Origin of the sequence: Xanthocytophaga agilis (assembly GCF_030068605.1) — a bacterium.
GTDB lineage: Bacteria > Bacteroidota > Bacteroidia > Cytophagales > 172606-1 > Xanthocytophaga > Xanthocytophaga agilis.
In genome coordinates, this window is the sequence record NZ_JASJOU010000019.1 from 1 (window position 1) to 57,671 (window position 57,671).

The 57,671-nt window shown below is 40.1% G+C and carries 46 protein-coding genes (1 of these 46 running past the window's edge); 27 read left to right on the forward strand and 19 right to left on the reverse strand.

Annotated elements, in window-relative coordinates:
- A partial coding sequence (locus QNI22_RS34710) for a PAS domain-containing sensor histidine kinase (RefSeq protein ID WP_314518449.1) occupies positions 1–2,734 on the reverse strand: 2,734 nt, incomplete at its 3' end.
- Between the two features lie 538 nt (positions 2,735–3,272).
- On the opposite strand from QNI22_RS34710, the gene QNI22_RS34715 reads away from it, so the two are divergent.
- The 3 genes from QNI22_RS34715 to QNI22_RS34725 all read left to right on the forward strand — a co-directional run bounded on the left by QNI22_RS34715 (position 3,273) and on the right by QNI22_RS34725 (position 5,846).
- The gene (locus QNI22_RS34715; RefSeq protein WP_314518451.1) at positions 3,273–3,680 is read left to right on the forward strand and encodes a hypothetical protein; all 408 of its coding nucleotides are present in this window, start codon (positions 3,273–3,275) and stop codon (positions 3,678–3,680) included.
- A 421-nt stretch (positions 3,681–4,101) separates the two neighbouring features.
- On the forward strand, positions 4,102–4,998 hold the full coding sequence (locus tag QNI22_RS34720) for a cyanophycinase (protein WP_314518453.1): 897 nt from the start codon (positions 4,102–4,104) through the stop codon (positions 4,996–4,998).
- A 443-nt stretch (positions 4,999–5,441) separates the two neighbouring features.
- Positions 5,442–5,846 (forward strand): hypothetical protein, encoded by a 405-nt coding sequence (locus QNI22_RS34725; RefSeq protein ID WP_314518455.1) that lies wholly within the window; start codon positions 5,442–5,444, stop codon positions 5,844–5,846.
- Between the two features lie 161 nt (positions 5,847–6,007).
- On the opposite strand, the gene QNI22_RS34730 is transcribed toward QNI22_RS34725, so the two are convergent.
- From QNI22_RS34730 to QNI22_RS34770, 10 genes are all read right to left on the reverse strand, one after another.
- Entirely contained in the window at positions 6,008–6,691 is a 684-nt protein-coding gene (locus tag QNI22_RS34730) for a porin family protein (protein ID WP_314035720.1), read from the reverse strand.
- Positions 6,692–8,034: 1,343 nt separating this feature from the next.
- The gene (locus tag QNI22_RS34735; RefSeq protein ID WP_314518457.1) at positions 8,035–8,844 is read right to left on the reverse strand and encodes a polysaccharide deacetylase family protein; all 810 of its coding nucleotides are present in this window, start codon (positions 8,842–8,844) and stop codon (positions 8,035–8,037) included.
- Positions 8,845–8,956: 112 nt separating this feature from the next.
- Positions 8,957–9,499, reverse strand: coding sequence for a cupin domain-containing protein (locus QNI22_RS34740; protein ID WP_314518459.1), 543 nt, complete (start codon positions 9,497–9,499; stop codon positions 8,957–8,959).
- Positions 9,500–9,662: 163 nt separating this feature from the next.
- On the reverse strand, positions 9,663–10,031 hold the full coding sequence (locus tag QNI22_RS40435) for a YbaN family protein (RefSeq protein WP_419836264.1): 369 nt from the start codon (positions 10,029–10,031) through the stop codon (positions 9,663–9,665).
- Positions 10,024–12,351 carry a phosphotransferase gene (locus tag QNI22_RS34745; protein WP_314518461.1) on the reverse strand — a complete coding sequence of 776 codons (2,328 nt, stop codon included), beginning with the start codon at positions 12,349–12,351 and terminating at the stop codon, positions 10,024–10,026. The genes QNI22_RS40435 and QNI22_RS34745 overlap by 8 nt, the downstream gene beginning before the upstream one ends.
- 3 nt (positions 12,352–12,354) lie before the next feature.
- Positions 12,355–13,152 (reverse strand): DEAD/DEAH box helicase family protein, encoded by a 798-nt coding sequence (locus tag QNI22_RS34750; protein ID WP_314518463.1) that lies wholly within the window; start codon positions 13,150–13,152, stop codon positions 12,355–12,357.
- The gene (locus QNI22_RS34755; RefSeq protein ID WP_314518465.1) at positions 13,149–13,751 is read right to left on the reverse strand and encodes an AAA family ATPase; all 603 of its coding nucleotides are present in this window, start codon (positions 13,749–13,751) and stop codon (positions 13,149–13,151) included. Before QNI22_RS34755 ends, QNI22_RS34750 begins: the two co-directional genes overlap by 4 nt.
- Positions 13,741–15,114, reverse strand: a complete 1,374-nt coding sequence (locus QNI22_RS34760; RefSeq protein ID WP_314518467.1) for a nucleotidyltransferase family protein — start codon at positions 15,112–15,114, stop codon at positions 13,741–13,743. The genes QNI22_RS34755 and QNI22_RS34760 overlap by 11 nt, the downstream gene beginning before the upstream one ends.
- On the reverse strand, positions 15,107–17,572 hold the full coding sequence (locus QNI22_RS34765; RefSeq protein WP_314518470.1) for a PEP/pyruvate-binding domain-containing protein: 2,466 nt from the start codon (positions 17,570–17,572) through the stop codon (positions 15,107–15,109). Before QNI22_RS34765 ends, QNI22_RS34760 begins: the two co-directional genes overlap by 8 nt.
- Before the next feature lie 619 nt (positions 17,573–18,191).
- A complete protein-coding gene (locus QNI22_RS34770) occupies positions 18,192–18,761 on the reverse strand; it encodes a chemotaxis protein CheB (RefSeq protein ID WP_314518472.1) in 570 nt (189 codons plus the stop codon).
- 341 nt (positions 18,762–19,102) lie between these two features.
- Here QNI22_RS34770 and QNI22_RS34775 point away from each other — a divergent pair, with 341 nt between their 5' ends.
- The 6 genes from QNI22_RS34775 (at position 19,103) to QNI22_RS34800 (ending at position 25,445) form a co-directional block, all read left to right on the forward strand.
- Complete coding sequence (locus QNI22_RS34775) at positions 19,103–19,897, forward strand: SDR family NAD(P)-dependent oxidoreductase (RefSeq protein WP_314518474.1); 795 nt, start codon at positions 19,103–19,105, stop codon at positions 19,895–19,897.
- 278 nt (positions 19,898–20,175) lie between these two features.
- The gene (locus tag QNI22_RS34780; protein WP_314518475.1) at positions 20,176–21,066 is read left to right on the forward strand and encodes an NmrA family NAD(P)-binding protein; all 891 of its coding nucleotides are present in this window, start codon (positions 20,176–20,178) and stop codon (positions 21,064–21,066) included.
- A gap of 12 nt (positions 21,067–21,078) precedes the next feature.
- A complete protein-coding gene (locus QNI22_RS34785) occupies positions 21,079–21,996 on the forward strand; it encodes a helix-turn-helix domain-containing protein (RefSeq protein WP_314518476.1) in 918 nt (305 codons plus the stop codon).
- A gap of 450 nt (positions 21,997–22,446) precedes the next feature.
- Entirely contained in the window at positions 22,447–23,664 is a 1,218-nt protein-coding gene (locus QNI22_RS34790) for a hypothetical protein (protein ID WP_314518477.1), read from the forward strand.
- A gap of 286 nt (positions 23,665–23,950) precedes the next feature.
- Positions 23,951–24,994, forward strand: coding sequence for a proline iminopeptidase-family hydrolase (locus tag QNI22_RS34795; protein WP_314518478.1), 1,044 nt, complete (start codon positions 23,951–23,953; stop codon positions 24,992–24,994).
- 100 nt (positions 24,995–25,094) lie between these two features.
- Positions 25,095–25,445 carry a glycosyl-4,4'-diaponeurosporenoate acyltransferase CrtO family protein gene (locus QNI22_RS34800; protein WP_314518480.1) on the forward strand — a complete coding sequence of 117 codons (351 nt, stop codon included), beginning with the start codon at positions 25,095–25,097 and terminating at the stop codon, positions 25,443–25,445.
- A 415-nt stretch (positions 25,446–25,860) separates the two neighbouring features.
- On the opposite strand, the gene QNI22_RS34805 is transcribed toward QNI22_RS34800, so the two are convergent.
- Together QNI22_RS34805 and QNI22_RS34810 are read right to left on the reverse strand one after the other, a co-directional pair.
- A complete protein-coding gene (locus QNI22_RS34805; protein WP_314518482.1) occupies positions 25,861–27,810 on the reverse strand; it encodes a sigma 54-interacting transcriptional regulator in 1,950 nt (649 codons plus the stop codon).
- The gene (locus QNI22_RS34810) at positions 27,807–30,140 is read right to left on the reverse strand and encodes a tetratricopeptide repeat-containing sensor histidine kinase (protein WP_314518485.1); all 2,334 of its coding nucleotides are present in this window, start codon (positions 30,138–30,140) and stop codon (positions 27,807–27,809) included. The genes QNI22_RS34805 and QNI22_RS34810 overlap by 4 nt, the downstream gene beginning before the upstream one ends.
- Before the next feature lie 499 nt (positions 30,141–30,639).
- Here QNI22_RS34810 and QNI22_RS34815 point away from each other — a divergent pair, with 499 nt between their 5' ends.
- From QNI22_RS34815 to QNI22_RS34845, 7 genes are all read left to right on the forward strand, one after another.
- The gene (locus QNI22_RS34815; protein WP_314518487.1) at positions 30,640–31,413 is read left to right on the forward strand and encodes an alpha/beta fold hydrolase; all 774 of its coding nucleotides are present in this window, start codon (positions 30,640–30,642) and stop codon (positions 31,411–31,413) included.
- Between the two features lie 92 nt (positions 31,414–31,505).
- Positions 31,506–32,525 (forward strand): alpha/beta fold hydrolase, encoded by a 1,020-nt coding sequence (locus QNI22_RS34820; protein WP_314518490.1) that lies wholly within the window; start codon positions 31,506–31,508, stop codon positions 32,523–32,525.
- Between the two features lie 24 nt (positions 32,526–32,549).
- Positions 32,550–34,313: an amidohydrolase gene (locus QNI22_RS34825; RefSeq protein ID WP_314518493.1), complete on the forward strand. Its 1,764-nt coding sequence runs from the start codon at positions 32,550–32,552 to the stop codon at positions 34,311–34,313.
- 106 nt (positions 34,314–34,419) lie between these two features.
- Positions 34,420–35,430 (forward strand): MBL fold metallo-hydrolase, encoded by a 1,011-nt coding sequence (locus QNI22_RS34830; protein WP_314518494.1) that lies wholly within the window; start codon positions 34,420–34,422, stop codon positions 35,428–35,430.
- Between the two features lie 74 nt (positions 35,431–35,504).
- Entirely contained in the window at positions 35,505–36,905 is a 1,401-nt protein-coding gene (locus tag QNI22_RS34835; protein WP_314518496.1) for an alginate export family protein, read from the forward strand.
- 68 nt (positions 36,906–36,973) lie between these two features.
- On the forward strand, positions 36,974–37,525 hold the full coding sequence (locus tag QNI22_RS34840) for a cupin domain-containing protein (protein WP_314518500.1): 552 nt from the start codon (positions 36,974–36,976) through the stop codon (positions 37,523–37,525).
- Between the two features lie 147 nt (positions 37,526–37,672).
- On the forward strand, positions 37,673–38,467 hold the full coding sequence (locus QNI22_RS34845) for an SDR family NAD(P)-dependent oxidoreductase (RefSeq protein WP_314518504.1): 795 nt from the start codon (positions 37,673–37,675) through the stop codon (positions 38,465–38,467).
- 115 nt (positions 38,468–38,582) lie between these two features.
- Here QNI22_RS34845 and QNI22_RS34850 read toward each other — a convergent pair whose 3' ends face one another.
- Positions 38,583–39,164, reverse strand: coding sequence for a redoxin domain-containing protein (locus QNI22_RS34850; RefSeq protein ID WP_314518506.1), 582 nt, complete (start codon positions 39,162–39,164; stop codon positions 38,583–38,585).
- A 472-nt stretch (positions 39,165–39,636) separates the two neighbouring features.
- On the opposite strand from QNI22_RS34850, the gene QNI22_RS34855 reads away from it, so the two are divergent.
- From QNI22_RS34855 to QNI22_RS34870, 4 genes are read left to right on the forward strand one after another with little or no spacing between them, the layout of a single operon-like run.
- Positions 39,637–40,209: a hypothetical protein gene (locus QNI22_RS34855; protein ID WP_314518507.1), complete on the forward strand. Its 573-nt coding sequence runs from the start codon at positions 39,637–39,639 to the stop codon at positions 40,207–40,209.
- Positions 40,210–40,261: 52 nt separating this feature from the next.
- Entirely contained in the window at positions 40,262–40,714 is a 453-nt protein-coding gene (locus tag QNI22_RS34860) for a chromate resistance protein ChrB domain-containing protein (protein ID WP_314518509.1), read from the forward strand.
- A complete protein-coding gene (locus tag QNI22_RS34865) occupies positions 40,696–41,892 on the forward strand; it encodes a chromate transporter (protein ID WP_314518514.1) in 1,197 nt (398 codons plus the stop codon). Before QNI22_RS34860 ends, QNI22_RS34865 begins: the two co-directional genes overlap by 19 nt.
- 60 nt (positions 41,893–41,952) lie before the next feature.
- Positions 41,953–42,924, forward strand: coding sequence for a DUF1259 domain-containing protein (locus QNI22_RS34870; protein ID WP_314518517.1), 972 nt, complete (start codon positions 41,953–41,955; stop codon positions 42,922–42,924).
- A 378-nt stretch (positions 42,925–43,302) separates the two neighbouring features.
- Here the strand turns inward: QNI22_RS34870 and QNI22_RS34875 are convergent, their stop codons facing one another.
- Both QNI22_RS34875 and QNI22_RS34880 read right to left on the reverse strand, forming a co-directional pair.
- On the reverse strand, positions 43,303–44,016 hold the full coding sequence (locus QNI22_RS34875; RefSeq protein WP_314518523.1) for a response regulator transcription factor: 714 nt from the start codon (positions 44,014–44,016) through the stop codon (positions 43,303–43,305).
- Positions 44,009–45,280: a sensor histidine kinase gene (locus QNI22_RS34880; protein ID WP_314518526.1), complete on the reverse strand. Its 1,272-nt coding sequence runs from the start codon at positions 45,278–45,280 to the stop codon at positions 44,009–44,011. Before QNI22_RS34880 ends, QNI22_RS34875 begins: the two co-directional genes overlap by 8 nt.
- Before the next feature lie 232 nt (positions 45,281–45,512).
- On the opposite strand from QNI22_RS34880, the gene QNI22_RS34885 reads away from it, so the two are divergent.
- From QNI22_RS34885 to purB, 7 genes are all read left to right on the forward strand, one after another.
- A complete protein-coding gene (locus QNI22_RS34885) occupies positions 45,513–46,205 on the forward strand; it encodes an energy transducer TonB family protein (protein ID WP_314518529.1) in 693 nt (230 codons plus the stop codon).
- 679 nt (positions 46,206–46,884) lie between these two features.
- Positions 46,885–49,032 carry an alpha-amylase family protein gene (locus tag QNI22_RS34890; RefSeq protein ID WP_314518532.1) on the forward strand — a complete coding sequence of 716 codons (2,148 nt, stop codon included), beginning with the start codon at positions 46,885–46,887 and terminating at the stop codon, positions 49,030–49,032.
- Positions 49,033–49,162: 130 nt separating this feature from the next.
- Positions 49,163–49,534 (forward strand): hypothetical protein, encoded by a 372-nt coding sequence (locus tag QNI22_RS34895; protein WP_314518534.1) that lies wholly within the window; start codon positions 49,163–49,165, stop codon positions 49,532–49,534.
- Positions 49,535–49,767: 233 nt separating this feature from the next.
- Complete coding sequence (locus QNI22_RS34900; protein WP_314518536.1) at positions 49,768–50,436, forward strand: MbnP family protein; 669 nt, start codon at positions 49,768–49,770, stop codon at positions 50,434–50,436.
- 5 nt (positions 50,437–50,441) lie between these two features.
- Positions 50,442–51,521, forward strand: coding sequence for a cytochrome-c peroxidase (locus QNI22_RS34905; protein WP_314518538.1), 1,080 nt, complete (start codon positions 50,442–50,444; stop codon positions 51,519–51,521).
- 298 nt (positions 51,522–51,819) lie between these two features.
- Positions 51,820–52,791, forward strand: a complete 972-nt coding sequence (locus QNI22_RS34910) for a polyprenyl synthetase family protein (RefSeq protein WP_314518540.1) — start codon at positions 51,820–51,822, stop codon at positions 52,789–52,791.
- A 180-nt stretch (positions 52,792–52,971) separates the two neighbouring features.
- A complete protein-coding gene (gene purB / locus QNI22_RS34915; protein WP_314518543.1) occupies positions 52,972–54,315 on the forward strand; it encodes an adenylosuccinate lyase in 1,344 nt (447 codons plus the stop codon).
- Positions 54,316–54,371: 56 nt separating this feature from the next.
- Here purB and QNI22_RS34920 read toward each other — a convergent pair whose 3' ends face one another.
- From QNI22_RS34920 to QNI22_RS34930, 3 genes are all read right to left on the reverse strand, one after another.
- Entirely contained in the window at positions 54,372–55,775 is a 1,404-nt protein-coding gene (locus QNI22_RS34920; RefSeq protein WP_314518544.1) for a sensor histidine kinase, read from the reverse strand.
- Positions 55,776–55,904: 129 nt separating this feature from the next.
- Complete coding sequence (locus QNI22_RS34925) at positions 55,905–56,582, reverse strand: response regulator (protein ID WP_314518546.1); 678 nt, start codon at positions 56,580–56,582, stop codon at positions 55,905–55,907.
- Positions 56,583–56,703: 121 nt separating this feature from the next.
- Positions 56,704–57,671 carry the 3' portion of a SulP family inorganic anion transporter gene (locus QNI22_RS34930; RefSeq protein ID WP_314518548.1) on the reverse strand. It continues 649 nt past the right edge of the window, so 968 of the gene's 1,617 nt are visible here — the last part of the coding sequence; its start codon lies beyond the right edge, outside the window; the stop codon is at positions 56,704–56,706.

Below are 57,671 nucleotides of genomic sequence, written 5' to 3' on the forward strand. Positions count from 1 at the left end.
CTGTATCTAGCACCTGATTCAAGGATACAGATTCGGTACGATCTTTCTGGTTTGATATTTTGGAAAATGACAACAGATCTTGGATTAAAACCGACATCCGCTTGGATGCTGACTGCATGCGTTCAAGAATAGGTATTCCATTCCCAAGTGAAGTTGCATATTCCTTCTTTAACAAATCTCCGAAAGCTTGAATCTTGCGAAGAGGTTCCTGCAAATCATGTGAGGCAATATAGGCAAACTTTTCAAGATTATCATTGGAGCGAGCCAGCAGTTGATTGGCTTCAAACAATTCATCATTGGTAGTAGCCAGTTCTTCATTGGTAGCGGCTAATTCTTCATTGGTTGTTGCCAGTTCTTCCGTACGCTTCTGAACCTGTTGCTCCAATACCAGTTGTGCAGAACGCCGCTCAGTTACATCCTGAGCCGTTCCAAACATTTTTACAGGTTTTCCCTGCTCATCAAAAAAGGTGCGGGCTTGTGCATGAATAATATATTTCTGGCCAGTGGTTCGGTTGGTTATTGCATATTCTTCATTGTAAATACCCCCCGATTCGGGATTGAGAGCCCAGGACATAGCCGTACGGATACGCTCCTGATCTGCGTTGGATAATACTGGATACACATCGTCTAGATCCTCTTCTTCAGGCAAGATACCAAACCATTCTCTGAGCCGATCTGAATAGGTGGTGCGGTTGGTAGCAGGGTCATAGGTCCAGGTTCCCAGTTGTGCCAGTTCAATGGCTCCCCGCATCATGGCTTCTGCTTCTTCTACTTTTTTGCGGGCAAGTACTAGATTGGTTACCTCAATGGCCGCTATGATCACTCCATAAATCTGGCCATTTGTGTTGGTAAGCGCCTTATACGTGTAATTGTAATAGCCTGTATAAGGGATTCCAAACCGTAGCAGGTCAAACCGTTCTTCCGGCTCATGAAACGTTTGTCCTGTGGTATATACATGCTGGAACCGGTCAGGTAAAGAGGTAGATCTCAGTTCGGGGATAGCTTCCAGAAGGGGTTTGCCTATAATGGATTCATCCCGTCCTATCATCTGAAGCATGTTCTCATTGATGGTATGGATCAACATCTGCTCAGTGGTCAAAACCATTTTGGCAACAGGTGAATTGTAGAAAATGGTTCTGGCGAACAATTCACTTTCTTCCAGTTTCTGGCGGTATATTACTTCATCTGTTACCTCAACTGCCATATTCAATATGGCATAAACCTGCCCCTTTTCATCTCTCAGTGGCTTATAGATAAAATTGAAGTAGAAACTGTCCAATTTGCCTCTTACTACAAGATCTGCTCGCATCTCCCGGGCATGATACACCTGACCTGTCTTATAAATCTGAGCCAATATATCCAGAAAGGGTTGTGACTCCAGTTCGGGCAAGGCATCGGCAAGTCGCATTCCTCGTACACTTTCATCTTTCCCCCATAGTTCAATCATCGTCTGGTTAGCTGTATCTATAATCAACTCTTCTCCACGATAGAGAGCTGTAGCAAAAGGAGCCTCTTCTATAAGAGAACGAAACTTGGCCTCACTGGAAGCCAGAGACTTCTGTGATAAAGTCTGAGTGGTCACTTCGTTGGCTAGTACCATTATCCCAGATACTTTGCCAGTAGCATTGCGTAAAGGGGTGTAGGCAAAATCAAAATAGGCATCTTCTAGTTTTCCATTGCGTTGCAGTTTAGCCAAGGTACCCACTCCCACAAAAGGTTCTGCGGTATGATAGACATGTTGTAACAATTCCCAGAATCCCTGTCCTTCCAGCTCAGGCAATGCTTCCATTAATTTCATGCCTATGATAGAACTATCTTTGCCCCACAAGTCAAACATTCGCTGATTACCTACCTCGATAATCATATCGGTTCCTTTCAGCAACCCCAATCCCATAGGGGCTTGCTCTACAATATTGCGGAATCGCTCTTCACTCACTTGCAGTTCCAGGCGAGCCTGCACCTCCAGAGTGATGTCCTGAGCGATGCCGGCAAAGAAATAGGGAGTATGGTGCTCATCATACTGGTAGGTTCCCAGGACTCTGACCCAGTGTATAGATCCATCGTCCCAGATAAAACGAACTTCGTATCGAAGTTTTCCTGATTGAGCAGCTTCCTGGTAAGCTTTGTCGCGAAGGGGAATATCATCCGGATGCAAGTGCTTTATCAGAAAATCCCGGTTTACCAGTTTTTCGGTTCCAGTCATAATCCTGGTCAGTGTCAGTGAATGTTCCATGTAATTATCTGCCATTCGAATGGTAAACCATCCTGCAGAAGCCCCTTCGAGGGCTAACTCTGACAAGTGCTCAAAAGCAGCCGCCTGTTTTTGTGACTCAATCAGTTCTGTTACATCCTGTGCAGTCCCTATAAACCGATAAGGATTACCTTCCGCAGTAAAACTGGTTTTGCCTTTACAGTGTATCCAGCGAACTTTTTTATCCTCAGCACTAATAGTACGAAAGCGAATATTATAAGGAACGTACTCAGCAAGTGTAAGACTCTGGCTGACTGCCAGTTTTACTTTTGCATGATCTTCCGGATAAATATAGTTAAACAGGTCATTATAAGAAGGAGCTTCTTCAGAGGGAAAGCCATATAGTTCTGTGCACCGATCATCCAAATAGACTTTATAATCAACCAGATCTAACTCCCATCTTCCTATCTCAGCTAATTGCAATGCCAATTCAGACCAATTTTCCTGTTCAGAGAGCCTTTGCTCAAAAAGATTTTTACTCATAGGTAGTAGTGATGTAACAAAGGTCAGCCAATTATGTCTTCGTGCAGGTAAGACATTGTGCAGGCCAAATATAAATATTTCCAGATAAATCACTCAAGATAAAATATACTCATGCACTAACATTTTCATATATTTTTTTCTACAATTTCCCCTGCTAAGGCTAACTGGAAATATGGTCAGAATAACCAGAATGGACTTGGTACAAACACTCGTTTTGAAAATCAGGTACTAGCCGCAGCAATTGTAACTGTGAAACAAGTTTACATGGGTGCTTATTTTTCAGCTGGCTTCTGATTTGGGTTTCACTCATCGTAAAAAAGTGCTTTTACTATTAACAACCATATAGGTAAAACTTTTTTACCCAGTGCTATGCTAACACATATACGTTCTACTGAAATGAGTATTTATATCATACTTCTGCTAGGTGCTTGGAAGTCTTACCAGGTATATTTCTATTTTGTGCCTGAAATGTCTAAAAACGGGCATGTTTTTTACCGCTATTATGCCAGACGTAAAGGTTTAGCATAGGAGTTATACAATGAAAATATTTGAAGCAAAAGTAATGAGGAGACCTTATTACTGGTCTACCTGCCGCCACAAATTTACTATCAGCAAGTTGCATTTGCAGAAACTGAAATATTATCCAACTCATCCTATTGATAGGTTTTCCCAAAGGCCACAAGCACAAATCCCTACTTTGATAAACTATCGTTTCATAGAAGATGAGTCTGGAATCTTTTCTAAACATGCCTGGCAGAAGAACAATGCAGTCCCAATAGGAGAATCCCTGGCCCGTGAGATAGAAAAGCTGGCAAAAAGCCGTAGTGGTTTTGTCAGTACCTGCTCAGAAGAAAAGGTAAGTATCTTTTTTGCCTCTAAAACAGACTTATTTATAGTAACTGCCACTTTGCACATAAAAAAGTATTGGTTAAAAACGCCAGTCTAAAATGTAAGAGGAATAAGACTTTAGGCTCCGATACATTGTTATATACAGTCATCTCCACTGGCAGGATTCCTATAATATAAGCCGAAAGCTTTTTGCAGAAATAGTCTTCCTGTAGTCCGCATCTCACATAGGTATTCCTACCTCTGGCAATAAACATGGCTGGATATTCATCCTTCCAGTTAGAGGATAAGTGATTGTGTAAACACCGAAAATGCATGGCGGAACAAGCTCGCTTCTGACTGAAATTGACATGCCATATCAGAAAGGTGCAGATGAGGGCTTTCAAAAAGTAACAACTTACAAATAAGGGTACACAAAAAATTCTCTGGCGATAGGGATCTGTTTGGTTACAGAGAAAACACTCCATAAGTGATCATTGAAAAACTATTATCCATTTGTTTTATCTAAAATAACCTACTATATGCAAGAAGTTCCTAAAGGAAAATTATTGATTATAGGAGGAGCCGAAGATATCGGAGATCCTCAAAAGTTGTCATGTGCTCAGGAAGAAAGTCGAAACTTTCAAAGCTTTGAAGTATTACAAGAACTACTTCCTGATAATTCCAAAGCCGATTATCGGATCGAAGTAATTACCACAGCTTCGGAAGAGCCAAACGAAATGGGCAAAAAGTACCAGAAGGCTTTTGAACGAGCCAACATTTCCAATGTAGGTATTATCCATATTAGCAACCGCGAGGAAGCCAATGCACCTGCTACAATCAAACGTATCGAGAAGGCCAGTGCCGTGTTTTTCAGTGGTGGAGATCAGTTTCGTCTTTCTACTATACTGGGTTCCTCTCAACTAATGGAGGTTATCACCCGAAAGTATATCCGGGAACCTGGCTTTATTGTAGGAGGTACTAGTGCCGGAGCTATGGCGATCTCGTCAGTGATGATCTATGAAGGGGATAGCCACAAGGCACTACTGAAGGGAACTGTAAAGATTAGTTCTGGCCTTGGGTTGATAGATCATTGCATCATAGATACACATTTTATTAACCGTGGACGGTTTGGACGGCTGGCAGAATCCATTATCACGAACCCTGCCTGTATAGGGCTGGGCCTTGGTGAAGATACAGCATTGGTTATTTATGATGGCAATAAAGCCGAGTGTTGTGGTTCGGGAATGGTCGTAGTAATCGATAGCAAAGAACTGGGACATACCAACATTGCGTATGTAGAGAAAGGAACTCCTTTATCTGCTGAAAATCTGACGGTGCATTTGTTGACGAAAGGAAACGGATTTTCGCTTAAAGAACGGAAATTTATTCCGGCAAAAAAGGATATGGAACTGGAGGAAAGCATCCGATCTCATTAGATTATCACCTTATATCAGATCGCATCTCATTCGATGACGGGTATTTTTTCAGTTTGACAGGTACTGCTCCATATATACATGAGCAGTACCTGAAAAAAGAATTTCGGGATCACTAGAAAAAAGCGCCCAATGTACAGGTGTGTTCTCAATGCGGAAGTCCACAACCAGCAGGTCAACAAACTTGCCCGGTTTGTAATCACAATACATAGAAGAGGCCATCATTTCTTAAGTGATAGGCAGGTAATGGAATACCTGACTGCATCCAATCTAAAAACAAATCCTCTGTATCAGTAACCGGATAGGAAGTTATCTACCATAAATAGATCCTTATCAATACGTATTTATACGTTCATTAATGCGTATTTATACGTATTGATGGGATTTATTTTTACTTCGTTATTGGCGGACAGTATTTTATAGACATACTCCTCTTTATTTAACAAATGGACGACGCCATTACGAAACCGCAAACAGGTGATATTGTTGAAGGTATCTTGTCTAATACTCGTATGACTATTATTCACATCACTTCCGACAATATATTTTCGCAAGAGATTCTTCATTGTGCCTATTTTGACAAAAAGCATTATATGAAAATAGAACTCTATCAGCCAAATGAAGTCAGATTCCTGTTACATCCAAACGATGGGAGGCAATCTCAACGTGAAATAAACATACACGATAGAGTGCTCCTCAACCACCAGAACTGTTCAGAACGTCCAGTTATGAAAATTACAAACTTTACAGAAAGTGAGAATATCTCACATGCTATCTGCGAGTGGCTAACGTTGGAGGGAGATATAGACCTTGAAATTCTCCCTCTGACAGCTTTAAAGAAAACAATGTAAGAAACACTTTCTGAGTGTAATTCACATACTACATTCAAAGAAACTATATAGTAAGAGCCTCATGTAGAATACGACAGAAAGAGGTCCTTAAAATGCGGATGCAGCTTTTTTGTAAAGTGAGTATAAATAAATGCGTTGAAACCTGGCTGATATGTTGTGTGTTAAAAACCGAATCCTACATAAATCTGGAAGACGCTGTTTTTAGAGTCTCTTAGCAACCGACTGGCATTGGTAGAACCATTCAGGCTGATCCCTCCATCTTTTCCTACCTCACGCAAACCATAGTTATAACGGAATCCCAGTGTAGCTCCCTTCAGATCAAAACCGAGACCACCAGCCAGACCATAATCAATGCTGTTGAATTTGTCTTTATTTAATTCGGTTACTCCATCTATCGATCCATCATCGTCTACATCTTTTATATTCACATTCGTCAGAAAGGCCGCATACGGACCGGCGTGAATGTTGAGAGGGCCCAGATTTACCATCAACAGAATAGGTACCTGAATATATCCCAGGTTGAAGCGGTATTTACCACTGCCCTGTAAAAAATTGCTATACTCGGTTTCAGAGCCTACCAGTGTATATAAAACCTCAGGCTGTATGGATAAAACTTCTCCTGCAATGGGTGCCTTTAGAAATACGCCTGCATTGAATCCAGGTTTAATCTTTTCGTCTCCGACTTCTGTTTTATAAAAGTTGGAAAGGTTAAGTCCCCCCTTGATCCCAAATTTTACTCCATCTGCCTCTTGTGCATAGGAATAGGTACTCACACTTAACAAGGCGAGCAAACTGAAAGTTAGATGCTTAAACGCCTGTTGTTTGATTGCAAAAAGATTTTTCATGCTGGTTGTGATTAGTTAGTATAAGTAAACTTAGTTGTTGTAGCGATTGATTGTATATCAGTCAGATCCTACAGCATATAGGTATATTTCGTTTTGCATACCCAGGCAATCTGTTTTCAATACCACTCTATACCAGTACCTGATACAATGAATCATTCTGATACAGTTTAGGTCCGTATCTATACTGTATCGCGCCTGTTCAAACACATCTGCAAAAAGCAGAAACTTTAATCTCATACCCAGATCCCTAAAAGCCTATTGGATGAGTCAATGAGTATAAAATCTGTGAATTGTTATATACGAAAGAAAGTATAGTGTTGGAAATGAACTAATAGGTATGCCTTTCTGTGAAAGAAAGGGTAGTAGAAAAGAAAGTAGAAAAAGTTACCAGCATAGCAATAACTCTTTCTTTCAATTTTCTATAGACATCACTTTATATTTTATCTCAATATTCTATCTCAATTTAAGGAGTACAGTCAGTGAATCTCTGTTAGTGGAAGCATTGGTAAGACACAATACCCAACAAAGAGGATCAATTACAGTCTGTCAGTTAGATTCCTGAAAGACAATACACCATACTTCTGCTAATAATATGATAAAACAATGCCACTAGACCAGTAAATAATTTAGATCAACCGTTTATGTGGCAAATACTTAAAATGCAAAACAGGTATTTTGTGCAGATAAAATCTTCCTTATAGGCTTATTCTGAACGTTCACACATTGCATTTCATACACAGATTACTGCAATCAACAGAAACGTATACTGATGCAGGATGTGGTAAATACTTATCACAAGCTTCTTTGTGATGAATACTTGTTGTTTATACCTGTTGAGGTATAGATTTTATGAAGAACAGGCAAAAGAAGTGTTGATTTTTAGTACGGAATTAATTTCTCATCAGAGACTTTATGCTACAGGTTTTTTGATTGAGAAAATTTTTGGAGTTATACTATAGCCTTGTCTGCTTACTGTCTAACTGCAACAGCCAGACATTCACATTGAGTGGACTGATCCGTTTGGGTATGAGAAGTAGTTGAAACAAACCTGGAAAAGGTAATAAAAAAAGAGTCAACCCTTCTACAGTCGGGTTGCGTATTTTGAGTGAGTACCCAATTCAGATCCACTCTGTTTCATTTTTGTGATTAAAGTAATGGTAACAGACATTCTTAGTAAAGATAAGATGGTATACCATTAGAGCAATTCATCTACACAGGAAATAACAGATATAACTGATCTGGTATATGTAAGCCTGTAATTACTCATGGTGAGATGTATTGTTGAATAGATATATCTGATAAAGATCAGACCCATATCTACAAAAAGAAAGATAAAAAGGAGATCAACGAGTAGTTATACTATTCATAGCTTCAGAAAAGGTAATTACCCGGTAATGTTCTTTATTCGCATTCAGATATTGTAGAAAACGCTTGTGTGTCTCTTTGCTTACCTGAAAAAACTCTCCGCCAATGCCATGAAACTGATAAATACCCATTCCGCCTGCTTGTTTTACCTTTTCGGCAAAGGCAATTAGTTCGTTCAGTGTGGTTCCGTCTTCCACCAGCCAGCTCGGTACCTGCATTGGATTAAGGGTTTTGTAATCAGTAACTATATTGGTACGGTCACCGCCACCTCTGGCATAACTGATCAGACCTGTCTTTTGTAGTTCGGTAGAGTAGTCTTTTCCTTGCACTATCACATTATTGCAGGGATAGGCAAATGTTCGTTTGGCTTTCTTCTGATCCAGTAGTGTGAGTAATGCATTGGAGAGAGTCACTTCTTCCAAAATGCGTGTAAGGGTATATTGCTCAATAGCCACCTGCTTTTCCCAACCTAGTTTTTCAGGGCAAGGATGAAACAGTGTATGATTACCCAACTCATGTCCTTTCTGTGCAGCCTGTTGCCAGCCTACTACTGCTGGAGAAGCTTTTCCAAGAACATCCGATGAGCCCGCAATGGAATTCAGAAAAAATGTAGCTTTCAAGCCAGCCGAGTCCAGTTGTGGTACAGCTACCGACAAGTGAGAGGCCAGGCCGTCATCATAGGTAAGACAGATGATTGCTTTTGCAGCAGGCTTTTTGCCAGAGCTATTCGTCTGTGAAAAAGCACTCACAGAAAGTACCACACAATAAAGAAAGATAACCTGTTTCATTTGGACGCTGCCTGGTGATGCTGTATGGTGAGGATTACTTTTGTTGATTTAGCCTGTATTGTTTACCACTCTCTGAGAGGAGCTTATTGTAATTTCACTATCTGGTAATCACTTAATCCGGAGACAAAGCCGGGCCTACAGCTTCCATGTGATGTTTTATCAGCAACGCTTTCTTTTGCTCCGGTGTTGGGCTTTTCAGCTGGATAATCTGTTCAAAATATTCTTCCATAGTTCCGGCTGGCTGATGAATCAGAAGCAAGCGACCAACAGTATCGCTGGTTTTGACAAAGGTGTGGGCCACTCCACGAGGACCAAACACACTATCGCCAGCTTTGAGCCGAAAGATGTCCTGTCCGATCTGTACTTTAAACTCTCCTTCCATGACAAAAAACCATTCGTCCAGGTTGGTATGTTTGTGTAAAGGTGGTCCTATCTTCTCGAACCGGGTAGTATCATAGATACTCATTGCCCCGTCGGTATCCTTTCCGGAAACTTTCAAATCAAAGCGGGCTCCCAGATACATAAAACTCTTGTTAAACCGGTCCTTTCCGGCATCTACCCGGATGCCTTTGTCAGGACGGTCGTTGGCAAACGAAAGGGGAATAAACGAAAACGGTGCCAGTGCAGGCAGTGAAAGAAAAGATCGGCGGTGCATAGACGGTGCAGGCTAAGGAAAAGAAATACATGTTAAGGAATAGATAAAGCCCAGGAAAGATAAATAATCAGAAAAGGATTGTCTATAACCCTTTTTACAACTAGATACCAAATCTTTCCTGTTTGCTTGTTTCTATTCGGTGATCTCAGGGACAGTAATACATCTATTTCTTATAGAAATTCCAAATGATGACACTACTTATAATGCCTCCTACATTTATAAGAATTATGATACTAAAATGAGGTTTTATAATGACCTGAGCAACAATTAGTGATATCCACAACTGCGAAATCACAAACCATATAGCGCCTTTTGACGCATTACCACTACTATACTTTTTCAATATGGCGCCAATATATTTCCGGTCTGAAAGCCATTGGTAAAGTTTAGGCGATCCTTGGAGGAAACAATATCCTGCTAAAAGTATAAACGGAATTGCTGGTACGCCTGGTAATAAAACACCTATGTAAGCCAACACAAGGGAAACAATCCCCAAAAAAAGGAACAAGCATTTATACAAACGGCTATTCATACCTCTTGTTAGCCTCTATCATTGCTTCTATATGCGAGAGCATGGCAAAGCAGTTATCCATTACCCTATCAGGAAACTTAAGTTTCATTAAAATCTCAGACACCTTATAAAAAGACATTCGACATATCATAAACTCTTTCAGGCCATACACATATCCTTGCAGCCATTCGTTATCCTCAAGGTTCTTTCCCCAAATATCAGCATGTAAACCAAGATTTTCTTTCAGTACACTTATATCATTACGATCAACCAGGACAAAAGCCAGGAACTCTACGATATCACGATGAGGTATGTTCTTTACTGCTAGTTCCCAATCATAAATACACACCTCTGCATTGCTCCGGATACCGACATTTCTAGGATTAAAATCATTGTGGATCACACAAACAGGCCATGAATTTTCTATACTTTGTGTGATATCCTTCAAAAAACCAGGGAGTTTTTTAAACTGACCGCTACGTTCAGAAGACGCTTCCTCTTTTAGAATGATAGCAATCAGTTTTTCATAAAGGGGGACCAATTGTGAAGGATCAAAGCGACGAATAAGATGATCAGGGACCTGATTTTCTCCAGAATAGTAATGTTGGTGTATCTTTGTAATAGCTTCAATTACCTTCTTCACATCTTCAAGTCTCCACATTTCTGGCTTGTTTTCGGTATTAAACAGGTGCATAGCATCAGACTGAAGGTATTCCATAGCCAACAGGTATATTTCACGCTGCACATTTTCTTTTTTTCCAAAATATTTTGGTGTTATGCAAAAGCCGCTGTTGTGCAGGTCCTCATAAATAAAAAGTTCTTTCAGATGGCAGTTATAATACTCGGTATGATTGCGGTAGGCATAGATAAGGTCAGATAGTGCCGGTTCTATAGCAGCAGCCAAACTATGCAGCCCCTTTATTATATCCTGGTCGGATGCTTTTGATTTGATAAGCAGCGAAAGATTGTGCTGGGGGCCTGTAGCTGTAAAAGGGAAAAAGCCAATAAGCTTATTACTGGTCTTGCTGGTAAGGTTTGTAATGATGCCATTTTCCATTTCTTTCTCCACAAAAGAAACATTCAGACTAGCATATTCTGCGTGCACACTGCCCATTATGCCCCTGACCAGGCTTTGATTAAGTTCGGTCCGGGTAAGCCAATTTACCGGTTTATTGCGTCCAAGTTTTTCGTGGGCTTTGGCAAATGCCCCACTTACAATGGCGGCGTAGGTAGAAATTTCGAGCGACAGAGCAAATGCGGCTATCAGTTGGGCAAAGCGTTGCAACTTGCCTTGTCCATAGCACTTCATTAATTCCAGCATTTCTTTTTGTTTGGGGACTGATGTGCCCCCTCCTACCGTACCTACAACCAGCGTAGGGAGCACAAGAGATATATAGAGTCCGTCATCGGTTTTTTCCAGGTGCAGCATACCCACAGACGACTCATGAACACAGCCCAGGTCCTGCCCTGTAGCGGCAAATATGGCCGCTATTGTGTTAGCCACATTGATATTGTAACTAAACATATTATCATTGTTTGCAAGTGCTACAGATGGTGTAAAACAGTTTACAATGTCCTGCGACGTAGTGCGCAGGACATTTTCTATAACGGCCTCTTTCAGGTAGCATTCTGCCATTACCCGCACACCCCGGCCATTTTCAACCGAATAGGATGAGACTTTTTTATCGGACGAGCCATTGCCTTCAATAACATAGTTTTTAATGGCTATACCTGTTTCTGTGGTAAAATGGCTAACAATAAACAGCAATGCATGCCAGGTACAAGTGGTGGTCATGTTTTGGCCGGAAGCATCGCCAGTACGGTAAAAAAAACGGGCATGCACTACAGTATCAGCCAGTACAGGTTCTATAGATAAAAGCCGCGCATGGTTAGAATGCTTTTGGGCTTCTTTTTTAATGTATTCAAACTTATCCGGCAGCCAGTTGTAAAACGTTCCTGCATCGGCAGTACTATTAAAAATAAACATGGGGCAACGGCTCATTTTCTGGTGCACAAAGGTGGTAGCAATACCACCGCTCATGCTGGCTGCTTTTGCTCCCCGGTTCATACTTGCCACAAGGGCACCTTCTAAGGTTGCTGCCCCGGCATATACCCATTCTTTGCCGTCTTCTTCTATATGCAAAAGCGGCCCTACTAGCCCTATGGGTATTTCAACAGAGCCTATATAGGATTCTATTTTATTCTGTATATCAGAATGCAATAGCCCAGAAGCTGCGATATGTGTTGTAGAATAACCCTGTTCATCCAAATAATCCTGACGCAGCTTGGTAGAGTAAGGCGTTACCAGGCCCCTGCCGGGAACTATGGGATAGTTTTCCATAACTTATTGGTTAAGTATTTCATTAACAAGCCTTCCATAAAATCGGTCAAGGCTTTCGAACTGTGAAGCATGAATGTATTCAACAACTGTTTTATGGCGTATGGCAACAGCGTCAAACAGACTATCGTAAATTTTATCAAACAGTGCCAGAATCTGAAGCTGTTCATGGGGTTCAGACACTTTTCTTGAGGCAATACGGTTTAAAAGTACACCAGGTTCAGCCTTTAAAAAGTAAATCTCATCAGGCAAACTGGTTTTAAATAATGCTCTGAGTTTCTCATCTGGCACAGTAGCATCTTTAAAACAATCATGTATAAAAGTAAATAGTGTACCTGCAGGGTCAGCAAGCCCTTTTACAGGAAGTAACGACAGTATAAAGCCCAATAGCTGACCATAGGCCTCATTGTAATAATCCAGACGTTCCCTTTTCAGACTACCCGGACTTATACGACCTGTATAAAATCTTGCATAAACAAGCGGGTCTACTAAAGGATGTCGCTCACATACCAGCACACGAGTAAGAGGGGTTACCATTTCATCTGCCAGCTTTTGGTAAAGCATCATGGCACCAAAGAGTGACAGGGCTTTCAGGTCGCTCCGGTTGTTCTTATCAGCATCTGCACCCATCTCATTTAAGAGTTTTGTGTGCTTTTTAAGTGCTGAGTCCTCTGGTAATACATCTTCGTCTATATGCGGCAGGGTCAACAACGTTACATGCTCAAGCTTTTGTGATTTTAATTTTGAGAATATCACGCTTTTGCCGCTTCCGTCTAAACCTGTTATAAGTATGGTTTTTATCATTCGGAGATATATTTAACAGCTAGCGCACACAGCTCCTCCGGTAGGAATGACGAATCAAGTATACACCAGTCTGATTTAGTATACGTTTCGAACTCAGCAATCAATCGGGTTTGAAACCCGATAAAATTTTCAGGGGTTGCGTCACGGCAGCCACACTCATATCGGGAGAATCGTTTTTTACGCACAGCGCTCAGTTCAGGCCTGTATGAAAGTAAAATGGTCTTATCGGGCACCGGCATGCGCGAAGCAAGGTACTGCACTAGTTCCCTGTCTGCACCCATTACTGTTTCGGAAGCAAAATATTTATAATAGTAAGCGTTTATAATGATTATCCTGGTGTCGGACTGCAACGCCTTATCTATTGCAGCCTGCATGGCATGCGCTAAAAACAACAGCCGTGCATTGGTGTCAAGCAGGCATAAATAGTCATCTACTGCCTTTTTACCGCTGAAGATCTGTCCGGCGGAGTTTTCCAGCATATCCCAAATGCTTACCTCCCAGGCATATGACCATTCTTTTTTAAGGCCGTTTATGAGTGTGGATTTCCCAGAGCCGTCGGCACCTGTTATGCAGATAAGGGTTCTTTTTTTATTGTACATTGCTTACAACTTTCTTTATTTCGGCGGGGTCAATGTTCTTTTTACGCAGGTAATCAAAGTATGAATCCTTAGCCAAGACATAGTTTACAGGAGACAGCATTACGTCAAAAAACAGCTTTACAAACAACAGACTGGTAACTTTCCACCCTACCTCTTCTGCAATTATGGCAAAGGAAAACCATGGCCCCTGTATCCTGCCTTTAATTTTGTTAGCAATAGTAGGGCTGTGAAACTTGTCTATAAACTTGAGACTGTGCCCGATGTCGGGAAAATACAACATCCTGAGTATTTTGCCATACAATGGCAGACGATGATGGAACTTAGGGAAAAGATTTATATAAATAACATTCTTTTCAATATCCTGAAAATAATCATTGTAGGAATTATGAATGTCTCCTGTTTCGGCAAACATCTCTTTTCTTTTCTTTAGCCTGGTGCTTATGAACGAAGAATCCTTTACTGGCATCCTTTCCAGCCAGGCCTTTGGTATGGTGTTGGTACACAAATTGCACATTTCGAGTGTAAAGCGAGCTTTTTCTGTCGCACCTGTTTTCTCTATCAAATCAAACAAGGCTTGTGTGTCAGCCACATTCCATGATGTGGCAGCAAGAAGGTTGTATACATCCATGCAATCACGTATACCGCATTTATATATTCCCATGTGCAGTATAAGGTGTAGCAGGTTATAAGCTGGCGATAGCTGCTTGCATAGTACAGTCTCAAAAGAAAAAGGCAATGCCGTGTCCCACGCATCCTGCATGTTTATAGTAAAGCTTGTTGTAGGTGATTTTAAACCCCATTGTGTGCCAATGATGCATGTAAAATCAGGACTGATAAACGGTATTGCGGTGTGACTGAATTTTGTTTCCTTTTCTTTTTCACCACTCCAGCCAAACCCCAATGGAATGAACCCAAGATCCAGGTAAATCTTATGTACCTTAGACCAGTCTTCTCTTTTTATAAGGATATCAAAATCATTCATTTTTTTGTATCCTGTATTACCATAAATGGTATTGGCAAATAAATTACCCTTCAGGATAATAAAATCGATACCGTTATCATTAAATGCTTTAAGGAATTGCAGTGCCTTAGCATTCCGTTTTTCATTCTCCAACTTAACCTTCTGATATACTGCCTCAAATTTGCCTTGCACATCTTCAGTAAATAATGTAGAAAGACTATATTTTTTAAGCTGAATATTCATCCACGGAGCCATCTTCCATTTAAGGCAATACTCAAAAAAAACATCCTGCTGTCTGGCGTCACCACACAAACAGGTTAATTGTTCCCTACAGAAATCAAGCTCAGCAGGCTTTATATCTACCTGGCTTACTAATGCTATAATTTTAAATGTACTATTCATGAGTAATAACTTTTTCAATAGAACCTGTGGCCCCATTTATTTTAATTTTTTCTCCGTGAATAATGGCTGTCGTTGCTTTTTTAACGCCCACGATAAGCGGTATTCCCATTTCCCTACACAAAATAGCCGTATGAGAAAGCAAACTGCCCCGTTCGGCAACAAGACCGCGGGCCCTGGCAAATACACCTATCCAGCCGGGCTCAAAAAAAGGTGCTACGAGTATTTTATCATTTACATCAAGGTCCTGAATATTCTGCACAGTTACCTGAACGGCCTCCCCTATAACAATCCCACTACTACATCCTGTACCTGATAGCTCGCCTTTTGGTAATGATTCTCGTTTTTCTATTGGATACAGAACACCTTCTATTTCATGGTAACGCACATAGCGATATTCATTCTGATAAAGCTCGTATTCCTCTTTCCGCTTACTGATAGTTTCTTTATAGCTTGTAATACCGGGATCTGTTAGTTCTTCAAAAGTGAGATAAAGCGAATCACCTGCCGAATGTATAAGCCCCTGATTGAGTAAGCACTTATCCATTTTCCTGAAAATCTGCCTTGCCATAGCAAATGACTTTGTTCGTATAAATCGGAAGTTTTCGCGGTCGCGCACCCGATTTATAGTAAACTTCAACCCCCAACTTAACAGCAAGTGCTTTAAAGGGTTATACCTGTATTGTTCTTTTAGAACCTTTTTATAATCAAACGGCTCTTTCTGCTCCCTTTTATGATAGGGAAGAGACAGATTTGCTTTTAGCAAGGCAATAAATTTTGATGGGCCTTCACGATAATTTACAGTTTCCATCTTCATTTCACCTTCATCACAACGTTCTCCATATTTTTTAAGGTAATTGGTAATCAACGCATACGATTCCGAATGGTGTACCTCTATGGCCTGCAAGGCCTTGGAACTATCTTCTTCGAGTAGTATCTTTTTCACCATTTCGTTATGGTGCAGCCTGTAAATAAGGTCTTGTAATGCCTTTACAATGTCAACCGATACCACATCGCCAATGCCTGCAATAGTATCATTAAGAAAGTTAGGGAACGTATCATTTAGGCGTGAACGTGACAATACTTTTTTAAACCCGTTATAGGATAGCATGGCAAAAAAGCCGTTTATCATAGGCGGATACCAGTAACGACCCAGGTTATACTCCATTTCTTTGTAAATAGCAATAAGCCCCTGATGGGTTTCGGCATCGAGGTTTCTTTCTTCAAACTGCCGACGTGTGGCCTCATATTGGGCCAGGTACTTCGCTTTATACTTGCCGAAGAATAAAATACTCTTTAGTAAATTTAAAAATAAGCGAGCATATACGATTGGTGAAGCCTTGGTAATAGGCTTACTAAATTTAGCCGGGTCAGCACCCAACATTTTTGTTATCATCTGGCTTGTATTACTGCCAAATGGCAACTGGTACAAAAGCTGCTGCCAAGCTGTAATATTATAATACATCCCCCCTTTTATACTGCCCACCATGCTATTAAATAAGCTTTTATTGCGCTCTATAAACACATTGCCAGACCCTAAAAACCTGCACATTTGCTTATAAGCCATACTGTATGAATGCAGCATGTAAGAACTTGTAAGTGGCAATGTTATACCTGGATAGTTTATGGACAGGTTCGAATTATCCCAAACAGTATAAGCACCTTTGGGCACTAATGACGTTATAGGGCGTACCTGCAACCAGTATATCCGACCATTATATAGGGTAAACTCTGTATCTACCGGAAAGCCTTTTAATTCTTCAAGTTTTTTTAGCTGTTGCCCAATTTCTTGCAGGTAGGGTGTTATACCCAAAAAAAGGGCATCGCCGGTAAGGGTTATGGGCTTATAACCACCATTAAAGACTTCCCCTTTATATGTTTCTTCTTTCGAAATTGCTTTTGGTCCAGTAGAAGACAATGTTATTTCCATGCCGTTTTCTTCACCCGAAACCAGTTTAAACCCCAAACCAGGTAGTATGTTTATCAAAGGGTGATCACCATCATGATCAAGCGGGTCAGTAGAAAAACCTACTCCTGAAATTTCTCCCTGAACCATCTTTTGCAATACAACATGAAAGCTAAAGCCATCACCCATATGATAGCCGGAAGTATTCACCTGTTTAAAACCTTCAATTACGTTTACCAAAGCAGCAGGCAGGCTTTTAGTGCTACAATTAAGCACAGTGGTAAATATACCTGCATAAGATTGGTGAGTTCCATCTTCTACTCCGGCACTGGATCGCAGCGCCCAAAGCGAGTTTTCATCGGGGTTGGTATTTTTTTTCCATGCCTCAAAAAAGGATTCTGCTGACAAACTACCTGCAAGGATATTCCGCACTGTATCATCAGGTATGATATAATACTGGGGAACAGTAAATCTGTTCCTTAGCAAGAAAGTAAGTCCGTCTGCCTTTCCTCCAAAAAACCGGTCTGGAATATTTTTGTATGAATAATAGTTCATTAACTGCGGGAACCAAACCTGGCCTTGTTAACTAAGATTATATATACTTGTTTTTGTAAACCCTACTTGCTAAAGATAAAGAAAACAAATCTTACAGAACAGCATACACAGTAAATTTTTCTGTATATTTTTTTCGGATTCTTCTCTCAGGTAACCAAAACAAGAATTATAAATAAAAAATGTTCCATTTAAGAGTGTTTTCCGGAAAAGAAATAGTATAAACCAGTGAGTAAACTTGTGGTGGCCATCATAAGTTTAGATACAGAAAATTCTGCGATCTCAGCAATTGACTATCTTCGCCCCAATAATGGAAAATTTTTACACAGCGGTATATACAGTATCAATCTGTATTAACTGCCCCATTTGTGAAGAGGAATACAAATATTATCTCTTTACTTCATTCAAACCAACTGGAAACAGGATTTAACTATTTGTATTGAGATAGATATAAGTGAATATTCAACTAGCGGTTATTATCTCCAATTAGGATACTCTATTATAGACATGCATCTGGATGATGAAAGAGCAATCTATCTACACATGTACTAATAGATATAACCAGTCCAGTATATGTAATCCTGGAATAATTTATGATGAGGGTTATTATTGAATAAATAGACTACAACATACGGGTCAATATCTCTGCCAGCTCTTCGGGAGTAGCTACCATATCCGGATGATTCTCCGCAATTATTGATGCGGGCATACTCTGAAACAGGGCTGTTTCGGGATGTTGTACGAATACAATGCCTCCTTGCTTCTCGATGGCTTTGACACCTGAAAGCCCATCCTTACCTGTACCTGATAACACAATGCCAATCACACGTCGCTGAAAAGCATAGGCAAGAGCTGTAAACCCTCTGTCGATCATCTGGTTGGTTTTATGTTGGGACAGGTAGGGTCTAAGTAAAAAAGCCTGGTTCTTAAAATCAAGCTGATGCCCTGGAGGTAACAGATAGGCACGCTCAGGCTTAGGAATAACCCCATTGTTTATCCAGCTAATGTGTAAATGTGTGCAACGTTTCAGCATCTTATCCAGCAGGCTCTCGTCATCAATAGACAATTGTGGAATAATCACAAACGATGCCCCTGCAGGCTTGGGTAAATGTGTCAAAAATGTTAGTAGTGCCTCAATCCCTCCTGCCGAAAAACCAATTCCAACAATTGGGTAGAATGTACTTTTATCCATGTGTTGTGCTCAGATTTTATGGTATACATACTATCCGTATAAATCCCAATAAAATTGTGCCTGTAAAATTATAAAGAAGAGGTTAACCATCTGGCTATAAGATTGTCAAGCATAATCACCTGAACACTAGGTGAGCTATATCACAAGTTATCTGTGAGGTACCTCACAGATAACTTGTGAGCTACTTCCTATGCCATGTTGGGTGAGTGAGTGAACTTTGCGGCATAAATCTGAAATACTCGAAGGCAGACGGAGTGAAATCCACCAACTGCCTAAGGGTGAGCCAGACAAGGGTAGTGTGGCTTACCCCAACTAAACGTAAAACAATTAATTAAAAAGAAATGGACTTACAACTGACAAACAAAACCGCATTTATCAGTGGTTCAACCGCAGGCATCGGCTATGCGATTGCAAAAAGACTGGCAACCGAAGGGGCAACAGTACTTATTAACGGTAGAACCCAGATTGCCATCGACAAAGCAGTAAACGAACTAAAAACAACAACTGGAAACCCGAATATATCTGGCATCATGGCAGATTTCCTGGATGTTGATCAAATAAATCAACTACTCAATCAGCTACCTCCTATCGATATTCTGATCAATAATGCAGGAATATTTGAACCTAAATCGTTTGTCGATATCACTGATCAGGAATGGTTACGTTTTTTTGACATGAATGTAATGAGTGGCATCCGGTTATCACGGCATTTATTCCCCAAGATGTTAGAAAAAAACTGGGGACGAATTATTTTTATTTCAAGCGAAACGGCTGTGTCCACAGCAAGTGAAATGGTACATTACAGCATGACCAAAACAGCTCAGATCGCTATCGGTCGGGGGATGGCCGAACTTACAAAAGGAACCGGTGTCACAGTTAACTCCATCCTGCCAGGCCCAACCAAATCCAGGGGGATCTCTGGGTTTATTTCCGATATGGCAGCGGTAAATACGATTACTGTACAGGAGGCTGAACAAAATTTCTTTAAAGATATTCGTCCTACTTCTTTACTCCAACGTTTCGCGTCTGTAGAGGAAATAGCAGATACTGTAGCCTATTATGCGAGTCCGTTAGCGTCTGCCACCAATGGCGCTGCTATTCGTGTGGAAGGTGGAACAATAAACACCATTATCTGATTATTTACCCCACTTTGACTTTTGTTTTTAACTTCTCTGTTTTCCTGAAAGAAACACCATCCTTCTTGCCCTTTCAGGAGGACAGAGAGGAAGTGGTGTCCTTTCCTTCTGGAAGAATATATTCCGGTTATCTTCTATTTACTCACATACCTCTTCTTTTATAAAAGGGAATACAGAATTCAAGAAACGGCTACAATAACGAGAGATTTGGCTACGTACTTTTCTTAGTCTCAGGCCAACTTTGCAGTATCATTTACTCATAAACCAACTAGGACAAAATGAATGTGATACTGACAGGCTCATTAGGGCATATTGGAAAACCACTTACAGAAGAACTGGTCCGAAAGGGCTATACTGTTACTGTTATAAGTAGTAAACCTGAAAAGCAAAAAGACATTGAGGCTCTGGGTGCTACTGCTGCCATTGGTTCGATAGAGGATGTTCCGTTTCTCACTACTACCTTTACGGGTGCAGATGTTGTATACTGCATGATCCCTCCTAACTATTTTCACGAAGCAGACCAGACCACCTATTTTAGCAGAATCGGAACTAAGTATGCGAAAGCCATCCAGCAGGCAGGCGTAAAGCGTCTGATTCACCTGAGTAGTTTTGGGGCTCATCTGGACAAAGGTACCGGAATGATTCTGGGAGCCTACCAGGTAGAGACCATTCTGAATACCCTCTCAGATGTAGCCATCACCCATATGCGGCCTACCTACTTTTATTACAATTTATATGGATTTCTGGATAGGATCAAAACAACCGGTATGATAGCAGCAAATTATGGCGGAGACGATACCATTGTATTGGTTTCACCAACAGATATCGCTATGGCAATTTCGGAAGAGATCCAGACACAAGCCACCCACCGAAAGATTCGTTATGTTGCCAGCGACCACTGTACAGGAAATGAAATTGCTTCCGTCCTTGGCAGTGCAATTGGAAAACCTGACTTACAATGGCACATTATTACAGATCAGCAAATGCAAGAGGGATTGGAAACGGCTGGTATTCCTAAAGAAACCGCAGCTACATTAGTTGAAATGTATGCCTGCCTTCGTAGCGGAGCTCTGGCTGAGGATTACTATCTGAAACAACCTGCCACATTGGGAAAAGTGAAGCTGACTGACTTTGCCAAAGAATTTGCAGCTGTCTTTAACCAGAAATAGCTATATTGAATTATGACTGACGGACATTTTCATCAAATCAGGACTACCAGTGACTATCATACGTTTCGGCAACTTGCCAAGCCACAACATCCCCTTATCAGTGTGATTAATGTGGAGGATATTCGCAATTTGCCTGTTGGAGAGGCTGCTACGCTGGTTATGGACTTATATTGCATTGCCCTGAAACGCAACTTTAAAGGCAAGATAAAATATGGCCAGCAGAAGTATGATTTTGATGAGGGAGTTCTGTTTTTTATGAGTCCTGGTCAGGTATTATCTATCGAAGCCACCGAAGAAGTATTCCATTCAGGGTGGATGTTACTTGTCCATCCTGACTTTTTGTGGAACACACCTCTAGCCAATACCATTAGACAATATGAGTACTTTTCCTATTTAGTACATGAAGCCTTATTTCTTTCTGAAAAAGAAGAGACAGTCATCACAGAGATTATCCAGCAGATTGAACAGGTATACCAGGCTCCAATAGATAAATTCAGCCAACCGATTATGATAGCTCACCTGGAAGTGTTGCTTTCGTATGCGGATCGGTTTTATCATCGTCAGTTTATTACCCGTAAAATCACTAATCACCAGATTCTGAACCGCCTGGATACACTTTTGACGAATTACTTCAATAGTGATGATTTGATTATCAAAGGATTACCAACTGTTCAGTTTGTTGCCGAATCGTTGAATGTATCACCTAACTACCTAAGCGTGTTGCTAAATTTATTGACAGGGCAAAGTACCCAACACCACATTCATGATAAATTAATCGAAAAGGCGAAAGAGAAACTATCCACTACGGATCTTTCTGTCAGCGAAATTGCCTATGCCTTAGGCTTTGAACACCCCCAATCGTTTAGTAAGTTGTTTAAGAATAAAACCAACTGTTCTCCTCTCGAATTCAGGCATTCCTTTCCCAACTAAATTTTCTTATAGTATCTCTTTCGATCTGGGTTAGAAGTCTTATTCGATCACGACGACTTCCTCTATGCCTTATTTCTTTCCTGATCCAATCATAAAATGGTATCAAACACTCTATTGATGATATAGCTATCATTGCCATGATACCATGCTTGTTCCAAAGCTTTTAATGGAATCCAACCTCACGGGCCTGAGCCATAAGTAAACTATATCATACCTTATTTCTATCCAGTTACTACACATTCCTACATAACGAGAAATCTGTTATGACACTGTACCTTTCATCATTTGTTATATTTTATGACCAAATAGTTATATACTTAAGAGTCCGTAATGAAGAGCTTTGTCGTAAATGGTGGCACTTTTCCATTGGGTCTCTCTATCCCAATGGCCACCATACAGTCAACTTTTATTTATTTTTTATTCACTTAGTTAAACCTTCCCTTACTACGTATGAAAAAAAAGCTATTGAGCGCATGGGTGCTCGTTCTTTTGCTCTCCGGTTGTGCAAAAGAAAAAGATGGTGCAGTTCAACCTATGGAAAAGGTTACTGCACAGGCTACAGCTACTATTGATGCAGCAACACCACAACAAACCATTAGAGGATTTGGGGGTGCCAGTATTCGTGGCTGGATTGCGGATCTGACAACGGATCAGCGAACAAAAGCTTTTTCACCAACCAATGGAATCGGAATGAGTATTCTTCGGGTCCGGATACCGCATAACAGTGCTGATTTTGCCGCCGAAAAACCAACTATTGATGCAGCCAAATCATTTGGAGCCACGGTAATCGCATCGGCCTGGACTGCTCCCGCGTCCATGAAAGACAATAATAATTTGGTGGGAGGTAAACTCAAAACAGATTCCTATGCATCGTATGCATCACATTTGCGGGCATTTAATACAGCTGTTGGTGGAGTGTATGCCATTAGCCCTATTAATGAACCCAATATTACCGTTAGCTATGAATCAATGAAAATGACTGCAACGGAGGTTGCCAGCTTCGTGGCTGCCCAGGGGGAGAATTGTGGGGCACCGATTATGGCACCAGAACCTTTCAATATGGACCAGACGTATATCAATACCTATTTGAGCAATGCGACAGCAAAAGCCAAAACAGCTTTTGTGTGTGGACATATTTACGGCCGCACACCGTATAACTTAGGTAACATCGGCAAGTCGGTTTGGATGACTGAACATTACACTAATTCATCCATCAGTGGAAATGACTGGAATAACGCCATGAATGCGGCCAAAGAAATCCACGATTGTATGAATGCCGGCTGGGCAGCCTATGTATGGTGGTATATTCGCAGATCATACGGACCCATCGATGAGAATAGCAATGTTACTAAACTAGGCTATATAATGGCACACTGGGCCAAATGGGTGCGGCCTGGATTCAGTAAAATTTCGTGTACGTCCAATCCTACTTCCGGAATCTTTGTAACTGCCTATAAGAGCGGTTCACGGATTGTCATTGTGGCTATTAATCAGAATTCATCTGCTACCAATCAGGCATTCAGTCTCAGTGGGGCAACAGTAAGCAGTTTCAGCCGTTACCAAACAACAAGTTCTGCCAATCTGGTTTCCAGCAGCCTTTCTGTTTCAGGCAACAGTTTCAATCTTACTCTGCCAGCCTCCAGTATTACTACCCTGATAGCCAATTAAAAGCTTCTGATTGGGTTGAAGACTCTAACCAGTTAGGTTGAGAATAGTAGCTTGAGAGTAGGAATGACCAGAACATTGAGTAGTATCTTCTTTGCCACCTATTTTCAAACTACTATTCTTATATGATTTTGTTGAGTAATACCAGAAAGTGTAGTGAATAGGAAGTATAACGATAGAAGAATTTATAAAAAACCTTTGTGTTTTCTCAAATAAGTACGATAAATTAAGGTTTTTCACAAGCTCTCACTTCGTAAAGCGGTAAACTTATACACCTACTTTCAAGATAATGAAATCTTTCTGTTTGATTTTGACTTTACAGATTTTCTGTCTGTTCGTAAAAGCTCAGCCACCTAAAGACAGTACTTACTATGCCAAAATTTCCTCACCAGATGTTAACATGATTTCTGTGTACAAAGGGAAATACAAAGTATTTACCCAGAAAGTCGGAACAGGAAGTATCAAACTGCTTTTACTACATGGCGGTCCGGGACAATCTCATGAGTACTTTGAGAACTTTCCTGAAAACCTGAAAAATCAGAACGTTACGATCTATTATTATGACCAGTTAGGATCGTATTATTCAGACAATCCAGATGATTCGACAGTATGGAATGTGAACCGGTTTGTGGAGGAAATAGAAGAAGTACGAAAAGGATTGAAACTGGATAAGTTTTACTTGCTGGGCCATTCCTGGGGAGGAATGCTTGCAGAATTGTATGCTGCAAAATATGGACAACATTTAAAAGGAGTTATTTTATCTAATGTACCAGGATTTTTTTCAAAAGATCTCTCTACATTAAACTCGATAATCGACAGTGTTGACCAGACTGTTCGATACCGAACTACATTACTACCCAAATTTTCTGCAAACAAACCTCAGATAGACTCCATCAGTAAAGGACTTGCACTGTCTGACCAAACAATGTCTCTCAAACTCACTGAGCAATTCAACAAAGCCAATGATAGTATTTTTGGAAGAACAATGTATTACCATAAAGCAGGCAAAATGCCAGAGCCTTTGCGAAGAAGTATGAGACATGCTGAAAATAAGGGTATGGACACCTATCATTTTAATCCCTTTGGTGCAAATTATAAGCAAGCCCTTGAAAAAAATAAAGTACCAACTTTTCTTCTGGGAGGCCAAAATGACTTTTTACATCCTGAATATTATGATAGCCTGAAAAAGGTAATGAAAAATACGAAGGTAAAAGTATATATATGTCCAAATGGAGCACACTTTCCGATGTGGGATGATACAGACAACTATTTCAGGGAGTTAAACCATTTCCTGAAGGATGTAGAGACAGGTTCGTTTATTCCAAAGAGTTGATTTTTTTTAACAGTTTTTTCCTATCCAATAACAAAACCACTATAAAACTTCCCTGTAGTTACGCGTTGTGGTATATAGTACAACCCCAATAAATTTATCAATGCAAAGAGTGTTAATTTTAACTTTATATAAGTCTTTTGGGGTAAATTTTTTCAGAAAATTATTGCGTTGGGTTGGCTGGGAAAAACTAAATAAAAAATCTAATCCAATAGAAAAAAATACTAAAACTTTGATGCAACTGCATTACCGAACCAAACAATCTGAATTAGGACATAGCATTATTTTTGGTATAGTTCTGGGGTTCACTATTTTCGTAGCAGTCAAATTTGGAGTTTTCAAACCTGTATGGTTGTTCATACTCAATATCTTACTAAATCTATATCCTATTTTGCTCCAACGATACAATCGACCACGAATAGAAAGAGCTATCGTTTTAAGTAAACGTAATTAAAGATGCTTACTCTACATCTGTCTGACAGTATGACTTCAGTTTTAAAGTTCACTTCTCCAGGTAAAATTTAATATATCCAACTAAATCAGAGGGACTTGTTTAGGTATGAATGCTAGTTCAAATAAGCATGGAAACGATGGAAAAAGAGCCAATGTCAGACACACCATCCTTATACCGTCAATGGGTGTGCTTTGCCTCAGGATTTATCTGGGCACTCACTGTGCAGGAGGATTTTATATATTAGATAGCATTAGAACTTTGGAAAAATAGAATTAGATATTGATCATATGAAAGCTATATTGAAGAAGCCAAATACCACTAATCCTTCTATAATAGGAGGACTAACAGAAAAGGAATCCGAAGGATTCAATGTGGAATTTAGTCACTTCGCGAGCTACAAGCATGCAAGATGAATCTATTTATAATCAACGTATTCTTTTTTAATACTCAGTTTTTTCATTTTGGACTGCAGCGTGGTAGGTGGAATATTCAGCAATTCCGCAGCACCACCAGATCCCCATATACGGCCATTGCATTTTTTTAACACTGTTATAATATGATCTCTTTCATTTTCATCGATAGTCTTTATACGAAGTTCTTCATTGGGTAAAGCCTTTTCTGTTTGTTGGGGTGAATGAAATTCTACTTCCTCAATCAGGGGGCCTTTTGTTAGAAGCACACTTCGTTCGATCAGGTGCTCCAACTCCCGCACATTACCTGGCCAATGGTAAGTCATCAGAGTAGCCAAAACTTTATCGGTTACGCCACTAATCTTTCTTCCCGTTTTTCGGTTATAGTGTTTGATAAAATACGTAGTAAGTACTGGAATGTCTTCTTTACGCTCCCGTAAAGGCGGAAGGATAATCGGAAAGACATGAAGGCGATAATACAAATCCAATCGGAAACGACCCTGTGCGACTTCCTTTTCCAGATTGCGGTTAGTTGCTGCAATAATGCGGACATTGATTTTTATGGGTGAACGGCCTCCAATGCGTTCTATTTCTTTTTCCTGTAATACCCGCAATAGTTTCACCTGTAGTTCTAATGGCATCTCACCGATTTCATCCAAAAAGATAGTTCCTCCAGATGCTTGCTCAAATTTGCCAATTCGTTTTTCAATAGCTCCTGTAAAAGCTCCTTTTTCATGACCAAACAATTCGGATTCAATCAGGGTAGCAGGTAAGGCCGCACAATTTACCTTAACAAGCGGCTTGTCCTTTCTGGGAGAAAGTGTATGGATACAATCGGCAATTCTCTCTTTGCCAGTACCACTCTCTCCCAATATCAGGACTGATGTATCTGCAGGGGCGACAAGTGTAATATGATCAAATACTTTTAACAACAGATGACTCCTGCCTGCAATTCCTTCAAATATATCTGTATCAGTCTGTGTTTCCCCAGGTAATGGAGTGTGTACGGATTCTGGTAATACCTTTATTTCAGTTTTTAGTCTGCTTTCGATTACAGAAGAAAGTAGTGGTTGCAAACAGTTAAAAAGTACGATATGTTCAGCCTTATATGCATCCGGACGTCGGCTATAAAAGAAGAAGTAAAATTGATCTCCATTGGATAAAGACACCGGAAGCACACAATGAGAACGCATCTGGAATGTATCCATAATAAGTGTTCGGATTGAAGGCACTTCGCATAGGTTTGTAAATTGTTCTTCTGTATAGCAGTGTGCGACTGGTTCCAGATGGGTTTTAGCCTGCAATGCATCCAGTTCATGCTTTTTCAGATTGGTTATAATCATTAGTTCCCTGACTCCCACAATCTGGTATTCATCAAATCCAATTCGCAGAAATCCAGTATCCTGATAAGAAAGGGAGTTGTGAGCCAGAGGTATGCTTTGTGTTGCCATGTATTCAAAAGGAATAAAGGGTTGCAACACCTGACCTGCTTTCATTAAGGCTTCCTCCCAGCTATTTTTTTCATCAAATAATGGAATAAGCTGTTTCTGTAACTGAATTTCCCGACGCAGGCTAGCTTCATGGCTGAATTGATGACGGTAAAGGGCGATCTCCAATGTAATCAATACATCTTTTTCCCGAAAGGGTTTAACTAAAAAGCCATCAGGCTGAGTGGTTTTTGCTTCAGAGAGTATATTCTGATTAAAGTTAGCAGACAGGTAAACAAACGCAATATTTAGTTCTCTTAATTGTTTTGCCAAGTCAATTCCTGTCAGAGTACCTTTCAGAAAAATATCCAGCAGCACTACATCTGGTTTTTCTTCTGCAATGAGTTCAAGTGCTCTGGCTACCGAACGGGCTATACCTGTAACCCGATAATTCGCTTTTTCGAGCATTAAACGGATGTCATTGGCTTCAACAAACTGATCTTCAACTATAAGTATGGTTTCGTTCATATAATGGTTTCTGAAGGAAGGTCTGTGTTAATAAGAATATCACTGGCAAGGATAGGATTGAGTCTATTGATCTTTTGGTAGACAAAGTCAACGAGAACAGTGGTACCATGATTACTTTCTATACAAACTTTGCCATCTATATCTTCACTTAGTCCACGGATCAGGCTTACTCCAAGAGAATCTGTTGTATTGCTGTCAAAGTTGGCAGGTAATCCAACGCCATTATCCATCACAGCCAAAATATACTGATTGCCATGGGTTTGTTTGAATGAAATGGTAATCAATCCTTCTCTAGTTCCAGGAAATGCATACTTAATCGAATTGGTAATAACCTCGTTTAAAATTAATCCCAGTGGTACAGCATAGGAAACATCCAGTCTAATGGGGTCAATCTGTATGTCAAACCGGATTCGTTGCCCTGTAGAGAAGATGTCTCGTAAATATTCAACCAGTTCCTGAATGTAAACGGGCATATCAATTGCCGCCACACTTTCAGACTGATAGAGTTTTTGATGGATCAGAGAGATTGCCTGTACCCGATGCTGGCTACTGCGGATAGCCAGCATCGCGGCCTCATTGTTAATATAGGCAGACTGAGAATTTAACAGGCTCATCACAATCTGAAGGTTATTTTTTACCCGGTGATGAATCTCTTTCAGCAGCCATTCTTTTTCTGTGACCAGACGCTGAAGTGACAGATTTTTGTCATTAATCTCTTTCTGCTGGGCTTCCAGCTTTTTACTATTTCGCTGTTTGGTCAGATAACGATTATACAACAAACCGATAATAATGAGCAGCAGAATCACTCCTCCCAAAGTGATATTTCGTAATAGTTTAGCTTGTTTTAGCTGGTTTTCCTTCAGAAGGCTTTGTTTGGTCAATAATAGAATGTTTTGTTGTTGCAATTTAATATTCTGATCTTTTTTTTCAGTTTCATACTGAATTTGCAACTGAGCAATCTGTTTGGTCTTTGCTTCAGTTAAAAGAGAATCCGTAAATGCTTTGTATTGCTGATAGTCTAAAATCGCAGCTGCATAGTTTCCCTGTGCGGAGTCAATCTTAAAGTGTAATAAATAGTTTTTGGATAAAGCAGGGAGTGATGCAAGCCTTTTAGCCAATGCTTTATGTGCCAGCCGGTATTTTTCAGCTAGCTGATACTGCTGGGTAGCTAAATAAAAAATAGTCAGCATGTGATACGCATACTGTTCTGTTTCGACACTTATCTGATTGAATTTACCAGATAGGCTATGTAACTCATGGCAATAATAGCGCGCTTGCTTATAGTGTTTTAACCGTAGGTAAATATCTATAAAATTACCAAGGGCAATGATTCGTCTGGTAATATCGTCAATAGGATATTTTTTGATAATGTCCTGTTGGTAAGCAAGGGCTTCTTCAAGCCTATTAAGGTATATCAGTGTGCGAACAATGTTGGCCGCTAGCATGTGAATTGTAACAAAATCATGGTATTGCCGGGCAATCGCAATTGATTTTTTATAGTATTGGTTGGCCTGTTCAAATTCTCTTAGTTCATAGTAAGTTAATCCGAGTCGGTTATAAATAGTGGCCAGTTGCATAGAGGAACCATCCAGTCGTTCCGATGTTTCAACAGCAAGCAAGCCATACCGGATGGCTTCCTTGTAATCTCCCAGTGAAGCACAAACATTTCCTAACAGGTCATAAATACCCTGGAGTACCGGATAGCCAATAGATTGATAAAGTTTCAGTGATTGTCTGAGGGTAAGCAATGCTTTTGAATTCTCTCCTTTAATCTGGTATAAGTCCCCAAGCTCTTTTAGTCCATTGGCTTGTTTAAGTTTATTGCCTGCCTGAGTAAAAGCCTCTAGCCCTAGTTGGCTCAATCGTATTCTTTCTGCTATATCTATTTCTGAAACTGTGTAATAGCCACCTAGTTCAAAGTAGGCCTCACCCAGATCTGCCAGGTTATTATTATCCTTCAGAATTTGAATGGCTTTGTAGACTAGTGGTTTTCCCTTTTCAGGTTTTCCCTGTTTGCAATAGATCATCGCCAACATCCGATACGTATTTCCCTGTCCTTTGGGATATTTCAGTGCAATACTCAGCGCCTCTGCCTGTTGAAGCATTGAGATCACACTATCCAGTCGGGATGAGGCGACATTCGGATTGAAGAAATAGTAGGCGCCTATATCGTATAGCAGCTGGACACGATTGGTATCTGCTTTACTTTTTTTGAAGGCAGATACTAGTTCTGGGTACGATCTGCTGTGTTCTATCTGAGCATCAGTAGGTAAGACCACGCAAAGCAAAAGGCCACATAACAAAAGGCCAATTCTAATCAGCAGTTTCATGGGTTTTCATTTTTTATTTTTAGTTCATAAAACAGGCCATTTCATTGCAGGAGGTCCCCTGAAAACACAATTATGCTAGCTGAACAGATATAAGTTCCTGTATATGAGAACTTATATAGTTTGAATTGGGCCTTAAAAGTTTACATACACCCACAATCCATCAGTTCTCCCATCGAATATACAACTTATCCACCACTATATTTCGTTGTGCGGCTCGTTGTACAACGAAATATAGTGGTAGTAACAATCTACAATCACTTACAAATATCTGATATACAGATATTTACCTACATGGCATCCTTTTTGGCATCTGCAGCCTACAAAGTAACTAACATAATCTGATAGGATCCCTTGTTTTTCTAGCCGGTTATTGCCAGGAGAGACAAAAGACTATTTCTGACTGCACGGCTGAAAACTGTATTGCGTGTAGCAGACCTATCCGGTTAGATTTTTTTGAGCCTACTAGTACACAAAACCCACAATCCTAAACAGTAACAATATGAAAACTATCGTCTTTATCACAGGTGCATTTGTCAGTAATAGTAGTTGGGATACGTGGAAGAAATATTTTGAAAGCAATGGATTTGCCACTATGGCCCCTGCCTGGCCTCATAAAGATGCTCCGGCAGAAGTGCTGCGAAACCGGCATCCGGATGCAGAAATAGCTTCTAACCGCCTGGCAGAGCTGACCAATTATTATGCTGACCTGGTCAGTCAATTGCCAGAAAAACCTATCCTGATTGGCCACTCTATCGGAGGTCTGTTGGTTCAACTCCTGCTGCAACGTGGCTTGGGATCTATGGGCATTGCCATTCATTCGGTTCCTCCTCAGGGCGTATTTACCTTTAAGTTTTCCTTTTTAAAGGCAGGTTGGGGAGCACTGGGTTTCTTTACACCAACGAAGGAAACGTATATGATGTCATTCAGTGAATGGCAGTATGGGTTTACCAATGGCATGTCAATAGAAGAACAAAAAGAATCCTATTATGCATTTGCCATTCCTGAGTCAAAACTAATTGTACGCGATACCATTACAGCAGCAGCTAAAGTAGATTTCGATCGACCCCACGCACCTCTGCTGCTCATTTCTGGCAGTACAGACCATACCATTCCGGCATCTCTCAACTATTCAAATTATCGGAAATACAAAAACAGTCCATCTATCACCGATTACAAAGAATTTGAAGGACGTAACCATTTTGTATTAGGCCAGCCTACCTGGCAGGAAAATGCCAACTATATACTGAACTGGATCAACAAGATCAGTCAATAAGCAGGTCTTGCACATAGACAAGGTCGATTCCATGATTCTGCTCTTAAAACCATACCTATTACCCATTTATTAACTTCCTAACCAACGTAACAATGAATACTATTCACCCCCTTTATGCCTTTACCAGAACAACTAGACTGGTTATACGCACTATGTTTGTTTTACTAATAGCTGCTATGACTTCCTGTACGAGTCCACAGGAAAAGAAAGAAACAGATTCAGATACAACTTCAGTTATAGTTCAGACTACTGAAGCTATTGAGCCTGCGTCTCCTCCGGCTAATTTTAAACACCAGACAGCTCATGTAAACGGAGTAAATATTCACTATGTAATCGGAGGTCAGGGCGAACCTCTAGTATTAGTACATGGATTTGGGCAAAACTGGTATATGTGGAACCGTCTATTGCCAGAGCTTTCCAAGCATTTTACCGTGATTGTTCCTGACCTGAGAGGAGTTGGAGAATCTGATAAGCCGGCTGAAGGATACGATAAAAAGACTATGGCAACAGATATTCATGAGTTAGTAAAAACGCTGGGTTACAAAAGCATAAACCTTGCCGGTCATGATATTGGGTTGATGGTAGCCTATGCGTATGCCGTACAGTATGGCCCGGAAGTGAAAAAAGTAGCTTTAATGGATGCCTTGCTTCCTGGTATTGAACCTGTATGGAAGCAGATTTCTACAACGGTATGGCACTTCGGCTTTTTTGCAAGACCTATTGCCGGTGATCTGGTTGCCGGACACGAAAGAGAATTCCTGGTCGATTTCTGGCCTCAGGTTGGATATGTAAAGAATCCATTCACCAAGGAAGAAGTCGATGAGTTTGTCCGGGCTTATGCCACAAAGGGATCTACTACAGGAAGTTTTCACTGGTTTGGGTCTTTCCCACAGGATGTAGAGGATAACCATGCATTTATGAAGAAGAAACTGCAAATGCCTTTACTTGCTATGGGTGGTGAACATTTTAGTGCGCCCTTCCTTGCAGATCATTCCCGACTAGTAGCCACAAACGTAACAGAAACAAAGATCATGGGTGCAGGGCACTGGCTTGTACAAGAACAAACTGAACAGGTACAAAAAGGATTACTGGATTTTTTCCTGAATAAATAAACGGGTCTTAAACAGAATCTGATTATGTATCGATTATTCCTTTTACCGTTTCTGTTTGCTACGCTCTTAGGTGTTGCTCAGAACAAGGCAGATCTGATTATCTACAATGGCAAAATAGCGACAATGGTCAAGCCTGATGAATTCCATCAGGCAGTTGCCATCAAAGATGGTATTATCCAGGATGTAGGTAGCTCTCAGAAAATGCTTTCCCTTTATAAAAGTGCTAAGACCGTTTTGATTGATGCCAAAGGCAAAACAGTAGTTCCGGGCTTAAATGATAGCCATATCCATATTATTCGGGAAGGATTGCACTTTAACAGTGAGCTCCGGTGGGATGGTGTAAAAACATTAAAGAGAGCCATGGAAATGCTGAAAGAACAGGCCGCCCGAACTCCTCCGGGTGTATGGATCAAAGTGATTGGTGGCTGGAATGAATTTCAGTTTGCAGAGAAGCGTCAGCCTACTATTGAGGAAATTAATGAAGCCGTTCCTGACAAACCCGTTTTTATTACCTATTTATATGGCAAAGCGTTTCTAAACAAAAAAGGCATCCAGGCATTGGGTTACACCAAAGATACCCATTATGAGGGTAGTCTCATCGAACTGGATAGTCATGGAGAGCCAACCGGCATCATGTATGCCAAAGAGACTCCTAAAGCTATTTATACTACACTGGCCTTGACAACCCGGCTTTCGGAAGATGAACGCCTAAACAGCACACTACAGTTTTATCGGGAATTGAATCGTTTTGGGTTAACCAGCGCCGTTGATGCCGCAGGAGGAGGACAAAACTTTCCGGATGACTATGGGGTAGCACTCACACTAGCCAGACAGGGAAAACTTACCTTACGAACATCGTACTACTTATTTGCTCAGCAAAAAGGCAAAGAGTTACAAGACTATGAAAAATGGGTAGTATCTACTCATCCCCGAAAAAATGACCATATGCTTCTTGCTCATGGATTTTCTCCTGAAGGAGCAGGAGAAAATATGGTAGCTACAGCAGCCGATTTTGAAAATTTCCTTGAGCCCCGAATTGTACTGTCTGATGAGATGGAAGGCGATTTAGAGCCTATAATCCGGTTGCTTGTAAAAAATCGCTGGCCGTTTCGCCTGCATGCTACCTATGCCGAATCCATTGAACGAATGCTGGCTGTATTTGAAAAGGTCGATAGGGAAATTCCTTTTAATGGATTACGCTGGTGTTTTGATCATGCCGAAACCATTACAGAACCACAGCTGGCACGCGTAAAAAAGCTGGGAGGAGGTGTTGCTGTTCAGTTCCGCATGTATTTTCAGGGAGAACTCTATGAAAAGATGTATGGAAAGCCAGCAACTCAGATTCCCCCAATTAAGAAGATGCTTGCTATGGGAATTCCTGTAGGAATGGGCACAGACGCCCCAAGAATCTCTACCTATAATCCATGGATGGCCTTGCACTGGCTCATTAGTGGCAAAACAATTGGGGATATGCAGTTCTGGCCTAAAGAACAGGTGCTGGATCGTTTCACAGCCTTATCACTCTATACATCAGGTAGTGCATGGTTTTCTGGAGAGGAAAAGGATAAAGGAAAAATTGTCAAAGGTATGTATGGAGATGTTGCCATTTTATCTGATGACTATTTCTCTATTAGTGTAGAAACCGTCAGGCAAATCGAATCGATACTAACCATCGTCAATGGCAATATTGTGTATGCATCAGGTGAATACAAACAATATTGCCCTGTATTACCTGCAGTAATCCCGGAATGGTCTCCTGTCAGGCACTTTGGAGGCTACCAGAAGTAGCCTTGAGGCTACTTCTTTTTCAGTACATGTTGCAATACGATAGAAATCTGATTAGGTCAGGCTGCATCTGCAATTCATAAAACAACTACCTCTACCCCTTTATGCCATGAAACAGTTATATCATTTTTTTATAATAATAGCCTTTCTCCTATTCTTTCTGTCTGATCTGGCAGTGGCTCAGTTTCCCTTACCCCCTCAGGTTCCCATCTGGGATGCGAATACAGTAGAATTAACGCTCCACAAAATTACAATCGATGTATATGCTATTCTACCCAAAACAGCAGAAGCCGAAACCACCAAAGGTATCCCCCAAGCCACAACAGGCGGATTTGTGATTGGTGAAAAAGGTGTTTTACTGATTGAAACCATGCTTACCAAACGCTTATTTGATCAGCAGATGAAACTTGTGCGATCTGTAACAAATAAGCCTATTCTATATGCAGTAAACACGAGTGATCATGGAGATCATTGTTTTACCAATTACTTATTGCCTGCTTCAGCTACAATTATCCAGAATGAGTTTGCAAAAGAAAACCTGGCCAAAAACTATGAGAATATAAAACAGTTTATGGTCAGGTTATTTGGCAAAAATCGAGGTATCGAAGAATCTGTATACAGGCCTGCTGACCTTACCATTGCTAAAAACACTACACTTACTCTGGATCTGGGTGGTGGAAAAATAGTGAAATTTATCAATGGTGGTACCGCGCAATCTCCGGCGGATCTATTTGTCTGGATGCCATCGTCTAAGGTTTTTTGGGCAGGTAACCCTTTTATTGGAGAAAGTCCAACTATTCCGTGGTTGTTTGACGGATACTTTCTTGAACCCGCTGATAATCTAAAAAAGATCTATGACTTTCTACCGGAAGACGCTATTGTAGTACCCGGACATGGACGAATTACCAATAAGACTGGAATAAAATATACCCTGGACTATGTCACATCGCTAAAAACTACTATTGAGGATGCCGTTAGTAAAGGATTGACACTGGAACAGACCGGGCAGTCGGTAAAGATGAGTGAATACAATAAAGGATATGTCCTTTTTGACTGGCTGCATTTCAATTTTAACCTTCCGAATGCTTACAAAGATATTCAAAGGGTTAAAAGTAAATAGACCTTCTTTTAAAAAGATCGGATCAGGTTTTAGTAGTCTTTCTCCCATTATCCCCTATCCAAACGCCTCAGTCAATGATACATATTACAACACTATTACTAAAGGGTATACTCCTTTTAGGATTGGCAACTCTGTTGATAATCCCTTGCTTTTCGCAAATTACACCATCATTTAAGTCGCTTCGGTATGAAGAAGACTATGCCTACTTAAAGATGGATAGTAGTCGGAACTGGTACAAAAAAACGAAATACCTTTCTCTATCACCCACTGGAAATACCTATCTTTCCTTTGGAGGAGATATACGCTATCAGTACTTCTGGTTTAAAAATGAAGATTGGGGAGACACCCCACAGGACAAAGATGGCTATATTCTCACTCGGTATCTTGCACATGCGGACTTCCGGGCTGGCAAAAATTTCAGGGCTTTTGTACAATTGCAAAGTAGCCTGGCTAACGGTAAGGAAGCCGAGCCCTCGCCGGTAGAGAACAGTCCGCTAAACCTTCATCAGGCCTTTATTGATATCACACTGCCATTGAATAATACAGACCACCTTACCACCAGAATTGGTCGTCAGGAGTTGCTATACGGATCTCAACGGCTGGTATCAGTCAGAGAAGGTCCTAATAACCGCCAATCCTTTGATGCGGCCAGACTACTGTATAAAGGGACTGACTGGAAAGCAGATTTCTTTTATTCTCATTCTGTTCGTGCCCAGCAACAGATATTTGCAGACGGATTTACAAAACATACCCGATTTTGGGGTGCATATGCTGTTGTTAATCATATTCCGTTTTTACAAAACGCAGACATATATTATTTCGGTCTTCATAAACAACAAGCTGCTTTTGATGATGGCGAGGGACGGGAACTTCGTCATTCTATTGGTACACGGCTATGGAATAGTACGAATAACTTTCGATATGATCTGGAAGGCGTATATCAGTTTGGTAGCTTTGGTACCAAAGATATTCATGCCTGGACGCTTTCTGCTAATACCGGATACAAATTTTCTCAGACAAAACTTCAACCTGAGATAGGGCTGAAAGCAGAATTGATCAGTGGGAATGCCAGCTATACAGATAATACCCTGCAAACGTTTAATCCGTTGTTTCCAAGAGGTGCTTATTTTGGGCTGGCAGCTTTAATCGGACCTGCCAATCTGATAGATATCCATCCATCTTTAGATCTCGATCTGACCCCCAAACTTATTTTTGGCGTTGATTATGATGTCTTCTGGCGATATAGTCAACATGATGGAATTTATGCACCCAATGTATCTCTTATCTATTCCGGAAAGGATATCAGTGACAAATTTATTGGGCAACAGTTTATTACAGATCTGGTCTATACACCTAACAACTTTCTGTATTTCAGGGGTGAGCTTACCTGGTTTGCAGCAGGTGATTTTTTAAAAGCAGCAGGCACAGGAAAAGATATTTTGTTTAGTGCTGCTACCATTCAGCTAAAATTCTAATGGTAGCAGATGAAAGCTTCCTGAAGAAAAATACAGCCTATTTGTTTCTGCTTTTACACAACCCAACTATGGCTACAAAAAACACAACTATTCATAATAAGATAACCGGAGAGAAAATTACCTGGCTTGAAACTTCACAGGGTTCCAATGGGAAGAGACTTGTGTTCCTATTTGAAGTAGCACCTAAAGGAAAGTTACCTGTTACTCACTATCATCCCAATCAAACGGAAACATTTGAAGTGTGCAAAGGTACTTTTACTGTTCGACTGGCTGGACAGGTACATATCTTAAAGGCAGGTGAAAAACTGCTTATTCCGAAAGGAGTTCCACATCAGTGGTGGAATGATTCTGTAAATGAACCTACAAAAATGAAAGTAATTTTTGAGCCAGCCTTGCATACGGAAACGTTTCTGGAACAGTTTTACGGCCTTAGCAATGATAATAAGACTGCAAAGGATGGTACTCCTGCTTTTTTGCAGTTGATGGCCATGGTAAATGAATATGAAATTTATATCACTGGACCACCTTTGTTTATTCAGAAGGCATTGGGGTTTGTGCTTGGAGGATTGGCTAAATTAATTGGGATAAAAAAATATTACCCCCAATATAGTAAGAAGTAGTTGCCTATGGATAGTTGCTCTCCTCAGCAGATTTCAACTATGTTGGAAGGTGTAATATAGACCAACATCCACCCACTGCCCGGCGTTCACCAGATAAGAGTAGCTTCGCTTACACAACTAAATGTAAAACAATTAATTCAAAAGAAAATGGACTTACAACTGACAAACAAAACTGCATTTATCAGCGGCTCAACCGCAGGTATCGGCTATGCGATTGCAAAAAGACTGGCAACTGAAGGGGCAACAGTACTTATTAACGGTAGAACCCAGATTGCCATCGACAAAGCAGTAAACGAACTAAAAACAACAACTGGAAACCCGAATATATCTGGCATCATGGCAGATTTCCTGGATGTTGACCAAATAAATCAACTATTCAATCAGCTACCTCCTATCGATATTCTGATCAATAATGCAGGAATATTTGAACCCAAATCGTTTGTCGATATCACTGATCAGGAATGGTTACGTTTTTTTGACATGAATGTACTGAGTGGCATCCGGTTATCACGTCATTTATTTCCCAGCATGTTAGAGAAAAACTGGGGACGAATTATTTTTATTTCAAGCGAAAACGCTGTGTCCACAGCAAGCGAAATGGTACATTACAGTATGACCAAAACAGCTCAGATCGCTATTAGTCGGGGTATGGCCGAACTTACAAAAGGAACCGGTGTTACAGTTAACTCCATTCTGCCAGGTCCAACCAAATCAAGAGGAATGGCTGGGTTTATTTCCGATATGGCAGCAGTAAATACGATTACTGTACAGGAGGCGGAACAAAATTTCTTTAAAGATATCCGCCCTACTTCTTTGATACAACGTTTCGCTTCTGTAGAAGAAATAGCAGATACGGTAGCCTATTATGTAAGTCCGTTAGCATCTGCCACCAATGGAGCTGCTATTCGTGTGGAAGGAGGAACCATCAACACCATTATCTGATTATTTAACCGAGATGCCCCGCATCCCAAAGCATTGATTTTTAATAGTTTTCTCGAAGCTTAGGTTCTATACTATCTCTGTTTGTTCTGGCTTGGGTATATTGAAGTACCCAAGTCTATTGATAAGCCAGTTGTTCTGCTTCAACAAACTCCTTTATTTTTCGCACATCCAGACGATCCGTCAGCCTTTCAGAATAATAGACTTCTTTGATAGTCAAATCTTCTGCGATCAGAAATTCAGCAGGCATGGTAGAAAAAGACTCTCCACTGGCCATCATGTGTGTAGGTAATCCTTTAGATACAGCTTCGAAGGCTGTTTGGGCAAAAGTGGCAATATGACTCATGGTTGACTTATACAGTGACTCTTCCAGTCCATAAGAAGCATACCATTTCTTTTCCGGATCAGCTATCAGAGGAATAGGAGATACCTCCTGATGAAAACTGCTTTGCAACAACACTTTTTCTGTAGACTCAAAGAAAAAGATCATTTCAAGTCCCTTGGGATGTAGCTCATTATATACTTTTAGCAGTTTGTGTACACGAATATTACAAAACGGACAACCCGCATGGCGGAAAAATCCTATCAGAATCTTTTTATCACGATAGGTTTCTAAATTAATCTGACGATCAAAAATATCTTTTACGCTAAAAACAGGAGCTTTTAGTTCACGTTGTAACTTACTATTGACGAATTGCATAGTTTGGGTGGGCTTTGAAGTATTCTATCTTGCTTTTCTAAAACATACGATTACAACTATCAAATGGATTTACTAAAGATTGTACGTAATCTTTGTTAGTATGTGTTATTTCCTTTTATAGTAAATACGATAAGCAATCTATAAGTACTCCTGGTTTTCGTTTTCGTCTTCATCTAAAGTATCTATCAGGCAATTCCAGAGCATACCATTGAGTTGTTTGGTCTGTTTGAATATGGATACTATTTCCTGTTAAAGAAAAGATGGTAGGCATTTGACAGCCCACATACTGAAAATTTTACCTTTCTATAAAGCAAATTCAGTTCTATCTACCTATTGAATAAGCCCTTTTATTGAAAATAATTAACACAAAAAGGTAAAAATGATTCTAAACGTAAATTCTGTTCTATACTGCCCGATAAATACTTCTTAGCATTGTAGTAATTAGTCAATTACATAAAATTATCCTCTTACTATGCTTCTTTTTACTGGAAAATCGTCTCTAAGTATCTTTTGTTTTTATCTCAACAAAGCGATATTTACCCGCTTGATTTTTCTATTAACGGGCCTCTTCTTTACCTGTTCCTCTGTATGGGCGCAGAGTGAGCCTGTTGCACCCACCTATCCCAAAGTAATGATGTATATGGGTGTTCTACATCCTCTTGTTACATTCAGTGATCAGGAAACAGTTATCAACTTTGACACCTATTATGCAGTTGGATTTCCAACTGGTGTTAATCTTTGGAAAAGCAGTAAGATAGGCTTCTCAATAGAGGTAGTTCCATTGATCCGTGCAGACAAAGAAGGTAGCAAAATGAACAACCTGCTTTTTCATCCTGGTGTGCTGGTAGGTCTGGGAAAAGGATTTATGTTTGCCGGACGTGCTGCTTTTGAAACATCCGGACGCTATGGTTTTACGCCTGTACTCAACAAGGTATTTAAAACTCGTAGCGGAAGCTATTTTATAGCGATGCCTCTGCCTGTTCGGTTTGGAAATAACCATTCTGCCACGTTTACCATCGGATTGCAGTTTGGAGTGGTTATCTGACAAAACCGGATAGTAGTACTATGATTGAACCTAACTGCTAACTATCATATCGATGAAATGGATCACCCGTGAACGTCCAAAAATAGATCGAATCGCCTGTCCCTGGCTGATTAAAAACTTTATTGATCCCCATGCAGAATTTATTTATGTACCCAAAGAGCAGGTATTTGCTTCCGCGAAGCAGCTGGATGCTATTCCGTATGATATACCAGGTGCAGAATATTCACATTATGGAGATCAGTGCAGTTTCGATTATTTTATCGAGAAACATCAACTCACCGATCCGGCTTTACTCCACCTAGCTCCCATTGTTCGGGCTGCGGATACTGACCATTTTGATCTTGTACCACAGGCAGCAGGCTTATGGGCCATTTCTGCTGGCCTGTCTGTTTTATATACAGATGATTATGAGCAGTTGTCTATTGGAATGAAAATCTACGATGCCTTATATGCCTGGTCTACACATGCTTTACACGAAACACACACATGGAATCCCAAACTATAACTCCCTCCGTTCATGTACCATCTTATAGTCTGAAAGATATTGTATGGTACTTTCTTAAACTCGGAACACTCGGCTTTGGTGGCCCTGTGGCACTGGTAGGATACATGCACCGCGACCTGGTAGAAAAACGTCAGTGGATCTCAGAAGAAGAATATCGGGAAGGTCTGGCTCTGGCGCAACTGGCTCCAGGCCCTTTGGCAGCCCAGTTAGGTATTTATATGGGGTTTGTTCATTATGGGGTGCTGGGTGCTACCCTATCCGGATTGGCCTTTGTACTTCCTTCATTTGTCATGGTAGTACTACTTGGAATGGCTTACCGGATGTATGAAGGGTTAAGCTGGATGCAGGCGGTTTTCTATGGGGTAGGGTCTGCTGTAATTGGAATTATTTCCTTCAGTGCCTATAAGCTTACCATAAAGTCGGTGGGAAAACTTACGAAAGAGTCTATTCAGACCAACTGGCTATTGTGGCTGTTTTTCGTTTCTATGGCAGTGGTCACAGTAATTACAGAACGGGAAGAGGTTTGGCTGTTTGTAGGATTGGGCATTGTTTATATGCTGGTAAAGGCTCCTCCAGCCTGGATCAAACGCAAGAAAGGAAGTTTGTCTTTTATGTTGCTGACCAGCATTGGCTTCTGGGAATACAAACCTGATACTCTCTGGCAGATTGGTCTTTTCTTTACCAAAGCGGGAGCCTTTGTTTTTGGTAGTGGCCTGGCTATTATTCCATTTCTGCAAACAGGCGTAGTGAATGAATATCATTGGCTAAATGAAAAACAGTTTTTGGATGCTGTAGCAGTTGCTATGATTACACCAGGTCCTGTAGTCATCACGGTAGGTTTTATTGGGTATCTTGTTGCAGGATTTCCGGGTGCCTGTGTAGCTGCTCTTGGAGTTTTTCTACCTTGTTATGTATTTACTGTTTTGCCAGCACCGTATTTCAAAAAGATCGCTAAAAATGTAAGTATCAAGGCTTTTGTGGACGGTATCACAGCTGCTGTAGTAGGAGCATTATTCGGTGCTGTTATCGTTATTGCCATGCGGTCTGTTACCGATATTCCGTCTGCTTTGATTGCGGTTGCAACCGTTCTGTCATTGATCTATGTAAAGAAACTTTCCGACCCCTATCTTATTCTGATTGCAGCTGTTGTAGGATTGATTTTAAAATTATTGATGTAAGCTTAGCCTGTTTTCTGTTATCAGACGTAAAATGTTCATACATCCCTTACTCCTTTCTAGATGAAACGAAGAAACTTTTTGCAAACTGCCCTGCTTAGCAGTACTACACCCCTTCTGGCAATATCTAGCCAACAAACCAATGAAAATATCGTTTTTGCTACTACTCCTATTTCAGAAGCAGAAATGGCGGCTATTGATAAAGCATTAGGCAAAAAAGGAACCTACAATCAGACCCAGGCTGTATATACAGTGGCTTTACCCAGAAACGATCTGAAAGTTACCATAAAGGGACAACCTGTTCCTATTTCCTTTGGATTTGGAGGCTGGGTCTCATTTAAGAAAACCGTTGATGGCAAACAGACTGTCATGATGAGCGACACGGTATTGTTACAGGAAGAAGTGAATCCGCTTATTTCTGCCACACATGCCAGTGGATTGGAAATCAGTGCTATTCACAATCATTTCTTTTATGAAGAGCCTCGTGTTTTTTATATGCATTTGCATGGTATGGGAACAGCAGAAGAACTGGCAACCAAATTTGCAGCAGCTATTGGACAGACCAAACTCTTTCCTGCTAATCAACCTGTTCCTTCTGCAGGTGGAGGCACTACAGCCAAAGAAATTTTTGACTTGCCCGCTTTAGATGCCATTGTAAAATATACCGGAGTTGTAAACGGACCAACCTATAAGTACACTGTAGGAAGAGAGGATGTAAAGATTACTGCCATGGGAGCTGAAATGACGGCAGCTATCGGACTCAATTCCTGGGCATCCTTTACTGGAACCAAAGAACAGGCACACATTGCAGGCGATATTGCCATGCTGGAAAGCGAAGTCAATACTGTAGTAAAAACGTTGCGCGAACACAATCTGGAAGTAGTAGCCTTACATCATCATATGTTGGGAGAAAGTCCCCGAACGATTTTCCTGCATTATTATGGCCAAGGACCCGCAACGACACTGGCTCAGGGCTTTCGGGCAGCATTAGATGTATTGGGCAAAGGTAAAAAGTCAGGACATAGTATGCATTAGTGTGTTTCTTCCGGAATAATTAGAGTGTTGAAGTTGCAGTTCAATCCAGTCATAGACATGTATTGCCACTTCTTCCCAGGCTAATTCGCCACAAATATAGTATGAACGATTAGCAAACTGACGATACTCTATATCTGCGGAACCTGAGATAATTTTTCGTCCTAGTAGAAATAAAAGGCAGCCATTTAGTTAGTGGCTGCCTTTTATTTTATCCTATAAGCTTGTTCTTAACTCAGTGGTACCTACCTAGCTGTAGCTATTTCATTTCTATCTACACCAGCATATATTTCACTACAGTCGATTCTTTGATATCAATGCTGTACACAGGTCTACCATTTTTAACATCCTACTACTTAATTATGGCATTCGGTTCTACACCTATTGTTCTATCTGCTTTGGAGGGACGTTAAAAATAAAACCCACTTTAAAAACATTTTCAATGCTTATATCAGGGTCTTCTTTGAGGTATTTCCTAATTTTGGTAATAAAAACATCCAGGCTCCTGCCCAAAAAATAATCATTTTCTCCCCAGAGATCTTTGAGCATTTCTTCTCTCTTTATGACCCTATTCCTACGGATGGCAATATAGTTGAGAATGTCACTTTCCTTTTCTGTGATTCGTTTTGTGCTGGCACCTATTGTTAAGGATTGGTTTGAGACATTGAATGTATATTTTCCTATTGAAATAACTTCTGATTTGTCCTCACCCGCGCTCTCAGGAATCCTTCGGATAACCGCTTTGATTTTCCACAATAACTCTTCTTCATCAAAGGGTTTTGTGATATAATCATCAGCCCCTAAATCATAGCCCTTTAATTTATCTTCTTTTAACGACCTGGCTGTGATAAAAATGACAGGAATCTTTTTATCCTTGGTTCTGATCTCTTTTGCCAGCGAAAATCCATCACGGTAAGGCATCATTACATCCAGTAAACACAGATCAAAGGAATGGGAATGGAAGGCCTTTAAAGCCAACTCTCCATCTTTACAAAGCTTTACATCAAAACCTTCTGTCTCCAGGTAATCCATCAAAAGGACGCCCAGGTTAAGATCATCTTCTGCCAGTAATATTCTAAGCTTATCTTTAGACATAGGGTAATCTGATGATAAATGTAGTTCCTTTCCCCTTTTCGCTCTCCAGTGCAATAATACCTTTATGTAACTCAACTATCTTTTTTATGTAAGCCAATCCAAGGCCAAACCCTTTTACAGTGTGAACATCTCCGGTTGGCACTCTGAAAAACTTATCAAATATTTTCTTGTGGTATTTCTTTTCTATGCCTATGCCCTTATCAGAAACGGCAATGAATATATACTGACCTATGTTTGAGGTCTGAACAGATAGTTCAGGTTTCTCTCCGGAATATTTGATCGCATTGTCAATCAGGTTGCACAATGCATTGGTAAGATGTGTTTTGTCTCCCATGACCACATATCTGGCTGCAACCAGATCTGCTTTCAAGTAGCCGCTCTGGTTATCAACCTGTATGTTTATGTATTTCAACGTCCCTGTAATGAGTTGATGAACATCCAGCTCGGTCTTTTGCAAAGGAATTTCCCCTCTTTCCAATGCAGTCATACTTAGCATCTGTTCTACCTGAAGCCGTAGTTTTTCATTCTCTTCAAGTATGATTTCCGAATGATGTTTCATTCGTTCTTCCTGCTTATGAGTAGACGCCTTCAGAATCATCTTGCCCGCTAAGGCAATATTTGTCAAAGGGGTTTTAAATTCATGGGTCATATTATTTAAAAAGTCTGTTGTATGATCTGATATTTTCTTTTCGTTAATCAGTGACACAATGGTTCGCCATGACAAAAAGAGCACAACAAGAAGCAGTATAACAGACGTAATGAATACACTTCCCATCTCCTGCCGGATAAACTGCTCTTTTTTCGGAAAAATAAGTTTAAGCTCTAGCCCATTTTTATTGGCTACTGCTTCCAGATTCTTCTTATAACAACCTGGCTGATCAGGTTTAGCATAAATATCATTGGAATAGAGATTATCAGGATAGAGGTTATTTACAAAACCGATATTATCTGTGAATGGAACCGGACCAGGTTTAACCTCAAAATAGTACTCAATATGAAAGTTATAAAATTTCATGTAATGGGTAAACAACGAATCTATTTTATGGATCTCACTCTTTCCTATACTGGTTTCCAGTTTCCTGCATGCCTCTTTATCAGAAGCGAGAGCTTCAACAGTCCGGGCGAGAACCATATTTGCCTTTTCATTAAATAGCTCCTCCTTTATTTGTGCCGTTTGCACTATCCAGTTCACTTGGATAATCAGTACAATGACCAATGCCAGTGAAGAAATAGAGATAAAGAGGTATGTCCGATTCAGTTTCATAGAGTAGTAGCAGAGAAGTATTTCAAAATTAGCCATTTTCCAGCGCATATTCCCTACGTTAACAAGTCATTAACATGGCAATAACTACTCAGTAACACAAGCAGTCCTCAATCAAAACTACCTTTGTTCTATCGATCGAAGCTTAACAAAGGCTATTCACAAGTACTACACAAAACGAAGAGAGAAAATAACACATCTGGAATATAACTATTCACCTTTACGAAAACATATCATGAAAAATAGTCTCATTACCCTGCTTTTACTCCTGCTCTCAGGCGTTGTATTTTCCAACGACCTAAGCGATACAGTTCATGGAAGATACATTCGTTCCATAAAAAAAGAAAGACTAAAGGATGCCCCTGATCTGGATTACCCTATAAGCTGGATAATCAGGAATGTTTCGGTACAGATCACAACCCCTGCTAATATAGAAACCAGGAAAGGTGTACATCCAAATGATAGTATACGTACAGAACAAAAATATATCCCAAACTGGATAGATCTGGGGACAAATATTGTGATAGACATTGCTCATACCTATACTAACTCAATACACAATACCTCAGCAGGCAAAGCGATTGAAATGAATCTCATGCCTAGCTCATCTACGGAAGTACCAGAAAGTGAAGCGCAATACATAGGTGGATATCAGCAACTGACTGCCTATATAAACAGAAATATCATGTATAAGATTTCCGAAACCGTTTTTAAACAATTACAATCTGTAGTAGTGGCATTTACCGTAAATGAAAAAGGAGATATAACCAATGCAAAGGTGTCCAAAACATGTGGTAAATCTGAAATAGATAAGTTGCTTCTTGATAGCATTACCCAGATGCCTAAGTGGAAACCTGCACAAAATGCAAAGGGTATCAAAGTGAAACAGGAGTTTACCTGCCGCATTGGAAAACCAACGGGATGTTAAGCATTTAGCAATCTTAGCTGGAAACCCTACTTTATCTCCCCTATATCAGTAGGTAGTCTCTCTATACCAATGTGGTCAGAGAGATTAAAAAAGTGAAAGAAAAGTTTATACATAGTAGTAAATATGTGTTATCTCTAATTTTGGATGAAAATAAAGCCCAAGTCTATGTTTTTGAAAAGTATGGGCTTGGGTTAATTTTTGAGAAATATCTCTTTCTGTGTTTGTTTATTGCCATTTACTTTTCTCTTCCACAGACCTCTTCGTTTTTTGCTTGCCCAAAAAACAGGGCACCAAATGAGAATTTGGTGAGCCAGATTTGTGTGTGAGCAAAAAAGGGCAAAAAATTCCAAAGCTTCGCCGCTCAGGGCTAACGCTAGGCCCGCGGAATTTTTATCCCTACGCACCTACACTTCCGTTCGCGATTGAAGTCATCTTTGCTCTCTTTGTGACATTTGTTATTGCTTTTTCAATGACATCTTTTACTCAAAATCCGGGATGATTCATGTTTACTAAAATGCAATAGTCGAGTATTTAGAAAAGGTTTAGTTAAAATTCGCCTCCTCTTACTTACAAAAACAAGGTTGTTTGAAATTAAATTAGTGGCAGCAGCTGTATGAAAGCTATACATAGTTACAATTAGCCCATTTATAGTAGTAACTTGTGTGCAAACAGAGAAAACATGAAAGAAAGCAATCTATACATTCTGGTACTCTTATTTTTCATATGCATCAGTTGCACCCTTCCCAAAGCTCATACATCCATTTTCCAGCCAACAAACATTCAGTGGCCTGATACCCTTCCGTGGTGGAAGGCGAACAATCTGCGTGTCATTCAGACCAATCTTCCGGACTACGAAGCAGGACTCAATACTGACTCCCTGCTGTCTGCTCTCACCTGCTTCTCAGCCAATACCCTTCTGATCAATGCAGGGGGTATAATGGCATTCTATCCCACCAAACTACCCTTCCATTATACTAATCCCTATATGAAGGAGAATATGCTGGGGGATGTCATCACTAAATGTCATCGGGCAGGTATCCGGGTTATTGTTCGGTTTGATTTCAGCAGGGCGCATGAAAGTATATATAAAGCCCATCCGGACTGGTTTTATATCTCCTCCAAAGGCGAACGAATGATAAACAACAACATGTATGTGATCTCTATCAATGCACCATATGAACAGGAATGTCTGTTTAAAATAGTTGAAGAAGTAATGACGCTCTATCCTATTGATGGCATCTTCATCAACATGCCAGGCTATCAGACACGCAATTCGTATATAAACAAGTATTACGGCATTGACCAGAATGACTATGACAAACAACGTTTTGCTAAATTTAGTGGTGGCATGACATTACCTGTTACAGAAGATAAAAATGACCCTGTATTTCAGAAATACGAAGAATTCAAAAAGTTCACAGCCGATGAAATTATCCAACGCCTGCACACCCTGGTCAAATCAAAGAACAAGCAGATTGCCATTTGCACGTATTCTGATAAGTATGTAGACATCATCCGACACGAATCACAGGCAACTTCCTCTATCCCCTACTGGCCATATACCGCTTCTGACAATGTCAGCAATGCCCGTAATTCGTTTCCGGATCATATTATCAGCAATGCCAGTATACAGCAGATCTCCTTTCAGTCCAGATACAACGCCATAGAACCCGAAGAAGTTGCCATACGATTATACGAAAATATAGCCAATGGCTCTGGCCTGGATATAAGTCTGATGGGCGATTTCCAGAACTATGAGGATGAACGTAACTACGACATTATCAAAGAAGTATATGCATTTCATAAAAAACACGAACCGTATTTTGGCAACTATACCTCCCCTGCTCAAGTAGCCATTGTAGCTCCCGGAGCCTGGCCGTCTGGCGAACCAGCTCAGGAGTACAGAGGTATCCAGCTAATGCTTAAAGAAGCGCATATACAATATGACATCCTGGAAGATGCACAAGTGGGGGAACTGGAAGCAAGCTTACAAAAGTATCGGATTCTGATTCTTCCGGATATCATTCACCTCAATGAAAAATCATTGGCAGCCATCACTAAAGCCTGCCAGCAGGGAATGCATCTGATCGCCACCAACCGATCTCTAACCGATCACCCAAAAACCTTGGAAAGTGTATTTGGCGTAACACCTGTCACAAACTATCCCGATGGCAGTGGATATTACCTTGCTCCAGATAACAAACAACTATTCAAACACTTTGACCAGCAAAAGATGTTATTCTGGAAATTTAATCTTGGACTATACACTATGGCAAAAGCCGACTCTGTATTTCTGCCTATTTTGACACCTGGACGCCCTGGCCCCCCGGAGATTATCGGAGGTCACCAACCTTCCGGCTATCATGCAATGGCAGTAAAAAAACACCCGGTCAGCAAAGCGGTTATTCTACCTATCAATCTGGGAAGATTGTATTATTTACATGGTTATGAACAACATAAAAATATCTTACTAGATGTGATCGACTATCTCTTTCCTGAAGTAAACCAACTCGTTCAAACCAATGCCCATCCACGTATCGAAACCATCTTACAAAAGTTCAGAAAGAATCTACCCGAAAACCTGACCAGACAGGCCGAAGACGGATACATTCTTCATCTGGTCAACCTCACAGGTTTTAGTGGAAACACTTATTTTACACCATTAACCGTTTATGGCCTTACGTTCAAGGTAAAAACAGATTTTAAACCGAACTCCTTATTTCTTTTATCTTCCCGTAAAGCAATTCCCTTTACCTGGAACAATGGTTTTGTAACTTTTACGTTAGATAGGATGGAACAATTTTCCAGCGTTATACTAGAAAAGTAAGCTTATGGTTACTAAGGCCTTACGGTAGGTATATAATTCCTTGTTTTAAATACGATGTTTAAAACAATAAATGAGATAAAGATTGTGCTTTCCAGCACAGACAATATATTTGAGGCTCTATCACCCTTGCATGTTACGTAAACTACTCATACCACTTTTGCTGTTTTCACTATTGCTTCAGAGCTTTAGCCGGATGGGTATAGTAGCCAGTTTTTATATCAATCAGAAAGTTATTGCAAACACTGTCTGTATTAACAAAACAAAGCCTTACATGAAGTGTAATGGAAAATGTTATCTGGCCAAGAAGTTAAAAAAGGCAGAAGAACAACATCAACGCAATACATCAACCATTAAAAGACAATCGCTTATTCTTTTTTATACTCCTCTTTTTATCTATTCTACCTATCATTTTGTCACACAGTATACAAGATCAGTAGTCATGTATTACCTGCTTACAGTTTGTGATTCCTACACCTTTGATGTATTTCAACCACCTCAATAAAATCAGGTAAAGATTATCTTTCAACCACACATACTTATACACAAAACTTCAATAAACAGTATAATCTACATTACAGATTGTCTGTTATTAGAAAAACAATTAGTATACCTCTTACAGTTATTTTTATGAAAACCTGTTTCTTTTCCAGGTTCAGCAGAGGTTTGGTCCTTAGTATATCTATACTTTGCCTGATCAGCTGTAACCATACTGATGATGTCACCCCTACCGGACAAGTGCAATTTCAATTTACGCATGTTGTAGGTTCATTACCTCTTGCTCTGAATGCTACACAATACACCAATGCAGCAGGAGAATCCTTTTATGTGAAAACTTTCAAATATTACGTTTCCAATATTAAATTTATTCGCGCAGACGGTTCTGAATATGCACAACCCGAAAGTTATTACCTGGTTAATGAAGGAGACTCTGCCAGCAAAACATTCACTATACCCAATGTTCCTATTGGTACATACACAGGTGTCAACTTTATGATTGGAGTAGATAGCACACGCAATGTATCAGGAGCCCAGACAGGGGCCTTGGATGCCTTAAATGATATGTTCTGGTCCTGGAAGACTGGCTATATCTTTGTCAAAATGGAAGGAACCTCTCCATCTTCTACAGCCAGTGGCAACCGAATCGAATACCATATCGGAGGATTTCAGAATCCAAATAATATTCGCACGGCAGCATTCTCATTAGTTAGTAATAAATTATACATCAAAAGTGACAGTACCTCTTCCATTCATTTTCAAACAGATGTAGGACAACTATTTCAAACCCCAAATCTGATTAAATTTGCAGAAACACCAGCACTTATGACAGAACCTAAAACAGCTGATATAGCAGACAACTATAGTGATATGTTTTCCATTGTTTCTATTCAGACCGGAACCCCTTAATCGCTATGAAAGTTACCATACATACCCTACTCCGCCTGACTATATTTGTAGTGTCTGTATCTATTCTGTCTTTCAGTGGATGCAATGGCAAATCATCTGTTGACCCATCCACGGAATTTAGCCTGGAGGTACCGTCTAACTTCCCTGCTCCAGTATTTACCTTTGCAGATAATCCTATTACGGAGGAAGGTTTCGAACTGGGTAGATTATTATTCTATGAACCACGTCTTTCCAGTACAGGTGCCATTGCGTGTGGCACCTGTCACCGGCAAACATTTGCTTTTGCAGATCATGGACATGATGTGAGTCATGGTGTACATGACCGGCTGGGGAGCCGCAATGCACCAGCTATTCAGAATCTGGCCTTTCAACCTGAGTTTTTCTGGGATGGAGGAGTAAATCACATCGAACTGATTCCTCTCAATGCGATTCAGAATACGCAAGAAATGGACGAATCCTTGGCAAACATATTGACCAAGCTGAATAATAACCCAACCTACAAACAGAAGTTTAAGGAAGTTTTTAACACAGACTCTATCACTTCCCAGCTTGTGCTTCGGGCAATAGCTCAGTTTACAGGTATGCTGATCTCTTCCAATTCGCGCTATGACCAGTATGTGAGGGGAGAAAATAACGTTCAGTTAACGAATACAGAGAAAGCAGGCTTACAGTTATTTCAACAGAAATGTGCTACCTGTCATGCCACCGATCTGTTTACAGACCACTCTTATCGGAACAATGGCCTGGATGAAACGCCTGCAGATTACGGACGGGAACTGATTACCAACAATGTATCAGATAGAGGTAAATTTAAAGTTCCTTCTCTTCGCAATGTAGAACGAACATCTCCATATATGCATGATGGACGGTTTACAACACTGGAAGAAGTATTGATTCATTACACGTCTGGCGTAAAACGGTCAGCCACACTGGATGCAGCTCTGATTTCAGGAGATGCAGTAGGTATTCCATTAACAGCTACCGAACAAAGCAATCTAATTGCCTTTCTGAGAACCCTAACAGACAATACATTTGTTACAGACAAACGATTTATTGATCCACTGGGAACCTCTAATCAGAATTAAGAACGCATCTTGACTAAAGAATACAGGAAAATTTAGTTCTGAAAGCCAGCGATTACCAACCAATACCTATCTCTCACGGGGTAGGTATTTTACTTTCCTAGCCATGCGTTAATACGTATTTCTGGCACAATAAATTCATATGAAAAGTTAAAATATGTAGAGATGGAAATTTTCTTTCAAATAATTTTAAAACTTCAATCATCCTCAAACCTTTTAACCCAACAAATCGTTACCTTTGCGAGAGAAATCAATAATTTGAAAACACCAGTCTTTCGTGTAGATTGCAGGCCGAATCCAAATGGCAGACATTAAAACTATACAAGCCCCGATTACAGTCGAAATGGAGCTTTTTGAGCTCAAGTTTCGTTCGTTCATGAAAAGCAATGTGATGTTGCTTGATCAGATCATGAACTATATTGTTAAACGAAAAGGAAAGCAACTTCGCCCCATGTTCGTTTTTCTCACAGCCAAGACCTGTGGGGAGGTTACCGAATCCACCTACCGGGGAGCAGGTTTGATAGAGCTTCTTCATACAGCGTCGCTGGTTCATGATGATGTAGTAGACGACTCCAATTATCGTAGAGGGTTCTTTTCAGTGAATGCACTCTGGAAAAACAAGATAGCTGTTTTGGTAGGAGATGTATTACTTTCCCGTGGCATGTTACTGGCAGTAGACAACAAGGAATATGAATTATTGCGCATTGTATCACAGGCAGTACGGGAAATGAGTGAGGGCGAGTTGTTACAACTGGAGAAAGCACGGCGTCTGGATATTAATGAAGAGATTTATTATGAAGTGATACGGCAGAAAACAGCTTCCCTAATTGCAGCCTGTTGTGCAGTAGGTGCCAGTTCGGTTGCAGCAGATGACTCTACAGTTGAGAAAGCCCGGATATTTGGAGAAAAGGTAGGTATTGCCTTTCAGATCAAGGATGATCTTTTTGATTATGGCAATCAGGAGGTTGGTAAGCCGCTGGGAATAGATATCAAGGAAAAGAAAATGACCCTTCCTCTTATCTATGCACTGAGTAAAGCATCATGGCTGAAAAAGCGAGAGATTATTTATACTATTAAAAACCAAAGCCATAAACCCAAAAAAGTAGCAGAGGTTATTGCTTTTGTTAAAGAGAGTGGTGGTATTGAATATGCTACCCAGGTAATGCAAAGGTATCAAACTGAAGCACTGGATATCTTGCATACATTGCCAGATTCGGAGAATCGCCAGGCACTTGAACAATTAGTACGATATACCATTGAGCGAACCAAATAAAACTAACCTGATGCATAGCTATAAAAGCCGGAAAAAGAGTGTTTGATTAATCTAGTCAAGCGTTTGTATATCCCTAATAAACGTAAGGTTTTTACCTATTTTTCATTCGCGTAACTTTATAAAAATGATATTTTGCCAAAGTTATGCATTATTCTTTACTCACTTATTGTCATACATTGCATGAACTCATTTCAACTAAATGCTATATCCCCTATTGATGGACGTTACGCCAATCATACTGCCTCTTTAAAAACTTTTTTCTCAGAAGCAGCCTTGATGCGTTATCGGGTACGAATCGAAATTGAGTATTTCATTGCATTGTGTGAACTACCTCTTCCCCAGCTAGCTGATTTTCCGAAAGATACCTATGCCTTATTGCGTAATGTATATCTCAACTTTAGTGAAGCAGATGCAATACGCATCAAGGAAATAGAAAAAGAAACCAATCATGATGTCAAAGCTGTAGAATACTTTATCAAAAGTAAATTATCAGCATTAGACGTTTCCAAATATGAAGAGTTTATTCATTTTGGCCTTACATCTCAGGATATCAATAACACAGCTATCCCCCTTCTGTTGAAGGAAGCAATCCAGCAGGAAGTAAAGAAACAAATCTTTGAGGTGCTTCACACCTTGTATGCATTAGCAGAAGACTGGAATACCATCCCTATGCTGGCCCGTACCCATGGACAACCAGCCTCACCTACCCGGTTAGGTAAAGAAGTACTGGTCTTTTGTGAGCGGCTTGAAAAACAAATTATAGCACTGGATAATGTACCCTACGCAGCCAAGTTTGGAGGAGCAACAGGCAATTTCAATGCACATGCAATAGCTTATCCTGAAATTGACTGGCTGAAGTTTGCAGATAAATTTGTAAATCAGACGTTAGGATTACAACGTAGCCGATATACAACTCAGATAGAGCACTATGATTTTATGGCAGCCTTGTGTGATACGTTGAAACGTATTAATACGATTCTGATTGACCTGGCTCGTGATTTCTGGCAATATATTTCCATGGAATATTTTATTCAGGAAATCAAAGCCGGAGAAGTGGGTTCTTCTGCCATGCCACATAAGGTTAATCCGATTGATTTTGAGAATGCAGAAGGTAATCTGGGCTTTGCGAATGCTATTTATGAACATCTAGCAGCCAAACTACCTATTTCCCGTTTACAACGGGATCTTACAGATTCAACAGTACTTCGTAACATTGGAATGCCTATAGCACACTCAGTAGTGGCTTATTTATCACTGCGTCGGGGATTAGGCAAAATCGAGGTAAATGAGAAAGCCATACGCGATGATTTACAGGATAACTGGGCAGTGGTAGCAGAGGGTATTCAAACAATCTTACGTCGGGAAGGATATCCTAAACCATATGAAGCCCTAAAAGCATTAACTCGGAATAACGAGAAAATTACTCAGGAGAGTATACATGCATTTATAGATCAGCTGACTGTTCAGGATACTATCAAAAAAGAACTAAAGACATTGACACCTTTTAATTATGTAGGCATCTAATTTCTTGTAAAGTACACTTAAAAGAAAAAGCGCTGTCTTCCAACAGCGCTTTTTCTTTATTTATCTATTTCCTTTTTCACAGGCTCTTTCCGAAATAAGGTTATGATAAAAGTAGTTCCTTCATTTACCACTGAAAACACCTGAATCCTTCCCTGATGTATTTCTATTATCTTGGCAGTAAGAGGAAGCCCTAATCCGTGTCCAGAGATATTATTGGCGTTTTTAGAGCGAAAGAAAGGCTCAAAAATATAAGGTATCTCTGCCTCCGGAATTCCAATCCCTTTATCTGTAAATTGCAGTATGATTTTATCCTCCTGAAAGAATATTTTAATAGATACTGTATAATCAGGAGAAAACTTGCAGGCATTTTCCATAATGTTAATGAAGGCATTTTTCAATAGCCTTTCATTAACCACTAATTCAAAATACTCTTCTTCTTCTGGTGGTTCTGCAAAATCCAGTATTACATCATAGTCAGGCTTTTTTCGTAACAAATCTGCTTCTGCCTGCAATACTATCTCATCAATCCGTTTCTTTTCGAATGGTAAGGTAGTCAGATCAGAACTTGCATGTGCCAGATCCAGTAACTCATTCGTAAGATCTGTCATTCCGGTTACATCTTCATAGAGAGATTTCAGCAATTTCACATACTCCTGATTGGTTCTTTCATGCAGTAAAGTTACCTCTATCTGACCACGCATAACTGTTAAAGGTGTACGCAATTCATGGGATGCATTAGCAACAAAGCTTTTCTGAATATAAAACGATTCCTGTAGCCGGTCCAGCATTCGGTTAAATGTCTGTGCTAACTGTGCAATTTCGTCTTTGTCATTTTCAGTTTGCACCCGCCGTTTATCCAAGGTTGTAGAGTCAATCTGTTCAACCTGAAATATAACATCTGCAATGGGCTCCAGCGCATTTCCGGCAAAGACCCAACCCGCAAATACAATTACTAATACGCCAACAAACCAACCAACAGACAAAATAGTAATCAGGAAGTTTTGCTTACTTAATCCATACTGATCTATTGCAGTGACAACCACAATGAGATTTTTTCCCTTTTCCGGATAATATTTATACAAAGATTCTACCTCGCCTTTCCTCCGTTTAATTTCCTTATCCCTGGCATTGTATATCTGACTTAGAATATGAGGGTCTATAGGTTCCGGATACGGATGGTTATAATAGATCAGAGTGTTTTTATCATCAAATACTGTTACCTTCTCTTCAAACAAGACAACCTTATCCTGTTCATCTATTAGCTTGAGTGTTTGGGGAGTAATTTTCTGATTGGACTCATATAACAACCTGGCTGTAGTGATTGCCTTCTCTCTCAAACGTTCATAAAACTCACGTTCTCTGTAATCAGCGGAAAAATAGTAAATACCCACAGAGAATACCAGCAATAAAGAAGCTACAATAACAGCAAAAAGGTAGGCTATTCGGGTCCGGATCTTCATACATCGTTAACAAACTGGTGTTATACCACTCAAAATGTGAGAGGTAGTCTAAAATACTAGTCAAAGAGGCTCAACGGGTATATTTTGCAGCCTTTATAAAATACTGTAGACAACCTCTAAAAGCCAGCTTTACTCTTCTCTAAGAATATAACCCATACCCACTACAGTATGAATTAATTTGGGTTCAAAATCTTTATCAATTTTCTTTCTCAAAAAATTCACATACACATCAATCACATTAGTACCCGTATCAAAGGTAATTTCCCATACCTTTTCAGCAATATCAACTCTGGAAACAACCTTACCTTTGTTTCGGATAAAGTATTCCAGTAAACCAAATTCTTTTGCAGTCAGATCGATCTTTTTCCCTCCCCGTTTCACACTTTTATCATCTGTATTGAGTTCAAGATCTGCAACTCTGAGAATATTACTAGAACTTCCAGCATCTGTGCTACGTTTGTATAAGGCTTTAATACGAGCTAGCAATTCTCTGAATTCAAATGGTTTAACCATATAATCATCTACTCCGGCATCAAACCCTGTGAGCTTATCATCAGTAGTCCCAAAGGCGGTAAGCATGAGAATAGGAGTCCTTAAATGATTATTTCTAAGATTCTTACATAACTCAAATCCATTGATCTGTGGTAGGTTCACATCCATAATGATTACATCATAGGAGGCGCTTAGAGCCATCTTTTGCCCAATAAACCCATCAAAAGCTATTTCTACATCATATGTTTGTTCTTCCAATCCTTTTTGGATAAAAGAGGCTACTTTGGGTTCATCTTCAATTACAAGTATCTTCATATAGAGGTCTTAGGCTAATTAGGGTCAAAATAAAAAAAACTTTCTTCAAAGAAGAAAGTTTTTTTGGGTCTTGCTTCAAAAGGGTACTGTACATTTAAATATTTTGGATAAAATATTTTATTTAACCCATATGCATACGTGCTATATTTACTTTACGATGAGTAGAAGAATCTGTATGTCCTAACGATTGTAATTCTTCTAGGCCAATGATAGAAAATTGACCGCCTCCAGCCTGAAAATCTCTCCCTAAAGCCTCCAGATTAGCAATCACTGTATGATCAGCCAGAGTCACTCCTGATAAATCAACAATCACATCGTTATTTGTAGGAATCTTGTCAATTTCCTTTTTAATACTCAGATAGTTGCTAAATGTAGCAGAACCAGACAATCTGATCTCATGACGAGTACCATGATTGGAGTGTAAAATCTGAGCTTTGAAAATATTTTTAGGTTGTGTTTTCCCTAGAAAAAGGTTTAGAAAAAGTTTGATTGCGATACCCGCCAATACACCTATTAGTAATCCTTCTACCAACGTAACTATAATTGTTGCCAGAAAAACAACCAATTGCTGCCAGCCAATTTCATACATATGACGAAATTCTTTTGGAGAGGCCAGCCGATAACCAATGAATATTAACATTGCAGCTAATGCCGCATTAGGGATCATTTCAATAACAGGAGTAGCCAACAAGACAAACACAAGCAATGACAAACCATGAAAAAAATTAGCCCAGCGGGTTCTGGCTCCATTATTCACATTGGCAGCACTACGGGTCACCTCCGATATTATCGGCAATCCTCCCAGCAAACCAGATACAACATTTCCGATCCCGATTGCCAGAATATCTTTGTCAATATCAGACTTTCTATGATAGGGGTCCAAACCATCTATTGCCTTGACAGTCAAAACAGACTCTATGGTACTAACAAAAGCAAAGAGAATCACATATTTCACAAATACTCCTGTCATCTGAATCCCTGAAAAATCTACATTCAGGCTCAAACTATCTACCAGATTTCCAACTTTTACAAGTGAAAAACCAGGTTGGGTATTTTTAAAATCCATACTGATTGCCATTGGAATACTTA

Excerpts from the sequence above, each read along its gene's own strand:
- QNI22_RS34715 (WP_314518451.1), top strand. The coding sequence starts at position 3,273 with ATGAAAATATTTGAAGCAAAAGTAATGAGGAGACCTTATTACTGGTCT.
- QNI22_RS34720 (WP_314518453.1), top strand. The coding sequence starts at position 4,102 with ATGCAAGAAGTTCCTAAAGGAAAATTATTGATTATAGGAGGAGCCGAA.
- QNI22_RS34725 (WP_314518455.1), top strand. The coding sequence starts at position 5,442 with ATGGACGACGCCATTACGAAACCGCAAACAGGTGATATTGTTGAAGGT.
- QNI22_RS34730 (WP_314035720.1), bottom strand. The coding sequence starts at position 6,691 with ATGAAAAATCTTTTTGCAATCAAACAACAGGCGTTTAAGCATCTAACT.
- QNI22_RS34735 (WP_314518457.1), bottom strand. The coding sequence starts at position 8,844 with ATGAAACAGGTTATCTTTCTTTATTGTGTGGTACTTTCTGTGAGTGCT.
- QNI22_RS34740 (WP_314518459.1), bottom strand. The coding sequence starts at position 9,499 with ATGCACCGCCGATCTTTTCTTTCACTGCCTGCACTGGCACCGTTTTCG.
- QNI22_RS40435 (WP_419836264.1), bottom strand. The coding sequence starts at position 10,031 with ATGAATAGCCGTTTGTATAAATGCTTGTTCCTTTTTTTGGGGATTGTT.
- QNI22_RS34745 (WP_314518461.1), bottom strand. The coding sequence starts at position 12,351 with ATGGAAAACTATCCCATAGTTCCCGGCAGGGGCCTGGTAACGCCTTAC.
- QNI22_RS34750 (WP_314518463.1), bottom strand. The coding sequence starts at position 13,152 with ATGATAAAAACCATACTTATAACAGGTTTAGACGGAAGCGGCAAAAGC.
- QNI22_RS34755 (WP_314518465.1), bottom strand. The coding sequence starts at position 13,751 with ATGTACAATAAAAAAAGAACCCTTATCTGCATAACAGGTGCCGACGGC.
- QNI22_RS34760 (WP_314518467.1), bottom strand. The coding sequence starts at position 15,114 with ATGAATAGTACATTTAAAATTATAGCATTAGTAAGCCAGGTAGATATA.
- QNI22_RS34765 (WP_314518470.1), bottom strand. The coding sequence starts at position 17,572 with ATGAACTATTATTCATACAAAAATATTCCAGACCGGTTTTTTGGAGGA.
- QNI22_RS34770 (WP_314518472.1), bottom strand. The coding sequence starts at position 18,761 with ATGGATAAAAGTACATTCTACCCAATTGTTGGAATTGGTTTTTCGGCA.
- QNI22_RS34775 (WP_314518474.1), top strand. The coding sequence starts at position 19,103 with ATGGACTTACAACTGACAAACAAAACCGCATTTATCAGTGGTTCAACC.
- QNI22_RS34780 (WP_314518475.1), top strand. The coding sequence starts at position 20,176 with ATGAATGTGATACTGACAGGCTCATTAGGGCATATTGGAAAACCACTT.
- QNI22_RS34785 (WP_314518476.1), top strand. The coding sequence starts at position 21,079 with ATGACTGACGGACATTTTCATCAAATCAGGACTACCAGTGACTATCAT.
- QNI22_RS34790 (WP_314518477.1), top strand. The coding sequence starts at position 22,447 with ATGAAAAAAAAGCTATTGAGCGCATGGGTGCTCGTTCTTTTGCTCTCC.
- QNI22_RS34795 (WP_314518478.1), top strand. The coding sequence starts at position 23,951 with ATGAAATCTTTCTGTTTGATTTTGACTTTACAGATTTTCTGTCTGTTC.
- QNI22_RS34800 (WP_314518480.1), top strand. The coding sequence starts at position 25,095 with ATGCAAAGAGTGTTAATTTTAACTTTATATAAGTCTTTTGGGGTAAAT.
- QNI22_RS34805 (WP_314518482.1), bottom strand. The coding sequence starts at position 27,810 with ATGAACGAAACCATACTTATAGTTGAAGATCAGTTTGTTGAAGCCAAT.
- QNI22_RS34810 (WP_314518485.1), bottom strand. The coding sequence starts at position 30,140 with ATGAAACTGCTGATTAGAATTGGCCTTTTGTTATGTGGCCTTTTGCTT.
- QNI22_RS34815 (WP_314518487.1), top strand. The coding sequence starts at position 30,640 with ATGAAAACTATCGTCTTTATCACAGGTGCATTTGTCAGTAATAGTAGT.
- QNI22_RS34820 (WP_314518490.1), top strand. The coding sequence starts at position 31,506 with ATGAATACTATTCACCCCCTTTATGCCTTTACCAGAACAACTAGACTG.
- QNI22_RS34825 (WP_314518493.1), top strand. The coding sequence starts at position 32,550 with ATGTATCGATTATTCCTTTTACCGTTTCTGTTTGCTACGCTCTTAGGT.
- QNI22_RS34830 (WP_314518494.1), top strand. The coding sequence starts at position 34,420 with ATGAAACAGTTATATCATTTTTTTATAATAATAGCCTTTCTCCTATTC.
- QNI22_RS34835 (WP_314518496.1), top strand. The coding sequence starts at position 35,505 with ATGATACATATTACAACACTATTACTAAAGGGTATACTCCTTTTAGGA.
- QNI22_RS34840 (WP_314518500.1), top strand. The coding sequence starts at position 36,974 with ATGGCTACAAAAAACACAACTATTCATAATAAGATAACCGGAGAGAAA.
- QNI22_RS34845 (WP_314518504.1), top strand. The coding sequence starts at position 37,673 with ATGGACTTACAACTGACAAACAAAACTGCATTTATCAGCGGCTCAACC.
- QNI22_RS34850 (WP_314518506.1), bottom strand. The coding sequence starts at position 39,164 with ATGCAATTCGTCAATAGTAAGTTACAACGTGAACTAAAAGCTCCTGTT.
- QNI22_RS34855 (WP_314518507.1), top strand. The coding sequence starts at position 39,637 with ATGCTTCTTTTTACTGGAAAATCGTCTCTAAGTATCTTTTGTTTTTAT.
- QNI22_RS34860 (WP_314518509.1), top strand. The coding sequence starts at position 40,262 with ATGAAATGGATCACCCGTGAACGTCCAAAAATAGATCGAATCGCCTGT.
- QNI22_RS34865 (WP_314518514.1), top strand. The coding sequence starts at position 40,696 with ATGGAATCCCAAACTATAACTCCCTCCGTTCATGTACCATCTTATAGT.
- QNI22_RS34870 (WP_314518517.1), top strand. The coding sequence starts at position 41,953 with ATGAAACGAAGAAACTTTTTGCAAACTGCCCTGCTTAGCAGTACTACA.
- QNI22_RS34875 (WP_314518523.1), bottom strand. The coding sequence starts at position 44,016 with ATGTCTAAAGATAAGCTTAGAATATTACTGGCAGAAGATGATCTTAAC.
- QNI22_RS34880 (WP_314518526.1), bottom strand. The coding sequence starts at position 45,280 with ATGAAACTGAATCGGACATACCTCTTTATCTCTATTTCTTCACTGGCA.
- QNI22_RS34885 (WP_314518529.1), top strand. The coding sequence starts at position 45,513 with ATGAAAAATAGTCTCATTACCCTGCTTTTACTCCTGCTCTCAGGCGTT.
- QNI22_RS34890 (WP_314518532.1), top strand. The coding sequence starts at position 46,885 with ATGAAAGAAAGCAATCTATACATTCTGGTACTCTTATTTTTCATATGC.
- QNI22_RS34895 (WP_314518534.1), top strand. The coding sequence starts at position 49,163 with ATGTTACGTAAACTACTCATACCACTTTTGCTGTTTTCACTATTGCTT.
- QNI22_RS34905 (WP_314518538.1), top strand. The coding sequence starts at position 50,442 with ATGAAAGTTACCATACATACCCTACTCCGCCTGACTATATTTGTAGTG.
- QNI22_RS34910 (WP_314518540.1), top strand. The coding sequence starts at position 51,820 with ATGGCAGACATTAAAACTATACAAGCCCCGATTACAGTCGAAATGGAG.
- purB (WP_314518543.1), top strand. The coding sequence starts at position 52,972 with ATGAACTCATTTCAACTAAATGCTATATCCCCTATTGATGGACGTTAC.
- QNI22_RS34920 (WP_314518544.1), bottom strand. The coding sequence starts at position 55,775 with ATGAAGATCCGGACCCGAATAGCCTACCTTTTTGCTGTTATTGTAGCT.
- QNI22_RS34925 (WP_314518546.1), bottom strand. The coding sequence starts at position 56,582 with ATGAAGATACTTGTAATTGAAGATGAACCCAAAGTAGCCTCTTTTATC.